At 56.3% G+C, this 56,013-nt stretch carries 60 protein-coding genes and 8 pseudogenes (2 of these 68 only partly in view); 30 read left to right on the top strand and 38 right to left on the bottom strand.

Going from position 1 to position 56,013, the window contains the following annotated elements; all coding sequences use genetic code 11:
- The 3 genes from DWB23_RS12965 to DWB23_RS12955 form a co-directional block, all read left to right on the top strand.
- On the top strand, positions 1-3 hold the final stretch of the coding sequence (locus tag DWB23_RS12965) for a hydantoinase B/oxoprolinase family protein (protein ID WP_121743254.1). The gene continues 1,854 nt to the left of window position 1, outside the view; only the last 3 of its 1,857 coding nucleotides appear in the window; its start codon lies off the left edge, out of view; it ends in the stop codon at positions 1-3.
- A gap of 32 nt (positions 4-35) precedes the next feature.
- On the top strand, positions 36-671 hold the full coding sequence (locus DWB23_RS12960; RefSeq protein ID WP_121743253.1) for an isochorismatase family protein: 636 nt from the start codon (positions 36-38) through the stop codon (positions 669-671).
- 63 nt (positions 672-734) lie between these two features.
- Positions 735-1,682, top strand: coding sequence for an isocitrate lyase/PEP mutase family protein (locus DWB23_RS12955; protein ID WP_121743252.1), 948 nt, complete (start codon positions 735-737; stop codon positions 1,680-1,682).
- Positions 1,683-1,971: 289 nt separating this feature from the next.
- Here the strand turns inward: DWB23_RS12955 and DWB23_RS12950 are convergent, their stop codons facing one another.
- Complete coding sequence (locus DWB23_RS12950) at positions 1,972-2,361, bottom strand: hypothetical protein (RefSeq protein WP_121743251.1); 390 nt, start codon at positions 2,359-2,361, stop codon at positions 1,972-1,974.
- Between the two features lie 164 nt (positions 2,362-2,525).
- Here DWB23_RS12950 and DWB23_RS12945 point away from each other — a divergent pair.
- Positions 2,526-3,254, top strand: a pseudogene (locus tag DWB23_RS12945) (formate/nitrite transporter family protein); the annotation flags it as partial.
- 385 nt (positions 3,255-3,639) lie between these two features.
- Here DWB23_RS12945 and DWB23_RS12940 read toward each other — a convergent pair.
- The gene (locus DWB23_RS12940) at positions 3,640-4,086 is read right to left on the bottom strand and encodes a VOC family protein (protein ID WP_121743249.1); all 447 of its coding nucleotides are present in this window, start codon (positions 4,084-4,086) and stop codon (positions 3,640-3,642) included.
- Between the two features lie 446 nt (positions 4,087-4,532).
- Between DWB23_RS12940 and lrp the strand changes: the two genes are divergently transcribed.
- Positions 4,533-4,997, top strand: a complete 465-nt coding sequence (lrp, locus tag DWB23_RS12935) for an HTH-type transcriptional regulator Lrp (RefSeq protein ID WP_121743248.1) — start codon at positions 4,533-4,535, stop codon at positions 4,995-4,997.
- Between the two features lie 178 nt (positions 4,998-5,175).
- Here lrp and DWB23_RS12930 read toward each other — a convergent pair whose 3' ends face one another.
- Complete coding sequence (locus DWB23_RS12930; RefSeq protein WP_238717426.1) at positions 5,176-6,129, bottom strand: NAD(P)/FAD-dependent oxidoreductase; 954 nt, start codon at positions 6,127-6,129, stop codon at positions 5,176-5,178.
- 223 nt (positions 6,130-6,352) lie between these two features.
- Here DWB23_RS12930 and DWB23_RS12925 point away from each other — a divergent pair, with 223 nt between their 5' ends.
- The 4 genes and pseudogenes from DWB23_RS12925 to DWB23_RS12910 form a co-directional block, all read left to right on the top strand.
- Entirely contained in the window at positions 6,353-6,787 is a 435-nt protein-coding gene (locus DWB23_RS12925) for a CopG family ribbon-helix-helix protein (RefSeq protein ID WP_121743246.1), read from the top strand.
- Positions 6,788-6,881: 94 nt separating this feature from the next.
- On the top strand, positions 6,882-7,271 hold the full coding sequence (gene tnpA, locus DWB23_RS12920) for an IS200/IS605 family transposase (protein ID WP_121743245.1): 390 nt from the start codon (positions 6,882-6,884) through the stop codon (positions 7,269-7,271).
- On the top strand, positions 7,268-8,503 hold the full coding sequence (locus DWB23_RS12915) for an RNA-guided endonuclease InsQ/TnpB family protein (protein ID WP_121743244.1): 1,236 nt from the start codon (positions 7,268-7,270) through the stop codon (positions 8,501-8,503). The genes tnpA and DWB23_RS12915 overlap by 4 nt, the downstream gene beginning before the upstream one ends.
- A gap of 261 nt (positions 8,504-8,764) precedes the next feature.
- A pseudogene (locus tag DWB23_RS12910) lies at positions 8,765-8,941 on the top strand (IS5/IS1182 family transposase); the annotation flags it as partial.
- A gap of 32 nt (positions 8,942-8,973) precedes the next feature.
- On the opposite strand, the gene DWB23_RS12905 reads toward DWB23_RS12910, so the two are convergent.
- Both DWB23_RS12905 and DWB23_RS12900 read right to left on the bottom strand, forming a co-directional pair.
- Positions 8,974-9,813 carry an RNA ligase family protein gene (locus tag DWB23_RS12905; protein ID WP_121743243.1) on the bottom strand — a complete coding sequence of 280 codons (840 nt, stop codon included), beginning with the start codon at positions 9,811-9,813 and terminating at the stop codon, positions 8,974-8,976.
- Positions 9,814-10,094: 281 nt separating this feature from the next.
- A complete protein-coding gene (locus DWB23_RS12900) occupies positions 10,095-11,165 on the bottom strand; it encodes a CNNM domain-containing protein (protein WP_121743673.1) in 1,071 nt (356 codons plus the stop codon).
- A 272-nt stretch (positions 11,166-11,437) separates the two neighbouring features.
- On the opposite strand from DWB23_RS12900, the gene DWB23_RS12895 reads away from it, so the two are divergent.
- Together DWB23_RS12895 and DWB23_RS12885 are read left to right on the top strand one after the other, a co-directional pair.
- Positions 11,438-12,295: a hypothetical protein gene (locus DWB23_RS12895; protein ID WP_238717425.1), complete on the top strand. Its 858-nt coding sequence runs from the start codon at positions 11,438-11,440 to the stop codon at positions 12,293-12,295.
- Between the two features lie 427 nt (positions 12,296-12,722).
- Positions 12,723-13,283 (top strand): YqaA family protein, encoded by a 561-nt coding sequence (locus DWB23_RS12885; protein ID WP_162989813.1) that lies wholly within the window; start codon positions 12,723-12,725, stop codon positions 13,281-13,283.
- Positions 13,284-13,704: 421 nt separating this feature from the next.
- Here DWB23_RS12885 and DWB23_RS12880 read toward each other — a convergent pair whose 3' ends face one another.
- The 3 genes from DWB23_RS12880 to DWB23_RS12870 all read right to left on the bottom strand — a co-directional run bounded on the left by DWB23_RS12880 (position 13,705) and on the right by DWB23_RS12870 (position 16,745).
- Entirely contained in the window at positions 13,705-15,246 is a 1,542-nt protein-coding gene (locus DWB23_RS12880) for an ATP-binding protein (protein WP_121743241.1), read from the bottom strand.
- Between the two features lie 232 nt (positions 15,247-15,478).
- Complete coding sequence (locus tag DWB23_RS12875; RefSeq protein WP_121743240.1) at positions 15,479-15,985, bottom strand: anthrone oxygenase family protein; 507 nt, start codon at positions 15,983-15,985, stop codon at positions 15,479-15,481.
- A 4-nt stretch (positions 15,986-15,989) separates the two neighbouring features.
- Entirely contained in the window at positions 15,990-16,745 is a 756-nt protein-coding gene (locus DWB23_RS12870; RefSeq protein WP_121743239.1) for an SDR family oxidoreductase, read from the bottom strand.
- Between the two features lie 218 nt (positions 16,746-16,963).
- On the opposite strand from DWB23_RS12870, the gene DWB23_RS12865 reads away from it, so the two are divergent.
- Entirely contained in the window at positions 16,964-17,341 is a 378-nt protein-coding gene (locus tag DWB23_RS12865) for a winged helix-turn-helix transcriptional regulator (RefSeq protein WP_238717424.1), read from the top strand.
- Positions 17,342-17,783: 442 nt separating this feature from the next.
- Here DWB23_RS12865 and DWB23_RS23480 read toward each other — a convergent pair.
- Positions 17,784-17,990 (bottom strand): annotated as a pseudogene (locus tag DWB23_RS23480) (IS5/IS1182 family transposase); the annotation flags it as partial.
- A gap of 77 nt (positions 17,991-18,067) precedes the next feature.
- The gene (locus DWB23_RS12855) at positions 18,068-18,793 is read right to left on the bottom strand and encodes a DUF5806 family protein (RefSeq protein WP_238717423.1); all 726 of its coding nucleotides are present in this window, start codon (positions 18,791-18,793) and stop codon (positions 18,068-18,070) included.
- A 141-nt stretch (positions 18,794-18,934) separates the two neighbouring features.
- Between DWB23_RS12855 and DWB23_RS12850 the strand changes: the two genes are divergently transcribed.
- On the top strand, positions 18,935-19,168 hold the full coding sequence (locus tag DWB23_RS12850) for a ribbon-helix-helix domain-containing protein (RefSeq protein WP_121743238.1): 234 nt from the start codon (positions 18,935-18,937) through the stop codon (positions 19,166-19,168).
- A gap of 115 nt (positions 19,169-19,283) precedes the next feature.
- Here the strand turns inward: DWB23_RS12850 and DWB23_RS23030 are convergent, their stop codons facing one another.
- The 10 genes and pseudogenes from DWB23_RS23030 to DWB23_RS12805 all read right to left on the bottom strand — a co-directional run bounded on the left by DWB23_RS23030 (position 19,284) and on the right by DWB23_RS12805 (position 27,276).
- Complete coding sequence (locus tag DWB23_RS23030; protein WP_162989812.1) at positions 19,284-19,772, bottom strand: hypothetical protein; 489 nt, start codon at positions 19,770-19,772, stop codon at positions 19,284-19,286.
- A 693-nt stretch (positions 19,773-20,465) separates the two neighbouring features.
- On the bottom strand, positions 20,466-20,708 hold the full coding sequence (locus tag DWB23_RS23475; protein ID WP_238717422.1) for a hypothetical protein: 243 nt from the start codon (positions 20,706-20,708) through the stop codon (positions 20,466-20,468).
- A gap of 332 nt (positions 20,709-21,040) precedes the next feature.
- Positions 21,041-21,225, bottom strand: a pseudogene (locus tag DWB23_RS23995) (hypothetical protein); the annotation flags it as partial.
- A gap of 194 nt (positions 21,226-21,419) precedes the next feature.
- A complete protein-coding gene (locus DWB23_RS12835) occupies positions 21,420-21,692 on the bottom strand; it encodes a PadR family transcriptional regulator (RefSeq protein ID WP_121743235.1) in 273 nt (90 codons plus the stop codon).
- A gap of 158 nt (positions 21,693-21,850) precedes the next feature.
- Positions 21,851-22,522 (bottom strand): hypothetical protein, encoded by a 672-nt coding sequence (locus DWB23_RS12830; RefSeq protein ID WP_121743234.1) that lies wholly within the window; start codon positions 22,520-22,522, stop codon positions 21,851-21,853.
- 339 nt (positions 22,523-22,861) lie between these two features.
- Positions 22,862-23,635: an ABC transporter permease gene (locus DWB23_RS12825; protein ID WP_121743233.1), complete on the bottom strand. Its 774-nt coding sequence runs from the start codon at positions 23,633-23,635 to the stop codon at positions 22,862-22,864.
- Positions 23,632-24,645: an ABC transporter ATP-binding protein gene (locus DWB23_RS12820; RefSeq protein ID WP_121743232.1), complete on the bottom strand. Its 1,014-nt coding sequence runs from the start codon at positions 24,643-24,645 to the stop codon at positions 23,632-23,634. Before DWB23_RS12820 ends, DWB23_RS12825 begins: the two co-directional genes overlap by 4 nt.
- A 493-nt stretch (positions 24,646-25,138) precedes the next feature.
- A complete protein-coding gene (locus DWB23_RS12815; protein WP_238717421.1) occupies positions 25,139-25,864 on the bottom strand; it encodes a hypothetical protein in 726 nt (241 codons plus the stop codon).
- A 210-nt stretch (positions 25,865-26,074) separates the two neighbouring features.
- Complete coding sequence (locus DWB23_RS12810) at positions 26,075-26,692, bottom strand: hypothetical protein (protein ID WP_121743230.1); 618 nt, start codon at positions 26,690-26,692, stop codon at positions 26,075-26,077.
- Complete coding sequence (locus DWB23_RS12805; RefSeq protein WP_121743229.1) at positions 26,689-27,276, bottom strand: hypothetical protein; 588 nt, start codon at positions 27,274-27,276, stop codon at positions 26,689-26,691. Before DWB23_RS12805 ends, DWB23_RS12810 begins: the two co-directional genes overlap by 4 nt.
- A 502-nt stretch (positions 27,277-27,778) precedes the next feature.
- Here DWB23_RS12805 and DWB23_RS12800 point away from each other — a divergent pair.
- Entirely contained in the window at positions 27,779-28,870 is a 1,092-nt protein-coding gene (locus tag DWB23_RS12800; RefSeq protein ID WP_121743228.1) for an AI-2E family transporter, read from the top strand.
- A 319-nt stretch (positions 28,871-29,189) separates the two neighbouring features.
- On the opposite strand, the gene DWB23_RS12795 is transcribed toward DWB23_RS12800, so the two are convergent.
- The 3 genes from DWB23_RS12795 to DWB23_RS12785 are packed head-to-tail and all read right to left on the bottom strand — an operon-like array spanning position 29,190 to position 30,246.
- A complete protein-coding gene (locus DWB23_RS12795; RefSeq protein WP_121743227.1) occupies positions 29,190-29,417 on the bottom strand; it encodes a hypothetical protein in 228 nt (75 codons plus the stop codon).
- Positions 29,418-29,419: 2 nt separating this feature from the next.
- A complete protein-coding gene (locus tag DWB23_RS12790; RefSeq protein WP_121743226.1) occupies positions 29,420-29,911 on the bottom strand; it encodes an SRPBCC domain-containing protein in 492 nt (163 codons plus the stop codon).
- Positions 29,908-30,246: an ArsR/SmtB family transcription factor gene (locus DWB23_RS12785; RefSeq protein ID WP_121743225.1), complete on the bottom strand. Its 339-nt coding sequence runs from the start codon at positions 30,244-30,246 to the stop codon at positions 29,908-29,910. Before DWB23_RS12785 ends, DWB23_RS12790 begins: the two co-directional genes overlap by 4 nt.
- A gap of 211 nt (positions 30,247-30,457) precedes the next feature.
- Between DWB23_RS12785 and DWB23_RS12780 the strand changes: the two genes are divergently transcribed.
- The 4 genes from DWB23_RS12780 to DWB23_RS12765 all read left to right on the top strand — a co-directional run bounded on the left by DWB23_RS12780 (position 30,458) and on the right by DWB23_RS12765 (position 33,460).
- A complete protein-coding gene (locus tag DWB23_RS12780) occupies positions 30,458-31,216 on the top strand; it encodes a DUF1801 domain-containing protein (RefSeq protein WP_238717420.1) in 759 nt (252 codons plus the stop codon).
- 257 nt (positions 31,217-31,473) lie between these two features.
- Positions 31,474-32,217 (top strand): peptidoglycan DD-metalloendopeptidase family protein, encoded by a 744-nt coding sequence (locus tag DWB23_RS12775; RefSeq protein ID WP_121743223.1) that lies wholly within the window; start codon positions 31,474-31,476, stop codon positions 32,215-32,217.
- A gap of 365 nt (positions 32,218-32,582) precedes the next feature.
- Positions 32,583-33,002: a CoA-binding protein gene (locus DWB23_RS12770; RefSeq protein ID WP_121743222.1), complete on the top strand. Its 420-nt coding sequence runs from the start codon at positions 32,583-32,585 to the stop codon at positions 33,000-33,002.
- Positions 33,003-33,196: 194 nt separating this feature from the next.
- The gene (locus DWB23_RS12765) at positions 33,197-33,460 is read left to right on the top strand and encodes a hypothetical protein (protein WP_121743221.1); all 264 of its coding nucleotides are present in this window, start codon (positions 33,197-33,199) and stop codon (positions 33,458-33,460) included.
- A 494-nt stretch (positions 33,461-33,954) separates the two neighbouring features.
- Here the strand turns inward: DWB23_RS12765 and DWB23_RS12760 are convergent, their stop codons facing one another.
- Positions 33,955-34,956 carry a TIGR04024 family LLM class F420-dependent oxidoreductase gene (locus DWB23_RS12760; protein WP_121743220.1) on the bottom strand — a complete coding sequence of 334 codons (1,002 nt, stop codon included), beginning with the start codon at positions 34,954-34,956 and terminating at the stop codon, positions 33,955-33,957.
- Positions 34,953-35,429, bottom strand: a complete 477-nt coding sequence (locus DWB23_RS12755; protein WP_121743219.1) for a PaaI family thioesterase — start codon at positions 35,427-35,429, stop codon at positions 34,953-34,955. Before DWB23_RS12755 ends, DWB23_RS12760 begins: the two co-directional genes overlap by 4 nt.
- Positions 35,430-36,104: 675 nt before the next feature.
- Between DWB23_RS12755 and DWB23_RS12750 the strand changes: the two genes are divergently transcribed.
- The gene (locus DWB23_RS12750; RefSeq protein WP_121743218.1) at positions 36,105-36,554 is read left to right on the top strand and encodes a pyridoxamine 5'-phosphate oxidase family protein; all 450 of its coding nucleotides are present in this window, start codon (positions 36,105-36,107) and stop codon (positions 36,552-36,554) included.
- 161 nt (positions 36,555-36,715) lie between these two features.
- Here DWB23_RS12750 and DWB23_RS12745 read toward each other — a convergent pair.
- A pseudogene (locus tag DWB23_RS12745) lies at positions 36,716-37,483 on the bottom strand (SDR family oxidoreductase).
- Between the two features lie 608 nt (positions 37,484-38,091).
- Between DWB23_RS12745 and DWB23_RS12735 the strand changes: the two are divergent.
- From DWB23_RS12735 to DWB23_RS12725, 3 genes and pseudogenes are all read left to right on the top strand, one after another.
- Entirely contained in the window at positions 38,092-38,949 is an 858-nt protein-coding gene (locus tag DWB23_RS12735; RefSeq protein ID WP_121743216.1) for a universal stress protein, read from the top strand.
- Positions 38,950-39,042: 93 nt separating this feature from the next.
- Complete coding sequence (locus DWB23_RS12730; protein WP_121743215.1) at positions 39,043-39,537, top strand: universal stress protein; 495 nt, start codon at positions 39,043-39,045, stop codon at positions 39,535-39,537.
- Between the two features lie 127 nt (positions 39,538-39,664).
- Positions 39,665-39,984 (top strand): annotated as a pseudogene (locus tag DWB23_RS12725) (SOUL family heme-binding protein); the annotation flags it as partial.
- A 361-nt stretch (positions 39,985-40,345) separates the two neighbouring features.
- On the opposite strand, the gene DWB23_RS12715 reads toward DWB23_RS12725, so the two are convergent.
- The 5 genes from DWB23_RS12715 to DWB23_RS12690 all read right to left on the bottom strand — a co-directional run bounded on the left by DWB23_RS12715 (position 40,346) and on the right by DWB23_RS12690 (position 43,540).
- Complete coding sequence (locus DWB23_RS12715) at positions 40,346-40,798, bottom strand: universal stress protein (RefSeq protein ID WP_121743213.1); 453 nt, start codon at positions 40,796-40,798, stop codon at positions 40,346-40,348.
- Between the two features lie 417 nt (positions 40,799-41,215).
- Entirely contained in the window at positions 41,216-41,656 is a 441-nt protein-coding gene (locus tag DWB23_RS12710; RefSeq protein WP_121743212.1) for a universal stress protein, read from the bottom strand.
- Between the two features lie 248 nt (positions 41,657-41,904).
- Entirely contained in the window at positions 41,905-42,108 is a 204-nt protein-coding gene (locus DWB23_RS12705) for a dodecin family protein (RefSeq protein ID WP_121743211.1), read from the bottom strand.
- 519 nt (positions 42,109-42,627) lie between these two features.
- Positions 42,628-43,047 (bottom strand): universal stress protein, encoded by a 420-nt coding sequence (locus tag DWB23_RS12695; protein WP_121743209.1) that lies wholly within the window; start codon positions 43,045-43,047, stop codon positions 42,628-42,630.
- An 82-nt stretch (positions 43,048-43,129) separates the two neighbouring features.
- Positions 43,130-43,540, bottom strand: a complete 411-nt coding sequence (locus DWB23_RS12690; RefSeq protein WP_121743208.1) for a universal stress protein — start codon at positions 43,538-43,540, stop codon at positions 43,130-43,132.
- A 90-nt stretch (positions 43,541-43,630) separates the two neighbouring features.
- On the opposite strand from DWB23_RS12690, the gene DWB23_RS12685 reads away from it, so the two are divergent.
- On the top strand, positions 43,631-43,789 hold the full coding sequence (locus tag DWB23_RS12685; protein WP_162989811.1) for a hypothetical protein: 159 nt from the start codon (positions 43,631-43,633) through the stop codon (positions 43,787-43,789).
- An 87-nt stretch (positions 43,790-43,876) separates the two neighbouring features.
- Here DWB23_RS12685 and DWB23_RS23460 read toward each other — a convergent pair whose 3' ends face one another.
- The gene (locus DWB23_RS23460; RefSeq protein WP_238717419.1) at positions 43,877-44,344 is read right to left on the bottom strand and encodes a hypothetical protein; all 468 of its coding nucleotides are present in this window, start codon (positions 44,342-44,344) and stop codon (positions 43,877-43,879) included.
- Between the two features lie 188 nt (positions 44,345-44,532).
- On the opposite strand from DWB23_RS23460, the gene DWB23_RS12675 reads away from it, so the two are divergent.
- Positions 44,533-44,994: a DUF2267 domain-containing protein gene (locus DWB23_RS12675; RefSeq protein WP_121743206.1), complete on the top strand. Its 462-nt coding sequence runs from the start codon at positions 44,533-44,535 to the stop codon at positions 44,992-44,994.
- Positions 44,995-45,023: 29 nt separating this feature from the next.
- Here DWB23_RS12675 and DWB23_RS12670 read toward each other — a convergent pair whose 3' ends face one another.
- A complete protein-coding gene (locus DWB23_RS12670) occupies positions 45,024-46,271 on the bottom strand; it encodes a glycosyltransferase (protein ID WP_121743205.1) in 1,248 nt (415 codons plus the stop codon).
- A gap of 325 nt (positions 46,272-46,596) precedes the next feature.
- On the opposite strand from DWB23_RS12670, the pseudogene DWB23_RS12665 reads away from it, so the two are divergent.
- A pseudogene (locus DWB23_RS12665) lies at positions 46,597-46,839 on the top strand (protoporphyrinogen oxidase); the annotation flags it as partial.
- Between the two features lie 74 nt (positions 46,840-46,913).
- Here DWB23_RS12665 and DWB23_RS12660 read toward each other — a convergent pair.
- Positions 46,914-47,159 (bottom strand): annotated as a pseudogene (locus DWB23_RS12660) (integrase core domain-containing protein); the annotation flags it as partial.
- Positions 47,160-47,458: 299 nt separating this feature from the next.
- Positions 47,459-48,595, bottom strand: coding sequence for a cation:proton antiporter (locus tag DWB23_RS12655; RefSeq protein ID WP_238717471.1), 1,137 nt, complete (start codon positions 48,593-48,595; stop codon positions 47,459-47,461).
- A 233-nt stretch (positions 48,596-48,828) separates the two neighbouring features.
- On the opposite strand from DWB23_RS12655, the gene DWB23_RS12650 reads away from it, so the two are divergent.
- Complete coding sequence (locus DWB23_RS12650; RefSeq protein ID WP_121743203.1) at positions 48,829-50,253, top strand: sulfatase-like hydrolase/transferase; 1,425 nt, start codon at positions 48,829-48,831, stop codon at positions 50,251-50,253.
- Positions 50,254-50,364: 111 nt separating this feature from the next.
- Here DWB23_RS12650 and DWB23_RS23990 read toward each other — a convergent pair whose 3' ends face one another.
- Entirely contained in the window at positions 50,365-50,646 is a 282-nt protein-coding gene (locus tag DWB23_RS23990; RefSeq protein ID WP_394341750.1) for a hypothetical protein, read from the bottom strand.
- 124 nt (positions 50,647-50,770) lie between these two features.
- Between DWB23_RS23990 and DWB23_RS12640 the strand changes: the two genes are divergently transcribed.
- The gene (locus DWB23_RS12640; protein ID WP_121743202.1) at positions 50,771-51,574 is read left to right on the top strand and encodes a ZIP family metal transporter; all 804 of its coding nucleotides are present in this window, start codon (positions 50,771-50,773) and stop codon (positions 51,572-51,574) included.
- A gap of 467 nt (positions 51,575-52,041) precedes the next feature.
- On the opposite strand, the gene DWB23_RS12630 is transcribed toward DWB23_RS12640, so the two are convergent.
- Entirely contained in the window at positions 52,042-53,169 is a 1,128-nt protein-coding gene (locus DWB23_RS12630) for an AI-2E family transporter (protein WP_121743200.1), read from the bottom strand.
- 82 nt (positions 53,170-53,251) lie between these two features.
- On the opposite strand from DWB23_RS12630, the gene DWB23_RS12625 reads away from it, so the two are divergent.
- Both DWB23_RS12625 and DWB23_RS23985 read left to right on the top strand, forming a co-directional pair.
- Complete coding sequence (locus tag DWB23_RS12625) at positions 53,252-53,947, top strand: CBS domain-containing protein (protein WP_121743199.1); 696 nt, start codon at positions 53,252-53,254, stop codon at positions 53,945-53,947.
- A complete protein-coding gene (locus tag DWB23_RS23985; protein WP_121743198.1) occupies positions 53,860-54,063 on the top strand; it encodes a hotdog family protein in 204 nt (67 codons plus the stop codon). Before DWB23_RS12625 ends, DWB23_RS23985 begins: the two co-directional genes overlap by 88 nt.
- 239 nt (positions 54,064-54,302) lie before the next feature.
- Here DWB23_RS23985 and DWB23_RS12610 read toward each other — a convergent pair whose 3' ends face one another.
- Positions 54,303-55,103, bottom strand: a complete 801-nt coding sequence (locus DWB23_RS12610; protein WP_121743196.1) for an ABC transporter permease — start codon at positions 55,101-55,103, stop codon at positions 54,303-54,305.
- A gap of 175 nt (positions 55,104-55,278) precedes the next feature.
- Between DWB23_RS12610 and DWB23_RS12605 the strand changes: the two genes are divergently transcribed.
- On the top strand, positions 55,279-56,013 hold the 5' portion of the coding sequence (locus tag DWB23_RS12605) for a COG1361 S-layer family protein (protein ID WP_238717418.1). Its footprint extends 423 nt past the window's final position; 735 of the gene's 1,158 nt are visible here — the first part of the coding sequence; it begins with the start codon at positions 55,279-55,281; its stop codon lies off the right edge, out of view.

The raw sequence follows: 56,013 nt of genomic DNA, 5'->3' as shown, positions 1-56,013 counted from the left end.
TGAGCAACGGACGAATACGATCAACCTACCACATCATGGATTGGCCAACCGATATTGACGCCGGCTACGACGAGGACGACTTCGGCACGAGCGTCGGCCTCGGCGACCGGCCCGCACTACTAGTCATCGATCTGATAAACGCCTTCACCGACCCCGATACCAGTCTCGGATCGGATGTTACCGGCGTGCTCGAACAGACTGACCGCCTGCTCGAGCGCTTCCGGGAACACGATCTGCCCCGATATTTCACGGCCGTGGCGTTCGAAGAGTCTTACGGCGATGCCGGACGATTCATCGAGAAAGTACCCGCATTACGAGAATTGCAACTCGGAACCGAAGCGGTCGAAGTGGACGATCGAGTTGCACCCGTAGGTGACGAGCGAGTCATCCTGAAAAAGTATGCAAGTGCATTCTTCGGAACGGATCTGCAAACGGAGCTAACGACACAGGGTGTGGACACGCTCGTTCTCGCTGGCGTTACGACGAGTGGCTGTGTCCGAGCAACGGCTGTCGATAGTCTTCAGCACGGCTACCGAACCATCGTTCCGGCTGACGCGGTCGGTGACCGCGCTGACGGACCACACCTGGCGAATCTCTACGATATCGACGCGAAATACGGCGACGTCGTTACAACTGATAGCGTACTCGAATACCTCTCAACCAATGTATAACCACGCCGACAACGACCGATCTCCATCGACACCGACTTCCACAACTGCGCCAAGTGATCCGCTATGACTGACGCCGGTGCAACACTGCGAGAGCGCCTCGAGCGTGACGAACTATTGACCTGTCCCGGTGTCCACGACCCGCTCACGGCTGGCGTCGCCGACGCCATAGGCTTCGACGCCATCTACATGACCGGGTATGGGACATCACTCTCGAAAACCGGCTATCCCGATGCCGGTTTTATCACGATGCCAGAGATGATCAACAACGCCGCGAACATTCAGGAGCGGATCGATGTCCCGCTTATCGCAGATTCAGACAACGGGTACGGCAACGCGACGAACGTTGTCCGGACCGTTCGGGAGTACATCAAAGCTGGCGTTGGCGCCATCCATATCGAAGACCAGACGTTCCCGAAGCGGTGTGGGCATACAAAAGGACGACAGGTCATCCCACGAGAGGAAGCAGTTGGAAAGATCGAAGCTGCCGCCGACGTCCGAGACGACCGTGCTGAAGACTTCGTTCTCATTGCCCGGACTGATGCCCGTGGCACCGGTGATGGCTCGCTCGACGAGGCGATCGGTCGTGTGAACGATTTCCTCGAGGTCGGCGCTGATATTGCGTTCGTCGAGGGGCCGACCGACGAATCAGAACTCGAGCGCATCGGCCGTGAAGTCGACGGACCAATTGTCTACAACTTCGTAGGCGATCTCGGCTCTTCACCGTACGTTGATCTCTCGTCGCTCGAGGAGTGGGGGTTCGACCTCGTCATATTTCCTATTGCCGCAACGCTATCGACCATCGCAAACGTCCACGCCGATCTAAGCGCTTTCGCTGAGGATCCAGTGGCAGCGATGCGAGATATCGACGACGAGTTCAACGAACAACCGGTCGGAAGTCTCCACGAGTTTGCCGGATTCCCTGAAGTCGTTGAGTGGGAGCGACAGTATCTTCCTGATGATGAGCAGAACAAATACGACGGCTCATTAGGTGATGACCCGGAGACCGAGTGAAATCTATCGCTCAACAGGATTCTCTAGCAACAGTTGACAATATTTTTCACCCAGAGTAAAAGATAGAATCTGCGTCCGGGCCACAATTAGTATGGCCGTTCTCACTAACTGTGGAAACATGGTGAAAGTAGATTCAAAAGGCAGTGTCTAGTTAGGTCAGTTTGAGAAACGAGCAGGTTGTAGAGTTAATTTGGTATAAATCTCGCAGACCTGCTCAGCGAGTGCTCCGCGGTGGACCTCGAGGAACTCAGCCTGGTCCACCTGTAGACGAGGTTCTGTGATAGTCTGCCTAAAGCGGAGCGCCGTGGTGAGGTGGGCTGTAGACGATTGGTTTTACGTCTTCGAATATCGCGTATTTTCCGTCAGAAAATTCGACGAAGAAGTCTGTCTCCATCTCACTCTCATCGACTGCCGCGGCACCCACTGTCGCGATGACCAGTACTTGGTGATATTTTTGCCACTCTTTAAACCCAATATTCAATCCCTTATAATATGGACCTTTGTAGCTATTCCTGCCGATGCCCAGTTCTTGGTCCACGTACTCGTAGATATCTACGTCTTCTGTGCCTGAATTCTTATTCTTCCCAATCCCGAGATTTCTGTATTCGGGATCAAGCCATAGTTCACCATCATCATAGTGGTGATAGTGGTGGACATTGAGAACGCTATATTCAGACACCTCATGACTAGAACCGGGACTAGGAGAAGCCCTCACTCCATAGCTGCCTACCTGGCTAGAAGTGCCACGGGCACGACGCCATATATCCGCAACGAATTTTTCGCCCTGTTTGATCACGTCTATACTATCGGTATCTACCGTTCCCTTTCCGAGATATACTGATTTTAGCTGCGGGCTTTGCGATCACGCTAACGTTCATGCTCTATGTGTCGTTGACCGAAGCAACCGGCGGTGCCCCGATTGCGAGCACGCTCCTCTACCCGCTCGGATTCATCTATATCATCCTCGGTGATTATCAGTTGCACACCGGGAACACGCTCCCGCCGGTTGCACTCGTTCTCGAGCGGTTGGCGAGCATACCAGCGCTGCTTACCGTTTGGACGATCGTTCTGATCGGGAACCTGATCGGCTGCGGACTGGGTGCGTACGTCCTGGCATCGACGGGCGTCTTCTCGTCGGATGCGATGGCGGTCGCGGTTCACATGTCCGAGAGCGGTGTCGCAACTCCGTGGTGGGACCTCTTCTTCAAAGGTGTCTTCGCGGGACTGATCGTTGCGGGCGTCGTCTGGCTCGACTACGCGGCACAAGATACGACCTCACGCCTGGTGATGGTGTACCTCGCGTTTCTCGCGATTCCGCTCGGAAATCTCTTTCACGTCGTGGTCTCCGCCACCGAAGCGATGTTCCTCATCTCTCGTGGCCAACTGGCGCTCGCGACCGGCGCGTTCGACTTCGTTCTCCCCGTTTTGCTCGGAAACACGATCGGTGGCGTGTTGCTCGTGACTGTCGTCAACTACTTCCAGGCGGTCGAACGCAAGTATCAGGCCCAGAATTACCAGCTCTCGATGCGAGAACTGCTCTTCGGTAAGTACGTCGGGAGCGATTACGCACCGTCGAAGCATAGTGACGATCGATAGACTTCCCAGCGGTTCGCTAGTCCTGAATGTTCAATTCGGCGGCTAACGGCAGCGAACAGCTAGAAGCCAGGCAAATCGCAGCGGATTCTCGGTGATCGGTTGTCTTCAGCCGAACCGAGGGCTAAGCGCCCTTCCTCAGCGAGCGAAGCGAGCAGGGCATTTACTTGTGATCCTCGCGACGAAAGAGATGGATGGCTCTGTTGAGATCCTATTCTTCAGCTGCATTTTGGCGTGAAACACACGCTCACTACACGTGCGTAGTTACCGCCAGGTGCGACTAACCGCTCTGTTTCCGGCTGGTCCTGATTCCCGGGGTTCCCGGGCGCAAAACGGTGACCGCCGAGAGCATGGGGGCGACTCGCTAGGCTCCGTCGAGCTCCTCAGCCAACCCGACGATAATGCCTTCGGGACCACGCACATAGCAGAGGCGGTACTCGTCTTCGTACTGGGCGATTTCGTCCACGAGTTCGGCTCCGTGGGAGCGGAGGCGGTCGAGGACTTCGTCGATGTCGTCGACGGTGAACATGATACGGCGGATCCCCAGTGTGTTCACCGCCGGTTCCTCGGATCCGTCGCGGGTGGCCTCGGGCGTGATGAATTTCGCGAGCTCGATGCGGCCGTGGCCGTCGGGGGTCCGCATCATGGCGATGTCGTTCTGGACGTTCTTGAGCCCCACGACGCGGTCTACCCACTCTCCTTCGACACGCGTCTCCCCCTCTAGCTGCATACCGAGTTCCGAGAAGAACGCCTTCGCAGCTTCGAGGTCTTCGACCACGATGAGGACGTTGTCCAGTCGCTTGATGGCCATGATCCAAGTAAACTAGGTAAGGGGTGCAAAAAAGGACTTCGCTGGCGGGGGAGCGTGGTTGGGAGCTTCGTCGGACCTCGGATCGCCCCCGTCCACTGAGGCAGGCGGGGCTGCTCCCAGGTTCTCCTTACGCCCACTCGGGTCTGGGCGTCGATGTGCCCTTGAACTGTACTGATCACAGGGGGTACTGGACCTATCTCGACCTGAGGGTTTTAACAGCGTCAGATAGATCTTACAGCGTTCCACGAAGAGTTGGCAGATAGTTACCATGATAACAATTGCCGAGCGATAATTCTCACCCAGACATTTGACCATCAAATATCTGGGTCCCGTTCTCCGATCTAACTTTGAGTCACTGATCCAAACCGCTTACTGAAATCGAGTTCTACAGCCTGCAAATCTGCCATTCGTAAAATTCTAATGCGTGTGGTGGCTTTCTATATGCGATGGTACACGAACACCTTGATCAAAAGATGGTGAACGCACTCCTCGGCGACGGACGAGCAAGCCTTCGAAGCCTCGCTGAGGAGTTGGATGTGTCAGTGACGACTATTTCGAATCACCTCTCTGCTCTCGAGGATGAAGGTGTGATCGAGGGATATACTCCGAAAATAAACTACGATGAGTGCGGGTACGACGTCACTGCCATCATTCAGCTCAGAGTCGAGGGCCACGCTCTTCCCGAAGTCACCGAAGCACTCCGGGAACACCGCCAGATGATATCCGTCTACGAAGTGACGGGCGACCACGATATTATCGCGATCGGGAAATTCAAAGACACGGACGGGATGAACGATCAGATCAAGTCCATCCTCTCGGATCCTGATATCTCGGCCTCGAATACGAGCGTCGTCCTCAACGCCGTTACCGAAAACGAGCAATTCGAGCTAGACGTTCCGGAGGACGAATAGCGCTGACACAGCTGCACTAGTCTTCGCCGATCACGTTGCGAGAATTAGAACTGAACTCGGGTCCCGGATAACACTAGTCTATGACGAACCTCCAGTAAATGGGTTCGCTGCGTGTTCTCTTTCAGTGTTGATCAGGGCTCGGAATTGGGAACGTAGCCTCCGTGGTTGCCAGTCTCAGTCACTTCTTCCCCTCGAACGCCTCACCGGAGAGTTCCATATTAACGGTCGCACCGACCTCGGACCCATCGGCAACGGCGGACGGAATCGAGGGAGCCAAGCCGCTCGAGGCGTCGCCAGCGACGAATAATCCGTCGACTGACGTAAATCCTGCACCGTGTTGTGACCGCTCCGTTTCGACGAGCCCAACCTGGTTCACTTGGAGGCCAAGCTGTTCAGAAAGCTCGCTGTGTTGCTTCATCGGTGGCGGGTAGAAGAGGGCGTGGCGGGCTATATCGCGACCATCCGAGAGCGAGACGCTTTCAAGCCCGTCGGAGCCGTTGAGTGCGGTAATCGGTTCGTCTTCGATCTCGATCTCTTGCTCGACGAACGCCGACCGTATTTCCTCATCGAAGACGTCCTGTCCGTCGGTGAACACCACGAGGTCCTCACTCAGATTGTAGATGAGCTTCGCGTACTCCACCACCTCTGAGGTCCTGACGAGGACCCCAAGCGGTTCATTCCGAACTTCGTAGCCGTGGCAGTAGGGACAGTGATGCACCCCGTTCCCCCATAGCTCCTCGAACCCATCAGTATCGGGGAGTACGTCACTAATACCAGTCGCCAGAACGACCTTCCGACTCGTGACCGTCTCGCCGGTCTTGAGCGTACTCGTAAATCCGTCATCGTCTCTGGAGATATTCGTCACCTGCGCATCTCGGAACTCGCCGCCGTATGTCGACACCTCCTCACGACCGAGGCGGCGGAGTTCCTGTGGGGAGATGCCATCTCGCGTCAGATACCCGTGAGCTTCGGCTGCTGGACCGTTGCGGGGCTCGTCGTTGTCGCAGATCAAAACACTCCGAAGCGAGCGTCCCAACTGGAGTGCAGCACTCAGACCCGCAGGTCCAGCACCGACGATGATCACATCGTAATCCGGTTCCGTTTCCCTCGTATTGGTCTCTCCCCTCTCCATGATAGTAAGATGAGGGCGAAGAATAATAAAAATTGTTAAAGCACTTTGAGGGTGCGATGATGCTATTGAATGTGATCTTTAGTTTTCTACGGAGAATTTGACGTTGAGAATAGTCTAAATGCCAATATTCACATTCGAATCCGGTATTAAATACCGAAGTCACAATCACCATCTCTATTATCTTCCACTCAATTTTTAACACATGCCTATTGTGAGTTCTTCGATGACCGAGCGACTCCGGGACGATCTCGATACGTTTGCGAAAGAACACGGCTACAGCGGACGAAGTGAGGTGATTCGCGAAGCGTGCCAATCACTACTCGAGGAGTACCAAGTGACCGAGTATGAGGGCCGACGGGTATTGGCAACCGTTACCGCCGTTTTCGGATACGATGAACCGGAGATCGAACGCCAGATGATGGGTATTCGCCACGAATTCGAAACATCGATCCGGTCGAACTCACACAACTGCCTCGACGGCAACGCAGGCTGTGTTGAGACGTTCGTCATCGAAGCTGCGTACGACGACATCTTGCGGTTTATTGGAACCGTTCGAGGAGCGGATGAGTCAGTCTCAGTCGAATACACGGTTGTTCCCGTTGATGTGATACATAGTGCGAGCGCATACCCGCGTCTTCAGGCGCGGGTCGAGCGGTAGGCATAGTTCGTCCGAACCACGTTGCTCCGAACCATTGAATTTCATACATATTCGGTAGTTTTAACGTTCGGCTGAACCATAGTATACAGCACGGATGAAGACCACACGGCACGCCACGTACAACCTCAACTACCATATAGTGTGGTTGCCCAAGTACCGCAACTCGGTACTGGGTAACGAGGCCGAAGATCGTGTGCGTCGAATCCTCCACGAAATCGCCGGCGAGAAAGGATTGGAGATTATCGACCTCACCGTCCAATCCGACCACGTTCACCTGTTTGTAAGCGGTCCACCGAAGCACGCACCGTCGCTTCTCGCCAATTGGTTCAAGGGCATCAGTTCACGGAAGTACAATCACCGATACGCCGACCACGACGGCGAGAAAATCAAGTGGGCTCGCGGCTACTACGCGGGGACAGCAGGGCACGTCTCCAGTGAGACTGTCGAGAAGTACATCCAGCGTCACGAGGAGGACGAACAGTGACCGAACTCACCGAGACGCTGGAACTGAAGTTTGTGGAACCGAACGCTCACAAACATCGAAAACTCTGCGAGACGAAACAGGCGTACCAAGACGCACTCGAAGCCGCGTTCAACGCCAACTGTACCACACAGTCGGCGGCCAACGACGTGGTGGTCAACTACGACCTGAGCGGGTACGCGAAGAACGCCCTCAAAAAGTACGTCCCGCAACTCTGTGGTGGATGTTACGATGCGAAAGAGCTTCACGACGACCACCCTGTTCGGTTTACGAACGAAGGCCCAAAGCTCGACCACAAGCAACAGAACGCTATTGAGTGGTACGTCAAAATCCCCCACCACGACGACTACCACCTCTGGCTTCCCGCCCAGCCGAATCCCGAACAGCGGGAGTGGTTGGAAGCGTTGCACGCAGGGGACGCAAAGATGGGTGAGTGTCGGCTATTCGACCGTGACGATGAATGGTACTTCCACATCGTCGCCACGCGAGACGTCGAGGAACGAGAAACCAGTTCGGCGGAGACGCCGATTGGGGTAGACATCGGGGAAGCCTCTTTAGTAACGGTGTGTCACCGTGACGAGCGTGGCTCCCCGGCTACACCCAACCTCTGGAACGACGAAGGTAAGCGAGTTCGGCAACTCCGTGAAACGTACTTTACGGCGACTCGACGCCTTCAACAACGCGGAAGCGAACGCATCGCCGAGTCGTACGGGGATTCGCTCTGGCAACGGATTGACGACATCCTCCACACGGTCACATCGGAGGTCGTCGCCTACGCCGACCAATTCGAGAACCCCGTATTGGTTTTAGAAGACTTGACGCACATCCGTGAGAACATGGACTACGGTTCGTTCATGAACCGCCGGTTGCACGGATGGGGCTTCGCAAAGATGCACGCCCAACTCCGCTACAAAGCGGCTGAGAAAGGGATTCGTGTGGAGACGGTGAATCCCGTGTATACTTCGAAGTCGTGTCACTGTTGTGGAGAGACGGGCTACCGTCCCGATCAAGCGACGTTCAAGTGTTCCAACTCGGAGTGTTTGGTCTCGGAGTACCAAGCAGATGTTAACGCCGCGCTCAATATCGCAGACCGCTACCTCAGCGGAGAGAGCCATTCAAGAGAACACACGAATGGCGATGACTCGGCTGAGGAAGGGGGCCGTTTGACCGGCCCACAAGACAGCCAAGCCGATGCTGAAGCCCAGCAATTGACGCGTGGATCGTATGCGTCTTGAAACCTTAAGGTCGAATCGACCGGCCTGAAATCCCATGGTGGGATTCCCGCGACTTTAGGTGCGGGAGGAGGTCAAGAAACCAGAGATTAGTGAGCAGTAAGCCAGTAGTTGCTGGCGAGTTGCCTCAGTGATGACCAGAACGTCCCTCAAGCATACGTTGGAGTCAAAATGAGAACGTGCATGCGCGGGCCGAGGAAGCGTTCACGGAGTATCTCCAGGCATCCACACCGATCTCTGCCGATGAGTTCACTGTTGCTGGATAGTGCATTCATTCGGGCAAAAGGCTACTCTCAGCGCTGGATAGCCGAAACTTCGTATTCGACAACGAAGCACTCGCTCAGCGGTGCCGTACGACCACTGGGTTGGTACCGTCAGTTCCGGAAGAGTATCCTGATGTTCGCCCACGGTAATATAGAATCGCTTTGTGAGCCACTGTAACTGTGACTCCGGATCTATTCAACACGTCAGTTTTATCGGGTCTCGAGGAATTGGCGCACCAACCGTCCGACTTCTGATCGGAATGTACCCATATCGACGCTTTCACCGCTGTGATACAATCGCTTGTGCTCTTCGCGGACGATATCCTCGAGAACGCGCTCGTAGAGCGTCTCGACGGTAACGGGCTGCTCTCGATTTTCGATTTTGACCGCGAGCTTCTCCATCCGTCGTTCCGTGGCGAACTCCGCGGCTAATTTCGGGGCCGATACAGCAACCGGCACCGCCTCGTCGACGTCTTGAAACGCTGGATGGAGGAGTTTTGCCCGTCCTCCCCGTTTATTTCGGATCACAACTCCTTCAGCGGGTCCGTCGTACCACGCTGATTGCGGCACCGCATACGCTTCCGGATCGAAATCTCTTGCACGTCGTTCTCGTTCGATCACGTTCACAGGATGGAGCCCAAGCTGTTCGAAGATTTGTTCGACAGTATCGGGTGGGTAGAACTCGGTCGTTTCAGCGGACCAGATATCGAAGCCGAGAAAAGACGGGACACGATCCCATTCGTACTCAACCGTGTGCTGGTGCATCGCCTCACCGAAGAAGACCACATCCTCTACATCGGTGACGGCGTGTCGAAGCGCGTTTCGATCGAGATGTTCCTGAATGTGTCGAACAGCGTGTTGGTAGGGTTCGGGAACCGCCCCTGGATCCGCAAACCACCGGCTCCGGTCACCGAACTGGATTAGTCCCGATTGCTGCAGTTGGAAACGGAAGTTTGCCCCGTCAACCTTCTCGAGAAGCCATAAATGTCCCTCGTCGAAAAGACGGCTTGGAGCGTCCTTCACGCGCGGAATTGAGGGATATTTCTTCAAGTGTGCCAGTAGTATTACATTCAGACCCCTCTAAGTCTTGCTCTATCGTGGCCGCTGCGTCACTGCGCACCTGATCGCACGCTGACTGTGTGATCCGCGTGTAACGAGTTGCAAGTTGGTACTCTCGCTCGAGGTCCAGTGCCAATGTGAACACGGAGAACTCACGAGGAAGCACAGACGCTCATCACCGCGATCAGTTCTCGTCGGAGTTGGGACAACAGTTCGTATGTCGCACAGTTATTCGTCGAGTGATCCACAGGATTCGGCGCGAGTTCCGTGGGTCATCCACCTCGTAGTTTACCTGTCTCCTGGTCAAGCGGATCTTCGATATCTCCCATAACTGCCTCGAGCAGGTCTGTTACAGTCACTAGTCCAACGACGTCGCCGTCTTCGATCACGAGCGCGAGTTCCTGATTTTCCGCCTGGAACTGATCGATCGCGTCGCTGACGTCTACGTCGGGGGAGAGCGTCATCGGTGGCGCTGCCAGTTCGGCGAAGTCGATGTCGCCCTCCGCCAACTCCTCACGATGCCGAACCAGGATCGGCGTATAGATGATGCCCTGAAAGTCGGTTAGCTCCTCGCCGATCAGCGGGTAGCGAGTCTGCGGACGGTCTTCCATCTTTTTGAAGTTCTCTTCGGGATCGTCTTCGATAGACAGTACGACGAACTCCTCGGGGGGTACCATCAACTCCCTAATAGGCTGGTCACCGATCTGGAAGGCATTCATCACTTCCTCGCGACGTTCGTCCGAGAGGTTTCCTTCGTCAAGGACTGAGCCAAGCTGATTCCGAAGGTCGGCTCGGGACTTGATGACGTCCTGTTCGGTCTCGCGCCAAGCGCCTGTCATCTCGATACCGAATAGACCCAGCGTCTTTTTTGCGATCCAATCGCCGAACCAAATCGCCGGAGCGAGCACCTTGGCAAACCAGTACAGCGGCCGCGCTCCGTACTTACAGACCTGTTTCGACCGTTCGACGCCGAGGTATGTCGGTGTTTGTTCGCCATGAGTCAGATGGATCAGATTAATGAGCAAGAACCCAAGCATTGAGCCGGCGCCGACTGATGCGAGCACCGTATTTTCGAATAGTGGCTCGAATAACGCTGCTAAGCCTGGCTCTGCCACGATTCCCAGCGCGATACTCGTCCCGGAGATCCAGATCTGACACGAGGTGAGATAGAACTCAAGGTCCTCGGTCATCTCCCAGGCAAGTTCAAGTGAGGGGGTATCGAACTCCGACTTCGGATACTGCCGAGCGCGAGTGAGGCCGAACTCGGTCGCAACGAAAAACGCGTTCAATGCGATGAGAAGGATTCCGGCCAGTACTCGCCCGCTAATCTCGAGAGGTCCCATCACCATCTCATAACAGTGTAGGATACAAATGCATGGGGGAAAGACATGTCTGGTATTGGTTACAGTTCTTGGCTTTGTTTAGACGCGGGACGAGAGCGATTTTCTTTCACTAACGGCGTTGGGAATCACGTGGACAGTAGGGCTGCGTATGTATCACGTGACTGTATAGCTAACCTGAAACCTTATTGATAGAGTCGCCGTAGAACAATCCACCGTATGTACACCCTCCAAAGAAACGAATTCAGCCCAGTAAAGCGGAGGACAGCGGGCTAATGGCGATGGCGTTCACAGAGAAGGTCGATGCTGCGGAGCCAACGCACAAACTCGTTACCCGGAATCTACCCGATGTCAAAGATTGGGACGAGACTGGATGGGTGACCGTTGAGAACCAAGCTACGGGTATTTTGATGGACTACGGAACCGCTGTCCATCTGCAACTTGACCCCAAGCACAACCAGTTCGACACTGTCCGGAGCGAGCTAACACGAGTCGAAAGCTCAGAGCGTATCTTTGTCGGTTCTGGTCGAGAGTTCCGAGCATCGCTTCCGGAGAACCGTGCTCTCGTGGAGTCGCTGTTGGAGATTTCGAGTGACGATACTGATGCGTGGACTGACCGGACGTTCTACGTTGATGAATTTGCAATTCTTGCCGAGCAATCGTGGGTATATCGATCGGTGCCGCACGAACCACATATCCGGGAAATCAACGCATCGGAGCATGAGGGACTGATCGAGGAATTGGATGAAATGATGGCCCAACTGCGAGGTACAGCCGTGGTTCCGTTCGATGGGCTTGCCTCGTGGACGGTGGGCGGCATCAAGTATGAGTTGCGATGGGACTCTCTGTATCGCTCCTTCGAAGAGAACAGCGTTTCATACGACGTGGAGCGACTAGAGCAGGTCACTGCGCTATGTCCTGAGAACTGCTTGCGTCTTGATTGGCGGTCGAACTCCGAGGAATCATTTCTTCGTCGAACGATGTGGCGGATCCTCGATTCGGAGACTGCCGCTCCACCGACGCAAGTCGATATTCCCGCTGGAGAAGCGGGAGAAAAGGTATTTGCCGCATTCCGCCAACTGCATGACGATCTTGATTACGACTACGAGATTCAGCGCTCCTCCCGTTCCTAGCCACTACCCTATCCAACTCGCTCACGGCTGACGCCGTTCGCTCCTTGAGGGTCGCGTGAGATCAGAGGTCTCACGGACCATGCGAACGGCGGCGAAGCCGCCGTGAGCAGATGGGGCTTCCTGCTTCTACGACGTTGCTAGACTCAGTCTGATAGCCTGTCGAGAGAACCTCGACAAACGCGCTTTGCGGACACAGGTGTATCCACAGTGAGCGCAGTCTCCACAGGCGTTTCTTCGGAATGTCCGACCGTAGACAGCAAATGTCCCCTCTGCAGGTCGGGAAGCCCTGCCGTCGTCGGGCTACGACCGACTGCGTGAGAAACAAAGCCCCTTCTCCGTTTACGCGGGGAGAATGTCATCGATACATATTCGACGCGTGATGAACACAGGGAGAATGAGACGAGAGCTATTCAGATTCACTCAACACATGGTAACCGAAATCCCGCTACTCGTGCTGAAGTCGCCAGCTATTATCGATGCGGGCGGCCTCGAGGCAGTCGTCGAGTCGGCGACGGGCTGGCCCGGAATGGGCATTATTTTCATATACTCGTTTTTGATCGCCTTCGCGCTCCCTGGTCCGAGCGAGATCGTCCTGGTCGCACCGCTTGATCTTGGTCTCCCGTCGTGGGCGAACCTCTCGAGTATCATATTCGTGAGTGCGATCGGAAAGGCCGCCGGGAGCGTATTCGCGTTCCACATCGGTCAAGAAGTCAAACGGTCGGGACCGATCACACGCTGGTTACGACAATCGAGATGGGACGTCTTGGAGTGGTCGGAGAAACGATCCGTCCAGCTCGCACAGCAGTACGGCTATGGTGGACTCGCGATGGCCCTCTCCGTTCCGTTCTTTCCCGATACGATCTCGATCTACGCCTTTGCTGTCCTCGAGCAGAATTACGTTAGATTCGCGATAGCGACGTTTCTTGGAAGTCTCGGTCGACTCCTCGTTACCGTCGGGTTCTTCGGCAGTCTCTCGACGGTGTTTTGAGTTCATCGACCGTCTCGAGATACGACATGCGGCTCTGTTGAAGCCCGTTTTTCACACAGCAATTATCGTGGAATCACCACTCATTACACCTGCGAGTAGAACGCAAGTATCCGGACGAGCGAAGCGAGTACGGTTCATCGACAGCTCGGCCGTTGGCCTCGCTGTCGGGCTGGTACCAAAGATGTCTCCTCCTAACGATTTTAACAGAGTTCTACATGCACAACCCCGGCAACTACAATCCCGATCAGTTCGGCTGGCACCGCAAACCCGAAATCCCGTTCCAGACCTCGATCACTAGAACCGGAAGGATGCACTCGATTTTGAGCAGTGTCGCCGCGAGCTCGAGGAGATGCTGATGAACGTCCTCGAGTAGGCAGATCTCGATGTGACCGGCGGCGACGAGTATCACGAGGTCCTTCGCTCAATCGACCGATTGGTCGACGAGCGGAATGGTAAAGGAGAACGTCGAGCCTTCCCCGGGTTCTGATTCCACCCATATCTCGCCACCGTGTCGCTCGACGATCCTTTTACAGAGAGCCAGACCGATCCCTGTTCCGGAGTACTCTTGAGTATTGTGGAGCCGGTTGAACACTTCGAAGATCTGGTCCGTGTACGCCGGGTCCATCCCAATGCCATTGTCGGCGACTCTGAATCGGCACATCCCGTCATTTCGTGAGGCGCTAATCTCGATCCGCGGCTTCTCGTCGCCTCGATACTTGATAGCGTTTGAGACGAGGTTTTGGAACACCTGTTTGAGCTGGTTATCGTCAGCTTCCACTGTCGGCAGCTCCCCGACGGTGATGTCGGCATCGGCCTCTTCGATTTGGAGTTTGAGGTTCTCGAGGACATCGTCGACAACCGCCTCGGCAGCCGTGGGTCCAAGCGGCTCGGCATCAGTATCGAGCCGGGAGTACGCCAAGAGACCTCGGATCATCTCCTGCATTCGCTCCGAGCCATCGACGGCGTACTCGATGAATTCGTGAGCTTCATCGTCGAGTTCGTCGCTATAGCGGTCTTCGAGCAGATTGAGATAGCTTATGATCATTCGGAGGGGCTCCTGGAGGTCGTGCGATGCGACGTAGGCGAACTGTTCAAGCCGCTCGTTCGAGGACTGCAGCTGCTGTTCAAACGTTTTGCGGTCAGTTATGTCGCGTACCACGCCGATCATGTGTGTCGCCCCATCGCCGACGGTTACCGGCTGACCTGGGGCTTCGATCCACCGGACCTCACCATTTCGGACGATGCGGACCTCCTCGTGCTTTGGCTCGCCGGTTTCGAGAGACTCATCGATTGCTCGTTGGACCGCGTCTCGGTCCTCTGGATGGATTACGGCGGCGAAGTCTTCCCAGTTTTCGATGCTGGTGCCGAACAAGGGCTCCTCAGAGGGGTAGTACGATGTCCGATCGTTTTCGATGTCCCACTCCCACACCGCGCCCTCAGTATTAATTAGTGCGAACTCCATCCGTTCTTGAACGCGCTGGAGTTCGGACTCACGGTCTTTCAACTCGGTGTGTATCTCTCGAATTTCCCGGTTACGTTGTTCGAGATCGAACGCTCTCGTTTTCGATCTCGCTCCGGAAATTCCACCGACGAACGCCGGGACGATGACGAATCCCGTTATGATGAGAATCGTCTGGACGGGGTTGTCGATACTGGCGTTTGGAGAGAGATGATACAACGCGAGCAAACCGCTCAATAGTGCGATCGCGCTTAGTGACCAGGCGGTAACCGTTGGGTAGAATTTCGGGTTGATGGTCGTTCGTGGCAGCCAGTATCCACCGGCGAGGAGGATCATCCCTGGAATAAAGACGAAAAACGCGAGAAAGAGAGCGTTCGAAACGGGCGTGCCACTTGCGACTTCCGCATTGTACACTCCGATAGTCGAACTGACGTAGAGCCCACCGAGGACGAGAATGGCAGGTCTCCCGCCGAAGGTGTCTACAAGCGACTTCCAGCGGCTCATTATCGGCTTGATGAGTTGCAGGCTCTTATAATGGTGTTTATGTACCGAAGGTCCAGATACACGGAGATCCTTCGTCTGCGAACTACTGGCAGGTCATCGAGACGAACTCACGCACAGTCAACCCGTACCCGTTCTACCATCGTCTCGGCAGACCACTGTATTGATCGATAAATACGGTCGTGTGCAATCGATTAATCATGGCCCCTCGAGCACGGCGACCCGAATCGGAGAGCTACACACCAAGCGTTACCAGCGCCCCGATGTACAGAGCGAACGAAACGATCGCCGCCGTCGTTCGGACGTGATTCCACAGCGCCCACCGCGCACGAACCGCAGCCCAATCGTCCGGCGGCGACTCGACGGACCACGTCGCGATGTCGTCGTTCATCGGAAAGTGGACCATCACCGTCACGGCGATCGTTCCTATCAGATAGACGGTAACCCCCGCGAGAAACAACTGCCCGTACTGCGACGTCCAGTACCCGCGGAGAAGCACGATTGCCGCACCGACCACCGGAACCGCGATCGCACCGAAGAACGCGACGCCGAACGCCGGGTTTCGAACGGATTCGTTGATGGGGCGCATTACGGTGGTGTACGCGTCCGCCGAAAGCGTCTCGAGAGCGAGTACCACGCTCGCCGAGTAGGCGAAGAAGAACCCGGCCATAATTCCGCCGAGGATCGCCGATGTCGCGAACAGGAACATGACGAGGTCTCCGGGAAGGACGTTCGGACTCACGGTCTCAAGTTCCCCTGTTCGGATCGACGTTCCCCTCGACGGATGCCGCGCCGGCTCGGTCCCACTCGACGGTGATGAGACTGCGCGGGTTCGCGTTCGCCACGTCGTCTTTCGCAACGACCTCGAGGCTTCGGTTAGCTACAGTCGGCGTGAACAACGCCGCTACCATGAGACGGGCGACGTCCGCCCGCGGGATGGAACCGGTCATGTTGCCACCGCCTTCGGCGATGAGTACGTCGTGCGTCGCCGACTCGTCGGTCAGCCATCCGGGGCGGAATACGACGTGCTCGAGGCCCGACTCGCGGAGGGCTCGTTCGGCGCGCGCTTTTTCGCGTACCGTCCATCGGAGCACGACCGACCGGGCCCACAGTGGCATCCCCGGACGGGAGTCGCCGACGCCGATCGTACTCTGGAGGACGAACGTGCGAACGCCTTCCGCGGTCGCGGCCTCGACGAGGTTGATCACGCCCGTTCCGTCGACGACGCGCCCGGGACGAAGCAACCCCGTCGCCAGATTCGATCCCGCAGCGAACAGAACCGCATCGCAGTTCTCGACGGCTACCCGCGCGGCCGCCGGATCCAGCAAGTCGCCGACCATAACCTCGTCGGCTCCGTTTGTGACGAGCGACTCGTGATTTGCTGCCGAACGGGTCATCGCTCTGACGTGCAGCGACGTGTCGTCCAGTTTTCGGAGAAGTTCACTGCCGGTTCGACCGGTCGCCCCGGCAACCAGCACCGTCGACGTGTGTGGGTGGTTCATGGTTCTCACGTCTTCTACACCGACTGTGGTGATATAGTGTCGAGTTTCTTAAAAGAAAGTAACTATCTCGGCAGAAAGCAACCCGCCAGTTACCTTGAAGGCAGCTATTTGCCGCTGGTTGCCCTTGTTGACGTATGGTACTGCCCGAACCGGATGAACCACCCTTGTCACAGACCGACGAGTCAGTGCCGTCCTCGCGAGCAGACGATCCCCGGGTCGTGGTCGAGGAGTACCAGTATCTACTCGACGACGTCCCATACATCGACGACACCCCGAAGGAGTTAAACGAGACGGTAGGAGACCTCCTCGACCTCATGACCAACGCGCACGCACTGGCGGTTTTCTACCACCTCTTCTGCGAGAAGCGGCCCCTGCGGTTCTCCGAACTCGAGGGCGCCATCGATGTCACGCCGAAAGTACTCTCCCAACGGCTGGCGGAGCTCACCGACGCCGGTCTCGTCTCTCGACGATCGTACGACGAGATTCCGCCGCGCGTCGAGTACGAACCCACGACGAAGGCACGAGAGCTAGATCCTGCGTTCCAGTTCCTCTACGCGTGGGCAGCACGCTACGGGTCCGAGCGAAGAACTGACTGACCGGATCTCATTTAGGAATTTACGATCTGTCTCGGCCGAACCATTCAGAGTGAAGACTACACCTGCGTATCTTCCGTAGAGAGTACACCTCCTAGAGGACTTCCCGTCACGATAGACCGAAACTACCAAAACATATTACTGTCCTTCATGATATCATTCCGCATGAGCGGAAGTAGCGGACCAGTCATTCCCCTCGACGAATCGAGTAAGGGTGCGGATAGTCCCTGGATAATCGTTATACTACTTCTCCTATTTCTCGGGTTGCTAGTCCTGTTTTACCTCACATGATTCGTGTTAGAAGCGAGATCCTGGAGGATTACTCAGCTATACACTTTTGAACAGATAGCTCTCACCGCGCTGGACTCATCCTCTGTACTGATCGGGTTCGGTCGAGATTGTGGACGAGGCACGCACGAGCGAGTTTACGAAACTGCTTCCATCAGCGCCGTGACCGAACGAACGCACCGTATTTTCGCTCGAGTCGAGAGTTCACCGTCTCACTCCGGTTTCGTTGGGCGTAGAGGTCGGTATCCAGCCGAGCGCTCCACGCGTTCTGCAGTGAGGAGAACGCACGGTGTTTGACGAGTGGACGCATATCGTTCTCGCGGGCCGTTGCTCGAATCTGCTGATCGCCGTATCCCTTGTTACCTCGTCGCTTCGATTCGTCGCTCGAGATCGGTATCGATCTTGGCGGTCGCGATACGATCGCCGCTCCTTGGGAGCGTTTCACTCGGATCCGCCCGCGTCCTCACCGAGTCGCTCGCCGCAGTTCGGACAGCGATCGTAGCGGAGTTCGAGGCTCGCCCGATGGACGTCCTTCATCGCCGCTTCGATCCGTTCTTCCGCGTTCAGTTCGCTCTCGTAGGAGAGGGAGGCTCCTTCGACTTCGATCAGAAACCGCGCTACCTCCGTCGCCTCGTAGGCGATGTCGTCGAGTTCGTCGGCCGTGAAGAAATCGGAGTAAGCGCCGTAGAGGAACGTCGCACCCGATTTTCGAACCTTCTCCTCGAAGGATTTGCGCGACTGGTAGACGGCTTGGCGCGTGTACTGGTCGTCCATGAAGGGAACGAGGTCGGGGAGGTTCTCCCCGATGATCGTCATCTCAATACCCGTTCCGGTCCGAAAGTCGGCACAGAGGCGAGCGATCGCCCACTCGCGGGCCGTGAAGGCGACGCGATCGCGAAGGAACTCGCTGACGCGGTCGTATTCGGCGCTCTCGAGTCGCCTGAAGCGGTAGTGCTCGGATGCGTTGCTCCGGGAGGATGGTTGCGTATCTTCGGGCATGGTTTGTCCTGCGGTTGCCCGCATCACGTTCAGGGGCCGAACGAGAATAACGCTGTCCATCGGGCCGAACTCGTGTGATCCGGCTCGCTTTTTGTCGATTAGTCGGACGGCATTCAGCGACGATCGGAACCGGCGACTTCCCATCCGCTCGCCCCAGAATCGTCCCATTTCACTTTCACCACGCTACGCGAGCCCTTTTTACCGGTCGTCCCCTCCCCGTCACATGGTCCTAGTGAAAAGTAGAACGGGACTCAGAGGGACGAGAGCCGAGACGAGCGCAAAATCGCGACCGGAGCGAGGTGATCGGAGATGACGGGTCGTTCGCCGTCCAACGACGTCGTGATCGAACCCAACCGCTCCCGGCTGGAGAACGGTCAGACGCTCGAGCGTGTGACGTTCCGGGCCACCGACGAGCAACTCGCTGCCCTCGAGTCGCTCGTCGACGACGACGTCTACTACACCCGGAGCGAAGCGCTTCGGGCCGGGGTTCAACAGCTACTCGAGCGACACCGTCAGGACGACGCCGACCAGGTGAACAAGTAGTCTGGCCATCCGCGAGAGACGAGTAATCCACCGGATAAATGGTATAAGCGCTGCCGTGAGTGCTCGATCGAACTAGATACGGCCGCCGAAATAGAAAGGTAATTTGCGTCGTTGATCAGCGACCGACGATAGTAACTTCGTCGGTTCCCGAAAGACCGTGTTCACCGGCTTCGTCACGCTCCCAGAGGAGTTTCCCCTCAGAATCCTCGGAATCGAATCCTGTCTCCTCCACCGGGAAATGAAGCACGAGGTCCGTAGTACCGTCTCCGTTCACATCCTCTCTGTGGCCGTCGTGGGACGGACGTGCTCCACCGCCATCCTCCACGGTATCCGGAGCGCCAAAGCGATACCGGACTCCTTCAGTCGTCGGATCAAAGTCTTCAGTCTGGTGGACTGCGACAGGGATTACACCGCGGCTACTCGGATTCACCGGGTTCTTATCGCATCCAGGTTTGATATCGATGTCCAGTTCCGCCGGAAAATGGGCGGCTACTGTTCCGCTCCCGATAGAAATAGCACCGATTCCTGCGACCGTCCCACCGCTGGCTTTGAGAAATGTTCGGCGGTCGATACGATTCGGTCCGCAGTCGCTAGTTCCAGTCATGCTGTATCAATGGGCCGATAGCGGGAGCCCACAGGTCAGTATATTCGAAGAGACAATTCTATTTCTTATGGTGTGGTTGTCGAAATAACTGTCCAGATTAGTTTAACGATAGCGATTCCTCGAGATACGCTATCCTCAGGAGATACATATTTTGACAGTCCAACACACGTTCCTTGAGAGATACTGGTCTACTATCTCGCCATTGACGACGCCGACTCTGTTGAAACCCTAAGGCAGTGACTGGTTCAAAACCCTCTGCGGTAAGTATAGGTGGTCTATTCAGCAGGGAGACCTCGTAAACATGACTACCTAGTAGAGTATACTTCAGCCCAGAGATAAACGATTCCGAGCACTGAGTAGAATATACCTAATCCGACAGGTATCCTTTCACTTTGCATCATAAAAAGAGAGGCCTGCAATAGTCCTATTCCCACCATTGATACCCCAATAATTATTTGAACTGTCTATATGCCATATTATATATTTGAGAGCGTTCGTCCAAATATCTTCTGTCTGTAACATCGAACCCGAGAATGTGGTGTGGTTGGCGCGCGTTCTATATGCACGTGTAGTATTCGCGTGTTTCACGCTAAAACACGTGAAAAAATAAGATTTCAACAGAACCACTACGCCAGAGATCGTGATACAAGAGTATATGCAGCTCTTCTCGGTTTTTTCGTTATCAGACCCGTCTCAGGTATCATCCGCTGTCTCAGTCGAAATCTCGAGGACGATCTGCTCGTCATCGGCAGGTTCGTGTTCGGTTGGATCGATTTCTTCCCCGTCGAGGATAAACGAGATTTCCGTTCCCGATTCGTTCGCATCGTACTCTGTTCCCTCGATCGTTACCACAGGTGATCCAGAGACTGTTTCGTATTCGAACGACGGAAGCAGGCTGATCCCTTCTGCAACCGTCACGGGTTCTTCACCCTCCATATACCAGCGGCCGTCCGAGTCGTGAAGGTGGAAATCGATGGACTCGTTGTCGACATTTTCGGACTGGAACTGTGGTTTCGTCTCGATCGATTCACCGTTTACCGTAATTGTGATTTCCCCGCGCCTGTCGATTCCTTCCGATGATCCGAAGAGTCCGTTATTTGAGAGACAACCGCTCAGGGAGAGCGTTCCACCGATCACACCGGCTCTCAAAAGTACCGTTCGTCGTCGCATATGCTGACAAAGTTAGTCCAGCGGTATCCATCCTTCGACAATGCAATTACCCATACGAAGAACATTGGCATCCCCCTCCGCCTAAAGGCGGAGGTATCCCACGGCACCGCACCGCTAAGTAATCGCATCAGGTGAACTGCTTTTCGTGAAGTGTTTGCGGGACTTCGCCGAAAAATCCCTCTGAAACGTACTGGAGAGCAGATTTGATCGCCTCTTCGGATCGAACTCCGGGCTCTGTCTCGTCGCCTTCCTCGATGACTGTCAGGGGGCCACATGGGCGGATCGAAAGGCCTGGTGTAGTCGAGGACCCCGCTGACGACCTCACGGACGCTGTGAGCGAGTGAGACGCACCGCATCTCTTCCAGCAACTTTCCGGAAGCGACTCTCAGTTATCACATGTCGCTTGTACGACCGCTCTCTCGATTACCGATCTTGCGATGACTGCACAAAAGGATGGGGGTGCGACAGTTCAGAGAGCTAACCGAGATACTGTGAGACCCACTCCTGCCGGTCTTCAATCGCTTGTTCTCCGTCGTCTGTGATCGCGTAATAGTTCGTCCGCCTATCGAGTTGTCCCTTTTCGACCAAGTCTTTGTTGACGATGGTGTCGAGATTCGGGTACAGTCGTCCATGATTGATCTCGGTACTGTAGTACTGCTCAATCTCTTCTTTGACATCCTGTCCGGATGGTTGGTCGGCGCCAGCGATCACGAATAGCAGGTCTCGTTGAAACCCTGTGAGGTCGTCCATAGTTGAGACAGTTCGATTATTTCGGGGATTGTAATTTCACCCGTACACGATCGTATGCCGACGCAACTAGCTCTCTCTTTATTACAGATCAGGAATCAACCGGCCCCGTTGAAACTCGCCATGGGTGAGAGGGGGCTTCCGTGACGGTACGTACAGGACTATACGTTAGTAGCTATCCGACGGAACGGGCGAACAACCCGACGCGGAACCCAGATAAGGAATTTGACGACGGGAGTTAATCGACCCCACCGGGAGGGTTCCACACGGTATCGATTCCCCTCCTGTTCAACACGGCCTTTGCTTTCCAGAAACTCGAGGACACTTTCGACGCGCGATTCGGTGAGATCAAGATCGGTAGCAAGCTCTGGGACTGTCTGCGGCTCAGGGGCGTCTCTAAGGCCCTGATACACGACGTTCAACGTTTGCATTCGGAGCATCATTTCCCCCATCTGGTCCTCTTCGAGGGCGGATACGTACTCGTGTGTCGTCCGAGATGGTCCGTACCGAATGGTCGTCACACCATCGAAGACGAACCAGAGACCGACGAGGGCAAAGAGACTACCTCCCCACGGAGTCGGGTGAATGACCACAAAAGCGACTCCGACAACGAAGATAGCTGCCCCATAGGCGAGCCAGTTTGCTCCCTCAGGAAGGCCATAGATCTCATCTACGAGATCGTGTGCCATCACTGCACCAAAGATAACCGTTATCGGAACAATTGTTCGCAGCGTCATCTCGGTAAAAACCACAAGTACGGCGAGTACGCCGACTGTGCCGACAACGGTTCGGAGGGGCTTGTTCTCCCGGAATAACGTGACGGGATGTTCCATACTTACTTGAAATAACAGAACGAACGCGCATATCTGTTTTGTGAATTTATGTTAGTAAGTATATGTGGGATATAATCATTTCTCTATGAACGATGGCGAACTCGTCGAGGTTCGGATAGAGTCGCTCGTGATGCATCTCTTTCTCGTAGTACTCCTCGAGTTAGTCCTTGATCGTGAGTCCGTCTGGTTCGTCTTACTCGATAATCGTATATAGCGAGATTCGCTGGAAACCAGTCAAATCGCACGTATCGGGTTCTCTGTGTATCGACGAATAAGGATTCCAAGAACAGACGAAAGAAAGGGAATCAAATTATTGGCGTACTGACCACACAATGCGAATCAATAGTGGCCAAGAATCCCTTTGCGACGCGCACGGCGCTGTGACCACCAGAATACGTAGTATCCTACGCCTACATATGCAACCGCAGTGGCGACCAAGATGAGGAGTTCCACCGCGGGAAGCTCCCAAACTAAAATCCCATCTTCCATTGTTTGCCGGAGGAGATAACTACCCTGTGCGAGAGGGAGCGCCTTGAGCAAACTATACGAGCCAACCGGGACAGCAATAAACCCGACAATCAGGAAGTTAACCAGACTCAACAAGTCCTCGATCCTCTTGTACAGAAGCGCAAGCCCCGCAAACAAAAACCCAATTCCGAGAGCAGAGGCGAGCGTTAGCATTCCAAGTGAGAGGACAGTCACGATATCTATCTGTAATGTCTGGCCAGAGGTCACTAACATAAGCAGTAGCATGACGACGCCCCAGCCGAAATTAATAATTGTTCCGACAACTGCTTTGACTACCATGATGGTTCGAATGCCAAAAGGTGTCATATACAACTGTTCTAACGTGCCCCACTGAGCTTCTGCTGAAACTGAATATGCGAGATAGCCAAAGGACAGGGATGACATGGTCCAGAGAAAGAAACCCACAATAATCCCATCAAGTGACTCTGTAAGAGCCGGCCCTGCTACCGCCTGTCCACCAAAGAATATCAGTAGAAAGAACAGATAGGTCAGCAGTAGATTTGAGAAAGTGTTAACTGGATATCGGATCATAAGGATGATCTCCTTACGCGCGATCGCACGAACCAACGTTGGCAACGAACTCATTGCTGGCCCCCGTTTTGGTTTTCCGTCAGCGATGTCTTATTCGTCATTTCAAGGAAGATATTTTCGAGATCGGGTTCAAGCGAACGAATTGAGACAAGTTCGATATCTTCTTGCTGCAACTCGTTCACGAAGTTATAGAAGTCATCCCCCGACGAAGGTAGCACCTCGAATTGAACTTTCCCGCCAATTTTGCACCAGCTCTTTGTACTGTATCTTTTTCCGAGACGATCTTTCAACGGTTCCGAGACGGGAGGCTCAACAGTGATTTGGTACATTTGAGTTTGGAAGACCTCGACGAGATTTTCGATACGATTATCCGCAATGACGTGACCCTCGTGAAGGATAATGATACGATCACAGACCGCTTCTACCATATCCATATTGTGACTACTAAGCAGAATTGTCATCGACTCTTCTTCGGCTAAGTGCCGTATCTCCTGTTGAAGGTCAAGTGACGTTTCGACATCAAGCCCAAGTGTTGGTTCGTCGAGAAAAACAACACCCGTCTGTCGTGCTAAGGTACAGATCAGGGAGACCTTTTGTTTCATTCCTCTTGACAAATCTCTGATCGGGACATTTGCCTTCTCCTTAAGCCCGTATCTTTCTATGAGCGCCTCATGGTGGCTTCGCACATTCTTCGGATCGATTCCGTTGAGACTCGCAAAGAAGTCAAGATTCTCACGGACTGTCAGTCTCCAGTACGTGTTCCGTGCCCCTTCGAGCATCGCACCCACGTCCTGATAGACCTCGTGTGTTTCTGCCAACACATCTGAGCCTGCGATTTGGATTTCCCCAGATGTCGGCGTTACCAGCCCGAGCATCATTTTTATTGTTGACGTCTTCCCGGCACCATTTTGACCTAAGATTCCAACAACGGTGCCAGAATTAATGTCAAAACTGATATCATCTACCGCTTGAACACTATTTTCTCCCCGTCCATAGGACTTCGTCAGGTCCCGAACAGAGATGATTGGATCTACGGCCGTCTCTGGAGAACGATCTGGACTCATCGGCAAGTCTCGCTGGGTTGAATTCGGTTTTTCTCGAGTTCGATTCCACTAATTAACGCTATTGAACCGTCGTCTAACTCACAGGTAGTAGACCATATGGAGACGGTCTGCTTGGGATGCGTACGGTGTTTGTCGGCTGATGACATCTATTGAATATGTTCTCATCATGTTTGTTGTTACTACACAAAGTGCAGCATAACGGGCATGTAGCTGGCGCTCCCACTACACTGCGTGTTCTACGCAGAGCAGTACGAACGAAAAAAAGTCCAGTTCCAGCTACAACGATACCATTTGATAGACAAAAACGGGGATAGATCTTATATCTTTTGTTGATCGCTACCTGGTTCAGCACGAGGAACGTGACGGTTATTTGCAAATCCGACTATCGCTCTATTACCTGCTCGACCTGTACTGATCATCACATCGATGTGTTCTGTTCTCATTAGCGATGTCGAAGGTATAGATCGAATATTGGATCGCTAGGAACGACCGGCTACCGAAGAGAATCGTCGTCGATAGTAACGGATTCTTCGTCGACGACAGCGAACTCGGCGGCCACGAGATTACCCACCGGGTCGAATATCTCGGACTCGTCGCGCATTACGTAGAGTTCTCCCTGTTCCATTTCTGCTTCCTCTTGTGGGAAGAAGAGAAACCGATTGTTCGTGCCGAAGTATTCAGCATGGACGGTATTGTAATCCGTAAACAGGCCGCTTTGCTCGATATCCTGTGGAACCCAGCCCTGCGGTCCCGAAGTGATCTCGAACGGCGCACCCGAGAAGAAGTTATCAGGACGGACGGCAGCTTCACCGCCGCTATCATCCAGAATCTCGAAGTCCTCCACAGTCTCCAGATCGAAGGGGAGATCTTCTTCAGTGAGCGGTCGGTACTGAACGCGGACGAGATCGGAAATTGCTAACTCGTCTTCGGTCGGCGACGATAACCGGTCGTCGAACACGTACTGCTCTCCTTCTTCGATCTGTGCATCTGGGGGCACGAAGAGATACCCCTCCTCGTTCGTGTTGAAGTGTTCGATGACACGTACGCTGTGGTTCTGCAGGACGTCTGGGTTGTCCACAACGGGGGCATCCTGCAGTGCTGGCGAGACGACGCGGAAGACCGCGCCCGAAAAGTACGTTTCGCCGGTCGTGATCGCCTCTTGAAACTGTCCGTCACCGCCATCGCCGTCGCTTTCGGTCGGCGTTTCCTGTGCTCCCACACTCCCGGTTACACCGAGTCCCAGTGCGGCCGAGGTGACCGACCCTGCTTTCACGAACCACCGTCGTGATTTCTGGCTTCGGTGATCAGTCATGGTAAATCGGTGTCCTTCTCGGACAGTCGGGCGTTCACTCCTTCTTCGGATAATCCTCATGCTGGCTTTTGCAGCCGTTGGCAGTACCATCGATCGTCATCACAAGAGTCTTGAGAGTTAATTATTGGAAGTAGACCGAAATCGTCGCCCGAAGAATCTGACGAATTCACTGACGTAGCCAATCCCCCAGATTGCGACGATCACTGCGCCAACTGCGTTGAACACGAAGTCGGTAACGATATCGTCGATTCCATAGACAGTGACCACCTCCCCGCCGAGGGCGAACTCCAGTACTTCCCAGACGACGCCGATCGCGAGGACGAAGATCACAATAAACACGGATCGAAACGTCGCCGGAACGTTCATCTCGTTGGAGTGGAGTTCGAACGCCCGGAAGGCCGCATACCCCAGCCCCGCGATGACTGACGCTGAGACGGTGTGTGCGATTTCGTCGTACCATTGATACTGTTCATAGAGCCATAACGATCCCATCGTATGGAGGATCACGGCGGCAGTGATCCAGAGAACGAGCCCGGCGTCCATCGAGTATCCGTACTCCCAGCGCAACCATGCCGGCAGAAGTGTTATTCCGAGAGCCAATCCTGCCCTTCCGGAAATCCCGAACTGAAACGTCGCTATTCCATATCCGAGGAGCGCAACGAGCACGAGTTGCAGGCCCCGAACGATACGGAGCTCCTGAGAATCCGTCAGTCCCAGCGTGTCTCCGAGCGTCATGGTGGTTCCGATCCGTTCGTGGCCCGAGCGAGGGCACCGGCCGGCTCGAATCGGCTGGCGTACCACTGGAAGAGCCCCCCGAGTGCGAGTCCTACGACGGTGACAACGACGAAGTCCCACTGAAGTTCGGCCTGCGAACGCAGGTACTCAGTCCCCAGCCACTGATCCGAGTAGAACTGCGCGACGGTCCAGAGCGCCTGTAGCGCCATTGTCATCATCATCGCGAAGCCGACGGCGAACCGACGACTCAATTCGACCGTCGTGAATGTCTCGAGTTCGATGACGACGATGAGCGCGAGCGTTGCAACGGCGAGATACACTGCAGTCTCGAACGGAAACCCGGTCGTGCCGGCACCGACAGAGAACGTAGCAACCGCCAGGAGCGGCCAGGAAACAATTGCTGTCCAATCACGGGACCTCAACGCCGGCGCTGATACTGTAGCTACGATGATCAGTTCGAACCCGCCCCAGAGCAAAGCGCCTGCGAAAAAACTCTCGATGGCAGCCAGCGCCACGATGCCTGTCAACGACCATCCGATAATGGCGTTCGTCCGCTCGTCGCGGACGAGTTCCTTGAGCGTCACAGAGTGCCATTGGATTCGAGAACACTAAAACCCGCAACCGAATTTGGGGCTGTTCAAAGGGGTGGAAGTGCGTAACCAACAAACCGATGGGGCTCTCGTCAAGAGGTTCGTTCTCGGTTTCTGAGAAGAACGAACCCACTGATGAGGTACACATTCAGAGGGAACGGGAACCCGAAGTAAAAATAACGGACGCATTGAATGGCCTCATCCGTCTCAAGGATATGGACTCCGTTGTCGATGCCTGCATGGCGATACGAGGCTGAAATAACGTGCTTGAGGACCCGTCTTCTTTTTACCGTCGGGACTGGCGCTGGTAACGATAATTTTCGTTCGCCACTCCTCAACTTTAGTCCAGTACTCCTCGAGTGCCGCGCCGACTACTGCTCGAAGGAGCACTGATTGTTTTGCACATGGATTACTCGCTTCTGCGACGATCACGCGAGGATTACAGTCTTCTCTTTCGAAACAGACATTCTTCTGGTTCGTGCCCGTGTGGTTGACCATGGCCGTTTTCGACAGATGGGACGGCAAACGTCTCCTCTGGATTGGATTCGGGTTGATCATTACAGCACTGATTGGAATTGCCCTTTTCAGATACGTGGGAACATTATTCTTCGCGATATTCGTCTACTACGCGACGCGTCCACTGTATCGCCAACTCGATCGCGTCATCGACCACCCGAACGTGACGGCAACGGTCACGATACTATTCGTTGTCGTCCCCATGGCTGGCGTCGTCGCCTACGCGGGCGTCGTCGCACTACAGGAACTGGATCAATTTCTCGCCTCGAGTGAGCTCGAGGCGTATCGATCGGTCCTCCAACCGTATTTGCGATTGATCAAGGAGGGCAACGTCGACAGACTCCGGGACGCACTCACGGCCGGCTCCGGCGGCTCGATCGCGGGCGTCGCTCTTCAGGGTGTGCCGAGAACCCTGGGACGACTGCAGTCGGTCGCCGGATTCGTCTTCTCGATCCTTGCTCGATTTTTTCTCATGCTCACTTTTCTCTTCTACCTCTTGCGTGACGATCAGAAGTTACGACGGTGGTTTTACGACAGCATCGACCACGACGACGAGATCGTCTCCTATATCGAATCGGTCGATGACGACCTTGAGACGGTTTTTCTCAGTAATCTCGCAGTCATTGTGGTCGCAGCCGTGACCGCTGCCACAACGTACATCGGTCTCAACTACCTCGCATCGGGTGGGACCGTCGTTGCGACGCCGGTATTACTCTCGCTGCTCATCGGAATCGGGACACTGATACCGGCCGTCGGAATGAAAATCGTCTACATCCCGTACGGATTGGTTCTGTTTGGACTCGCAGTGACGACGTCGACGCCGTTTTGGCACCCGATCGCGTTCTTCGTTCTCACGTTTGTCGTCATCGACACGATCCCCGATTTCTTCGCGCGGTCGTACCTGTCGGCGCGAAGCGGCGTCCACATGGGACTAGTTCTCCTCGGATACTTCCTCGGAACTCTCGCTTTCGGCTGGTACGGACTCTTCCTTGGCCCGATCGTCGTCGTCCTCGCGGTCCATTTCGCGCACATGATCTTCCCCACACTCGGTAGTGATATCCGTGGAGAGTGACCGTGACTGACGGTACGCCCCTGTACCACCGGTTCTGTTAGTCGTAACGTGGGTTCGGTCACTTTTCCGAGCATTGCTTCGCAGATGTCGCCCAAACTCTCTGTGGAGCGCCGGCAAAAAGGCAGGGAGCAACCCGTGAGGCAAACCAGACCCTTTCGGTCATCCTCGGGTCTAGAAAGCGTATGCAACAGAACTCCCCACTGTCTCGAGCTATCTCTGAAAATCGAACTTGTAGCGCGGTATGAGAATCTTAAGGCGGAAATCACCAGAATGAATACTATAAGTGGTGTTGATGAATGCCTGGACCTTGGGATGTCGGTTAGCCCATCACGATTTGGAACACGACAAATCCAGTGACGAAGAAGAGGAGTATGCCGATGAGCGCATGCAGCGATGGATGCGTATCAAGGTTGGCCAGCAACAGGTAGTGTGCCCCAGTAGCCAGAACAATCGAGATGAGAACGGCGAGGCCGATCTTTCCCCATTCTGCGTCTTCGTCCGTCGTTGATTCTGTGGGTACTGCTCCGCTGGTGGTGTCAGCTGACATGGTCAGTCCTCCACCTGACCGGCGAGTTTTTCGAGGGTGCCTTCCCAGGCTTCTGCAACCCCGTATTCCTCGGCGACATCCTTGGAGATACCGTCTAAGCGGAGGGTGACTTCGGTCCCGTCAGCGACCGTATCCAACGTCACCGTTACCGTACTGTGGTCATCACCCTCCCCGGTGTCCTCGGTCCAGACGATCTTCTCGTCGGGTTTCAGCTCCTGGTAGGTGCCCTGGAACGTGTGGGAGTATTGTTCCATCTCTTCGGTCTCTGCATTGTTCTCGACTCGGAAGGACCCGCCCTCTTCGGACTCGACCTCCTGAACGTCAGCGCGGAATCCGTCTGGGGGAGCCCACACCGCGATGTCCTCGGGAGTGAGGAACGCTTCGTAAACGCGCTCGGATGGCGCTTCGATCACGCGACTCATGGTTATACTCCGCTCTTCGTCCGCCGTGTTCTCTGTCATTGCTGCATCGTCTCCGTTGGGGTCGTCTGTCATTGGTCTTCGTTCTCCAGATGGTTGGCCAGCGCATCTAACCGGTCCTCCCAGAAGACGCGGTACTGGGTCAGCCACCCGAATGCCGCGGAAAGCGGTACGGCGTCGAGGTGGCAGCGGCGAACGAGACCGTCCTTCTCGACGTCGATTAACCCAGCGTCCTCCAGCACGCGCAGATGCTTGGATACGGCCGGCAGGGAAACGTCGTGGGGTTCGGCCAGGTCGCCCACACTCTCCGGGCCGTCGGTCAACTGTTCGAGGATCGATCGACGTATCGGGTGAGAGAGCGCCTGGAAGACTGCATCGAGGTCCAAGTCGTCCGGCTTCCGTTCAACCATCCTGTTTAGTATACGCTCTCCCACTATTTAACTCTCTAGTTAAATAGCCGTTCGAAGCGTTGTGACGCCCAGATCCCATGTCCACATAGGAGGAACCCGGCTTGCCGCTCTCCCGAGAATCGGGGAATATTGATAAGCCAATACCACGTCTTGGTAAGCGATTATGAGTGTGTCCGACCCACTTACGACCCAGCGGGTCTCCGAACTCGTGATGGCGAACCGGGCGATCAGAGCATCCTACTACAGTAAAGACCACGACGATGGGGTTCGTTTCACGGATCTGGAACGGGGACTCCAATGGGGTGTCGACGCCGTTCCAGCCTTGTTGGGTCTTTTCCGGGTTGAGCAGGACCCCCGAGACGACCATTCCGACGGCTGGGTGGGCTTTGCTCGCCACTGGCGGGGAGGGACGTTGCGGCTGGACTTCGATCTGTTTTCCGGATCCGAAGAGTCAGACCCGGTCTTGGTCGTGACTTCGATATCGGGCCGAGAGGGGGAGGAAACCATCGTAGACGATGATTTTGGGGAAATCGAGCTGTCGGACCAGGTTCCGACGGAAGAAGAATGGGAGGAACGGAGCCGACGGTACCAGGCGGCACGGAGGAAAGATGATACCGACGGATCGACAGCGGTGGAGGCGCACATCACAGCGCTGCCGGGATGGAAACGCGAGGTTGCGACGCAATTCGACGAGATCATTCGAGACGAAGTGCCGCAGGTGCGCCGTGCCGTGAAGTATCACCAACCGTTCTACGGCGTCGAGGACCAGGGATGGTTCGCGTCGTTCAGTGCGTTCTCGAAACACGTGAAATTGGCGTTCGTGTGCGAATCGTACCTTGAGCCAAAGCCGCCCAGTGGGACGGGTCCGGATAGACAAGCCCTGGATCTGAAGAAGACGGACACGCTGGACGAGGAGCAGGTCGCTTCCTGGGTGCGGCAAGCCGCCGACGATCCGGGGATGGGCTGGTGAGGAAACCCGCCCTTGTACGATGGCCGTGCAACTAATCCACGGGCGTGCGTGATCAACTACTGATTCCTTTCAGATCGGAACTGCTGTCTGTGAAGCGGACCGGACTCGAGAGTCACGGCGAACGGTTCTTGAAAATTCATGTCAATAGAATCCAAAATTTGTCCAGTAGATGACTGTATCTCGACAGCATATTTATATAATCAATATAGAAACAACCGTAACTTTTAATCATTTGTGAATGTATTTTGTATTCGGATATGCCAAGAAAATTCAGCAGGCGGTCGGTCGTTAAATCACTCGGAATTGCCGCGACAGGAATCACCGGAACCGTAGCACTGAGCGGTTCGGCGAGCGCGTTTAGCGACGGTGAGCAAGTCGAAGTTACCGCAAGCGCACTGAACACACGGGAACAGCCCGGCACCGACTCGCCCGTCGTCGCCACGCTAAACAACGGCGAGGTCGGCGAGATCATGAACGGGCCGACCGATAAAGACGGCTACAGATGGTGGGGCGTCCACTGGCTCGACCGAAACGTATGGGGCTGGTCGGTCGAGCAGTATCTCCAGTCCACGTCCGGCGGCGGTTCGGACTTCGACTGGCCGATTACGGGGTATATCACGTCGCCGTACGGCGCTCGCCCTGGCCACTACGCGGTGGACTTCGGCGCGAACGGCAACATCGGCGAGCCGATTTACGCGGCCCACGACGGCGTCGTGGACATCCGAAGCTACGAATCGGGTGGCTGCGGTAACTACCTGAAACTCGGCCACGGAAATGGCTACCAGACGATGTACTGCCACCTGAACAGCTTCGACGTGGTACAGGGTGAGAGCGTCACGCGCGGCCAGAAAATCGGCGGCATGGGTGACACCGGCAACTCGACCGGTCCTCACCTGCACTTCACTATCGAACGGAACGGCAACCACCTCTCGATTCCAGGAGCCGACGGCGAAACCGTCACGGCAGGAACCAGAATTCCGAAAGACTACTCCGGCATCTGAACTCGCGGTCTGCCGCAATGACATCCCCCTCGCCGTTTATGCTGGTTCCTCGCGCTAGGAGTCTCGGCTACGCCGAGTCGGTTCGAGAGAGCAAACTCTCTCGTCATCACGAGACGGCTTCGTCGTCTCGAACGATCACGGAGGCGACTTGCGGGTTCGTGTGCTCCTCGTTGTCTATCGATACAATCCATTCGTTCCCGACGTTTCGTAGGCGTTCACGCACGCCTGTCAGGCGTTCCATCGTGATACGTCGGATGAGTTGTTGCGTCGAGTAGAACGGTTACTCATTCGTTCGGGCTGGCACACCGGTCGATCAGTGCCCGAGACGCCCGTGGCCTTTTCGTCACCGAGAACCTACGAATTGTATGCCCGTTGAGACTGACGCCGACGTTCGAAAGATTCTCGAGAAGGACGTGATCGCTGTCGTCGGATGCTCGTCGACGCCCGGAAAGGACGCCCACGAGATTCCGCGGTACCTCCAGACCCAGGGCTACGAAATCGTCCCGGTCAACCCTAACGCCGAGGAAGTTCTCGGACGACCTGCCTACGACTCGCTCTCGGACGTAGAAGAAACGGTCGAAATTGTCGACGTCTTCCGTCCGAGCGCCGAAGTCGCAGGGATCGTCGACGAAGCTCTTGCACGCGACGACGTCGAAGTCGTTTGGCTGCAACTCGGCGTTCACGACGACGAAGCCGTTGCTCGAGCGGAAGCAGCCGGAGTCAGCGTCATTCAGGACCGATGTATGAAACCCGAACACCGACGACTGATCGCGTCCCCGTCGTGATGAGATGCCGTCCTTCAAGATTTAGGATGTCGGTGTTCGGTCGTCGTCGGGCACTTCGATGGCATCCCGACCACACAGTGTACGGCACAGTCAGTTCGACTGTGTAATCTCCCTACGTTCGAGACGATCGACGGTATCGTCCGTGGGATATTCTTAAGCGACTCGGTACTGTAGAATCCTCTTAGAAAGTCGAAATGACCGACATCACCGATCCACGACCGCCGCTTCCGGAGTGGATTCTGGACGCCTACGATGTCCTGTGTACTCACAGCCACAGCTCGGATGATCATACCGATTTGCAGTCGATCCCTCGAGCGCAGGCCCTCGAGATTCTTCGTACGAGCGATGACCTGGCCCTCGAACCGGAGGACGCGGACTACGTACTCACTCGGTTGCTCGAGCGAGGCTACTTCTACGAAGTCGGCGACGAACTCCGCGTGACGACGCCGGAAACGTGACTCACCGCCGGACGCAAACCAGTTTGAAAATACGGCGTCGATGGGCTTACTCGCGTTAAGAACTGGGTGACTCTGTCGAAATCCTATTAGTTAGACACTATCTGTGGTGAAACAGTCGTTAGGTAGGCGTGCGAACTGAACACCAATGCGTTTATCAGATGTCCTGAAGTTAATCGCGTCGTGCTGGATACCTGGCGCAGGCCTTGTTTAGACGCAGCAGAAACCGGCTCTACCGCGTCGTTCTCAATGTGTAAATCCGTACCGTGAAGTGCTCTCTACCGCGTTCTACTCAGCCGAAATGACTCCTGATCCGCCCATTCGGGAGCGTCTAAACAAAGCCCCTGGCGCATATTCACACGGTCTTGATTAGGCGAGTCGGCCATTGGTTTCGTCGTACGTGGCATCAATATGAATTATGATTTCAGATATACGTACTGGAGGGCGACCCTATGCGTCTCACCCTCTACCTGGATCTCAGGCGAGTGATGGCGTAGTCACATCTCTGGTGCGAGCGTCTCGATGGTGGCCAATATATCGTCCCGGGTGGCGTGCACTGGGAACAATACCGCCACGACATCGACTGACTCCAGTGCTTCCCACCGCCGGAGCTGCTGGCAAGCCTGCTCTGGTGTTCCCGCAACCCCGAGACTGTCGAGTAGGTCATCAGAGATCACTGCCATCGCTGCGTCCTGCTGGCCATCATTCCAGAATCGAGCGATTTCCTCTGCCTCGGCTTCGTACCCCTGGCGAGCAAGATGGTCTCGGTAAACGACTCCCATTGCACCGAGGTAGAACGCGATATGGTGACGGACGAGTTCCCGAGCACGCTTGCCATCATCGAGCGCACAGCACGGTAACTCGACCGTCACCCGTACATCTTCGGGGTTTCGTGCGCCGAGATCGGCACCGGTTTCTAGGTTATCAAGGCTGTCCGCGAGTCCGCCCGGAGTTGCCATTGTCGTGTGACATCCGTCAGCGAATCGACCTGCGAGTTCCATGGATTTCGGCCCCATCGCAGCAACATCGATAGCAGGGGGCGGTGATGGGGGCTCGAACCGGAGCCGGAACCCTTCCATCTCGAAGATGTTGCTGTCGTACACAACGACGTCCCCCGAGAGGACTTGCCGGACGATCTCGACGCTCTCGCGGAGTCGCCGGAGTGGTTCTGAATGAGGGACGCCGTGCCACCCCTCGACGAGTTGTGGCGTGCTTTGCCCGAGACCGAGACGAAATCGACCCCGGGAGACTTCGTGGAGGGTTGCCGCGGTCTGTCCGAGCAGGGCTGGTGATCGGGAATAGACCGAGGAGATACTCGTCCCGAGACCGATTTCGTCGGTCTGGGTAGCGATGGTCGTAAGCGTGGTGACTGCATCACGTCCCCATGTTTCGGCGAGCCATACTCTGTCGTAGCCCCCTTTCTCGGCAGCTTCCGCGTATTCGAGAAGGGACTCGATACTCGGCTGGGCCGGAATCGGGAGAAAAAGGTCCCGCATCATCCATCAACTCGAACCGCGAGTATGTCCCCGACTGCGGTAACCGTGTCGTCTGGACCAAGTTCGCAGGTGACTCGGGTCTTTCGCCCGGGTTTGCCCTCCACCCAGGACCGGAGGTGAATCGGCTGATCAAGTGGTGTCGGTTTCCGGTAGCCTACGTTGAGTTCACCGGTGACGTACAGAATGAGATCGTCGGTTAGCGGACGATCTTCTGCGAGGTGAGCGGACACGATGGCCGTCCACATCGCCTGGCAGTCGATCAACGACGCCACCAGGCCGCCGTACATGATGTTCGGCACGCCAGAATTGAAGATAGCGTCCGGCCCGAAGGTCGCCACAAGCTGGTCGCCTGTCACAGAGAGGTAACTTTTGAGTTGCAACCCGTCACTATTTGCTGGGCCGCATCCATGACAGGTGCCCTCCGGCCAAGCGAGATCCTGTACCGCTTCGTCACGGGCTACTGTCTCCACGGTCATTTGCGCCTCGAACGCCGCGTTCTACAGGGCAGTGTTGATGTACGGTGTCCATCGGACGAGTTTTCATTTGTAGTTGTGGCTGCCATCTCCATCACTATTTATAATTATGCTTCCTGTGGAGATATAGATAGCGGGATACTGTGCGAACCCGTCCCGCTTCACTTCCTAGTAGATTTGGTATTTCCCCCGGGCTACTAGTACAGCGATACGAGTTCGATCGACTCTACACTTAACGTTTGAGCGTCAAAACAAGGCCCATCCTCTATATTCAGCAGGTCGTTTCTAGCATCCATCTGAGAGGTAAGTATCTGCTCCGGTAACGCCTTCGTCTGTACTTACTGTAGAGAGTCCTAAAACTATCACTTTCTGAGGATATCAACAGAGCCGTTGGAATCCGTCACATCGTTGAGGGTCATCTCTCCGCGGAATTATCTGTATACCTGAAAGTAATTCATACTGGGTGTTAAGCATAGTCCAAAGTTTTTCAGATCGATTATCGATGACTGATCGGATACAAGCGAGGAAAATCCTACTACTAGTCTGGCTCAGACTAGCCAGTCCTCGAGAGTGGTCCGTCAACGACAAACGAGCGGACGATCAGCACCGTTCTCATCACATTGAAAGTACAGTTCGCTGTGAGAAGGTATTTTTTATTCTGGCCCCATGTGGGTCGATATGCAGGGATTGCGCTGGCTTCAAATGAGCGAGGAGGAAATGAACGAATTCCTCGGCCGAGGCGGAACGGGTGTCATTTCGTTTGCTACGGACCCGGATGAACCGCCGGTCTCGATACCTGTTTCGTACGGATACAGTGCAGACGTCAAGCGCTTCTACTATCGACTCTCCTTCCCCCAGGATAGCAGGAAGGAAGAACTCGTAGATAGACCCGTCTCCTTCGTTACGCACGGCAAGACCGACAGTGGGTGGCGAAGTATCGTCGCAACAGGACACCTATCGGATACTTCCGACGCATCGTACGAGTCAGCCGAAATACAGGGAATGTGGGCGATTCAAATTCCGCTCGTCGACATCTTTGAACGGCCGCCAAGAGAAACAACGTTCCGGTATTTCAGTCTCGATCCCGAGACGATAATGGGACGCAAAGAGGTGATGGGTGACTCGTAGCGCCGGCATGCGACGCGATAAACGTAGACAAGCCGAGAAATGAACGCCTATAACACCGAAACCGGTCGACCGACGATGGACGCCCGCATAAATACCGGCGCGTACGGACGCTCACGGACTACTGAACCGCAAATTCGGCTGTATCTTTCGGACGTTTCCGGTCATCCAGTATGAGTGTACCCGCCGTCGACAACGAGCGACTCACCGTTTACGTAACTCGAGAGGTCACTCGCGAGAAACAGAGCGGTTCCCGCAATATCCTCTGGATCACCGATCCGTCGCGACGGAATCGTCTGGACGAATTGCTCGAGCGCTTCGGGCCCCATGTGTGCGTCTTCCATCATCGCGGTTTCGATACCGCCCGGGTGGATCGCGTTCACTCGGATTCCGTCGGGCCCGAGGCGATGGGCCGCCGCGTACGTCAACGATCGGACTGCACCCTTAGAAACGCAGTAGGCGACGTAGCTACCGTTTCCGAGGAAGCCAGCGATACTCGAGATGTTGATGATACTTCCACCGTCGTTTTCGACCATTCGCTGGGCCGCGAGCTGGGTTCCAAAGAACGCACCTTTCACGTTCACGCTCATGAGTTGCTCGTACTGGTCGGCGGTCACCTCGAGGAACTCCTCTGATCGAAAGATACCCGCGTTATTGACGAACACGTCGACGCCACCGAACTACTTGGCTTCGTCGAGCGTCGCCTCGAGATCGTCGACACTCGAGACATCGTAATCGACGTACATCGCTGTCACCTCGGTTTCGTTGGTGATGAGTTCGTGAGTCGGTGTCCCACCTTCATGGGGCGCTTCGTGTACGTCGGCAACGACCACATCGGCACCGTTTTCGGCGAACGCCCGCGCGATTGATCGACCGATCCCGCTCGATGCACCGGTCACTATGGCCGTTTGCTCCGCGAGTAGGTCCGGCATGCCATCGGGTACTACGTCGAAGTACTTGCTTCTAACACAGGCGACCGTTCGTCGATTGGTACGCTACTCCGTTTCTAATCGATCGAGAGAGCGATTTTCATGTACGTATTCTCGTCGCGCGACCGAAGACCGGCGAATCGATGACTGAGACGGATCGACCTCACTGGCGTTGAAAACCGGGAGATAGTCGAGCTATCCCCAAAACGAAGCGTTCCCCAGGCAGTAGAGAAACGCTACCCATCCGAGGAAGAGCCCGGTGATTATCACTATAAAATCCGCTAACTTCGTTCCGAAAATAACGTCGTATCCGATACCGATTGTCAGGAGAACCAACGCTATACCGATCAAAAGATGGCACCAGCGCTCTGCCCGCGGTTCCATATGCTGTCCTATCACGCTCCAGCATAAATAGTATATTAGTTAATATGGAAATTATCACGGATTACATAAAATTCCTTGAACTCGAAACGATGTTGGTGCTGTTCCGCGTTGTTCCTCGTGGCGTCTCTCGAGCGATGCAAACGAAATCGATCTCATCGCAGCACCCCCTCGAGCAGTTCGAGATGCGGCCAGGATAGCTGTAAATGCACGCCAGTCGAACGTGCCGTATGTACGATCACCTTCTCGTCCCGACCGACGGAAGCGGCCCCGCCAACGCGGCCCTCGAGTTGGCCGGTCGAATCGCGTCGTCGACGGCGACCATTCACGTGCTGGTCGTCTCGAATGACGATCACGACGGCAGTTCGACGGACGCACTCGATCGGACGGCTGAAGAGATACTCGCCGACGCACGAGAGACCGCGGCCGCCGATGTCGAAACCGTCGTTACCGAAGAACAACAGGGCGATCCCCGAGATCGAATCTTCGAGTACGTCGAATCTGCGGGGATAACACTCGTCGTTATGGGTTCACACGGAAGGCGGGAACCCGAACCGGTAGTTCTGGGCCGCGTAACCGAAGGGGTCATTCGTGACGCTTCCGTCCCCGTGCTCGTCGTTCGTGCGAGCGACGATATCCAGTCTCGCTATCCGTTCGACCGCGTCCTCGTACCCACAGACGGAAGCGAGCACGCGGGCATCGCGTTAGAACGCGGCGTGGAAATCGCTGCTGAAACGGGAGCGACGCTTCACCTCTTGTCGGTGGTAAACGTGACGCGTTACGGAACCGACTCTGAAACAGATGCACTGGTCGACCGACTCGAAGAAAACACGAAGCGCGTCCTCGAAACGGCGGCTAAGAGAGCGGCCGCCTCCGGGGTCGACGTCCGCACGGCCGTTACCGTCGGAACGGTCCACAGAGCGATCTCCGCGTACGCGGAGACCGAGGATATCGATCTGCTGGTCATGGGGACGCACGGTCGCGGTGATCCCGATCGAGAGTTGCTCGGAAGCGTCACGGAGCGCGTCCTTCGCACTGCACCGGCACCCGTACTGACCGTCCGCGCCAGAGAGACGGACGGATCGTAACGGATCCGTCCACGGCTACCGGTGTGGGTTTTCTCCCGGGCATTCCGTACCCACCCCCCCGGAGTTATTGCCGGAGGTGTAGAGACGGAACGTATGACGTTCGTCGTCCCATTCGATGGATCGGACCTCGCGGAAGCTGCTCTCGTCAGGGCCGTCGAGTACGGCGTTGCACTCGACGAAGAGATCGCGGCCGTAGTCGTCGTCCCGGAGCGAAAACGATACGCACGAGAGAAGGGGTGGATCGACGAGAACGAACCGTACGATGTCGATGCAGTCGTCGCGGGTCTTCGCGAACAGGTACGGACGCTCGCGCCATCGGCGGCGTTCGAATTCGAACGACTCCGCGAGTTTCCTCCCGAGACCGAACTCGCCGATCACATCGAGCGACTGATACAGAACCACGATCCAAGCGTCGTGTTCCTCGGTAGTGACAACGTCGGCCGTATCGTAACACCACTGACGAGCGTCGGCGTTCACGTCGCCGCGGAGAAATCGTACGACGTGTTCATCGTTCGTCATCCGGCACCGCCTACGCTCGAGGCCCTCGAACCCCACTCCGAGTTCTACGAGCGGGTTGATTCGGCGTAGCGATCGTCTCGAGCCGTGCACGTATCTGGCGACTTGTCGTTCTGCGCGGGTTGCACAGCGTCACTTCGATGCAGTCGGCACGATCGACGAGCGGTGTAACAGGCCTCGAAGATACCCTGTGAAACTTTACCTCCCGTCGACGTACACGTCGGAAACTGCCCGACGCCGACCGACGCCGACGTTCGTCTCGTCGTCGAACCCTCGTGGACGGTCGCGGTGCGCCGAGTCTCGTGGTACGCGACGGACGTGCGAGTCGATCGAAAACGGGAGCGGCTACTCGAGCAACTCACCCGACGAGATCTCGAGGGGATGGACGAACCATCGCTGCTCCAGTACAACGATCCGTGGACGCCGCCGTTTATGCGAACCAACGAGATCGAAGTCGCCTTAGAGGACGTTCCGGGGCATCTCAGTAGCGGCCCTGGCCAGACGGTAGCAAGGGAATAGTACGTGCCGTCTGAAGCGTTCCGGATCGTGACGGGGTCACAAACGTTGAGTCGCCCTTCGACCAACGTTATTGGGAGCGCCGAATCGAGGACTGCGTTGCCCCGTTCGATCTCCGTTTCGACGAATCGTTCTAAGGCCGTGATTCCTGATCACGACGTGGTCGATACCGTACTCGACGACCACGTGATGCGGGCTTCCCGTCTCGGTGGTCGCTTCGGTCTCGCGGTCGACTCCGCCGTGATCGCGAACTCGAGCTGGGGTTCGCGAGTCCGTTCGGCCTGCTCGTCAGGGGGTTCCGAACGATCGCTCTCCGAACCGTGCTTTCGACCTCGGATGTGTAGCACCGATATTCGGCGAGGTACTACTCCTCTTCGTTCAGTTTCTCATCCCGAATGATCGTCACCGAGCCGGGCGATCGCCTGGCGACCCGTTCGGCGACGCTTCCCAGTAAGAACCGTTTGAGACCGCGTCGACCATGACTTCCGAGGACGATGTGGTCGACACCGTGCTCCTCGGCGTAGGAGATGATCGTTTCGGACGCCGCTCCAATTTCCGTTTCAGTCGTGACCTCCCTCTCGTACTCGCGTGCGAACGCTTTAGCTTCAGCGATCACTTCCTCAGCGGCCTCTTGGGATCGTTCGAAGGCTTCTTCCGGGTAGAAGACACCGTCGATCCCGTCTGCGCCAGCCCATTCCCAAGGGTCGTTCACGTAGAGGACGCGGATCGTCGCGTCATCGTACGTCAGGACTGCGTGGCGCAACGCGGCGATCGACTGCGGTGATTCGTCGAACGCGACTAGGATCGTGGCCGTCATACGTTCTCGATCCACGACCGCGGATAAGTATTCCAGTTACGGGGCAAGGACATATAGTACTGCGAGAGTGACCAGAAAGGCGGTCGACTGCGGAGCGTCCGGGCCAGGTCTGGTTCGTCTTTAAACTCCGTCCCGCGACGGGACAGTACCCGCGGCAGCTACTTGACGGCGTCCGCGAACGCGAGGGCAATGCCCTCGTCGAGCAACGACAGCAGCGCCGGAAGCAGGCCGTCCTCGAACGTTCAGGCTCAGTACTGCGAAATCGTTACGTTCCCGCGGAATTCCGCGACGAATGTCTGCGTCCGTTCTCGAGGTCGCCGCGAATCGAGCTACGACGTCGGGGATGGTGAACGTCGAACGGATGACTACGAACGCGCCTCCCTCCTACCCGTCCCGGTCCGCCGCCGATCCGTTTCGTTATCGGACGATCGTCACCGGAACCGATGCTCGCCGCGTTACGGTTTCGGCGACGCTTCCGAGCAAAATTCGGGCGACACCGGATCGACCGTGGCTGCCTATAACGATGTGGTCGACGTCGTTCTCATCAGCGTATTTGAGAATCGTTCGAGCAGGCCGCCCCGTTTCGACTGCGGTCTCGAGGACTGTCGTGTCGAGAATACCTGCGTCGTCTGCTCGGTCGCGTGCCTGTTCGCCAAGTTCCTTACCGCGTTCGATGGCCCGTTCGTGGGCCTGTGCATCGTAGTAACCGCCGCCTCCAGAATCGCTGTACACGCCTTCCATCGGATCAACGACGTGTAACGCTGTGATCGTCTCGCCGTCGTAATTCGCGACCGCATGGTCGAACGCTGCCCACGATTGCGGTGAGCCGTCAAGTGGCACGAGTACGTGTGCTCCCATACCTGATCAACATCGCGGGAGTACAAGAAACGCACCCGGGTCGAACCGTACGAGCAACGGGTATCCCGTCAAGACGGACACCGGTGCCGAGCCGATGACCTGTTGGGCGCCGCTCCCGAGAGCGAGTCGATCGAGGCGAGATCGCTTTGTACAGTAGCACAGATACCGAATCGAGAACCCGTGGCCCCTTCGATGATCGTACCGGCTGTATTCTAGTCGACTATTGCCGAAGTCGTGCTGCTGAACGGTCAGTGCTCGACCGGAAACGCGATTTCGGTCGTCGCTTTGTACTGAACGATCTCGCCGTCTTCGACATCTGCTGTCCAATGTTCGACGTGAACACCGGAGATGTCGTCAACCGTCTGGCTCGCTTCACGGAACGCTTCGTGAGCGGCGTCTTCCCATGATTCTTCTGACGTTCCCATAACTCGAATGACTTTGACTGCTGTCATGGCAGTCACCGTACCACAGACTCCGTTATAATTCTCACCCGCCCCGATCGTGACGTTCGCGTTGGCAAGGAGTCGGCGCCTGGCAACCGGTGACTATCCTGTGGAATCGACGTATCGGTCTCTCGAGAATTGATCCAAATCGTCACGGTTCACGTGTCGACTGCGGAGACCATCGAGCCGATCCGTCCCACACCCGTTCCCGTCGTGAATACTCCGAATCTTGCTGATGAGTGTGACGTCTCGGCCGACGTGCTACTCGAACGATTCTCCAAGATGGTCGAAGACGGAACGCTCGGACACCATCGAGCCGAGGGCAGATGGCACCTCTGGTAGCCCGCACTCGAAGACTAACAGATAATGGGAGGTGACGAACAGCTGCCAGGACCATCTCTTCGATTCGGTTTTCGTCGGTTTCGACTGCCTATCGCGTTCCGCCACGCTTGCTCGCGGCGATCGATGAATGGATATTCTCCCGATCGGGCGGTCGAACTTGGAGTGAAGGGAAACTACCGCCGTGGGTCACGCAGTCAACACCGGCCGATCCGCCGAGCGGACGATGCGTTCGGCGACACTGCCGATTTTGCCGGCTCGAGCGTGACTCTGGCCCTGGTAGCCGATCACGACGAGATCGGCATCGATCTCGTCAGCTGCGTCGAGGGCCTCCTCCCAGGGACGACCGTGACAGACATCCCACGTACACTCGATACCGGCGTTGTCCGCGCGATCGCCTAACTCCTTGAGCATCGCTTGCCCCTGTTCCTCGAGCTGGTTGAGGACGATCGCAGTACTACTCAATGCAGGTTCTCCGTACCGGTACGTCTCCACGCAGTACAACGCGTGAACGCGAGCGTCGTACTGCTCTGCGAGCGCCAGCGCGTGTTCGACGGCGCGGTTCGCCGGATCGCTTCCGTCGGTCGGAACGAGAATCGTGTCGTACATTGAACCACTCGGTGGCACACCGAACCGAGGCATATACCTTTCATCGCGACGTTTGACACGTTCCGGGCGGGTCGTCCTCCGATCAAGCCGTGATCACCGGCCGACCCGCGGTTCGAACGACCCGTTCGGCGACGCTTCCGAGCTGTTCGTCAGGGCCGGATCCGAGTCCCCGATTGCCGAGAACGACGAGGTCGGCCTCGATAGCCGAGGCGTAGGAGTCGATCTCTTCGTCCGGACGTCCGCTTCGTATTTCGGCCGTGAGGTCGACGTCTGTCCTCGCGGCGACGTCTTCGAGAACCTCCGCTCCACGTCCCTCGAGTTCTTCGAGGACGCCGCCCGCTTCGGACAGCACCGATCGTCCGTACCGCGTCGTGTCGACGACGTAGATCGCGTGCAGATCAGCGTCGAACGACGAGGCGAGATCGGTCGCGTGATCGATTGCACGGTTTGCGGCGTCGCTTCCGTCCGTCGCCACGAGGATCGTATCGTACATAGGCGTAATTCTATCACACTCGGATCGGACATATACTTTACAGATGTCAGTTATGTTATGATCGGGTCGGTTCTACTCGGTTTTTGCTCGATGAACGACTTCGAGTCCACTGTTTGCTGCGTGTTCTATCGGCTACGCGGTGCCGGCGTCGCTCGAGAGTCGTCCGACGCCCACCCGCCGTCGAACAGTGGGCGAAAACGGCGCATCCTCGAGGTTCGAACCATCTCGCGGACCGAACGAAACGGATGAAACAACCGAATCGGTAGGGCGGTCCGTCGCTAATTGACCCGGTCCGCAGCGGGTTCGGTAGTCGCTGACGGTACGTTCGAGACGCCCCTAGTCCTGAGAAAACCGAGGAACGGCCTCCGGCGATTCTGCGATGATCCACCAGATAACGTCCACCGACGGATGACTGCGTTCGACGTGTTCGCGCAGAAGCGCACCCGTCTCGTAGTCGTCTCCGCAGATGTTGCACCGATGGTGGTGATGGGAGGGAGAGAAGAGGTGATCTCGCTGTCCGTCACGGTGGATCCGAGGCGGGAGCGTCTCGTCGGTCGATCCGCCCCTCGAGAGACCGCCCCGAATGCGAAGCGCCAGTTGATCGAAGTGGAGGAACTTCGGGTGATCCACGACGAGTTCCGAAAGGACGGCAAACGGGATCGCAATTAGTACAACGATACCAATCACGTCCGGCGTGACCGCTGCGTCCGTCGCGATTACGACGGCGAGAACGTCCTCGGTGACGCCGAAAACGATGCCGATGACGAAGAACTCGAGGAACCGCTTGAGTCGCTGGGCGTTCATACGACAGTATACGTACCGGAACCGCGAGATTCTTTGGTATCTCTCGGTGCGTCCGTCGTGGAGTTGGTTCGAGGAACGTTCGTTTCGGGTTCGCTCGACCGTCGAACACCGACCCTCGTCGAAACGACAACTGATACGCCGACGAGAGGGGTTTTATACTACTGAGCGGTGTGCAATCTTCGAGTGCTATGAATTTCGACGAGTTCACCGGTCAGGTTCAGCATCGACTCGAGCTACCCGGAACGGGTGAAACCGTTCGAGCGATTAGAGCGACGCTCATGACGCTCGGACAGCGGATTCCGGACGGCGCAGCCGAGGATCTCGCGGCCTCGCTCCCGATGGAGATCCGCTGGTACATGACCGGCGCCGTCAACGAGCACGGCCAGCGATTCGACTGGCGGGAGTTCGTCTCGCGAGTGAGCGAAATCGAAGGGACTGATCCGTCCGAGGCTTCGTACCACGCCCGCGTCATCGTCGATCTCGTTCGGACGCAGGTTCCTCCATCTGATTTTCAGCAACTCCGCGATCAGCTTCCCGAAGACCGACGGGACGAGAACTGGGAGAAGCTATTCGAAGTCGTTGACGCTGGCGGTTGGGGTGACGCCGAAGAGGCACAGACGGGTGGCGGACCGCAACCCGAGAGCGAGTGATCCCAAAACCGGCCTGTGAGACGGATACGTTACACTGTGTCTCTGAGTTCACCGAACAACTCGAGACAGTCCGCGAGTTGGCGAGGCAGCAGGAACTGTTTCCGAATGGTCATACGTCCGTGATTTCCCAACTGCTGACGGAGCGATCCGTCGGTGAGCAGGCGTATCATTCGATCCGAAACGGTCTCGAGATCGGTTGGCTCGACGAGGTAGCCGTTTTCGGCGTCGGCTATTTGAAGCGGAATCCCGCCGACGTTCGATCCGATCACCGGCGTTCGCTTCCAGAGCGCCTCCGAAACTACGAGTCCGAACCCCTCCCGTAACGACTTCTGAACGACGACGTCCGCGTGTCGTTGCAGGAAGTTGACGGTCGTATCGGGGAGATCCGTCAGAACGTGGACGTCCGTATCGTCGGACACCTTTGCGACGGTGCGGTCGTAGATCTCGACGCCTTCCGGGTCGTCGTCCGCCATTCCACCTACCAGAACCAGTCGTGCGTTTGGGACGATCGTTTTGATTCGACGAAAGGCGTCTATCACTCCTGAGTGGTCCTTCCACGGATCGAATCGGGATACCTGGGTCACTACGGGCACATCGAATGAGAGACCATCGGCTTCTAACCGATTGCGTTCGATGGCCGCCTCCGCTTGATCGAGTCGCCGATTCTTTTCTCCCAGTGGATCGATAGCGGGATGGATAACGGTCGATGCAGGGCCGGCGACCTCCCGTCCGTACGCGGCCCGACTGAACACGACGTGATCGAATCGACGAACGTAATCCGAGACGAACTCGAGGATCGACCGCGCCGGGGACGTTACGTCGAGATGGCAGCGCCAGACGAACGTAGTGTCTGGATATCGGTCTTTCAGGAACGAAATCATCCCAAGCGGCTGTGGATCGTGCAAGACGATGATATCGTACGCATTCGTAACCGCGGTAGCGTTTCGTTCGGTAACGGTGCGGTACGTCGCCTTCATCTCATCGGTCAGCGTGATCTCGTCCCCCTGCAGACCGTTGTGGAGCGATTTCGTCACGTCGAAGAACGACTCACCGGCATCCATGACGAACCAATCGGTCTCTACTCCCACGTCCATGAACAGCGGAACGAGCGATCGAAGCAGTTCCGCGACGCCGCCGCCGGACGCCGCCGAATTGACGTGGAGCACTCGAGTCTCACTGAGGTTGTCTGCGAGCGTCTGTATGTGCCGAATTCGGTCGGAACCGACGATCGGTCCGTAATCGGTCAACGTTCGATCGTGAGTGGATGGTGAACGCATGATGTTCTCGGTACCGTGCCTTCTCCGAACAGGGGTATGAATCGAACCAGCGATAAGATTCGAAGAACGTTCGAGTGAAATATCCTCGCTTCGACGACGTCGTTGAACTATGTCTGACAGCCGAGCGGGTTCGTGCGTGAAGTGCTTCCCTCTTGCACGTCTGTCTGGTCTACAAACTCTGAAACAGATGCTTACGAGATGACAATTCAAACAGAACGCCCGAGACGAGTAGTGTCGTCCCAGCCTGCTGGCGAAGAACGTAGGAGTCGAGGGGTGGGACATGTACGGCCGGATTTTGATCGCCGTCGACGGGAGCGACAAGGCCGATCGGGTCGGCTTCTTCGACGGTGCGCTGCGCTACTCGGAGTACGGCTTCCTTAAGCGGCTGCTGATGAAGCAGATCGCCAAGCGAACTATTTCCGAGATGCCCGAGGCCGACGCGTCGGGGGACATCGAGTTCACGGACTGGGCCGAAGTCGAGGCGTTCGCCGGCGACGTGGCCGCGTTCGTCGAAGATCGCCTCGGCGTCACGCCGCCTGTCTCGGGCGACGAGGCGGAACTCGAGTGAACGCCGACGGACTATCGGTGTGACGACGACCGTCTCAAGGGCACTGTCTAGTTTAGCACCTCCGCTGGCGGTTGTTAGTTGAGTGGTTGGTGCGGTCGCTGTGTGTTATAGTAGTGTGCGAACTGTTCAAGCCACTCTCTAACGCTTGCCCGACTACCAACCTACGAATTATGGAAGCGGTCGATCCGCATTTTGAGGGTATGAAACCACCTTTCGATGTGGCTTCGGTTGACATAGTCGAGGTGACCGCCCAATCCGAAGCGAGAGAGTGCAGTCAGATATCCAGCATCACCGACGAGAAACTCTGCGTCAGAGAGATCCAAACTAACTCTACGACCTGCTCGCTTCTCAAATCACGCTAACTAGACGATGCCCTCAAAATGAACCTGTCTGTTTTATGAGTATATTCTAAGAGAACCGTGTCTTCAGAGCCAAGCTCAACATTATCTCCAACGACGGCAACATTTGCTCCAGAAGTTGGGGTTGACCTACTCAATACGTGTGGTTGTGAACACGTGATCATCCCTAGTCTCTCCAGCACCGCATAGAAGGCATTCCAATCGAGAGCATTGCTGACGATTCGAAACGGGAGCTCATTCGGTCAGAAGGGGTGATTGATTCACCGATCCATCCGGTTGATTGCCCGCTTCAAAAGAGGGGGCGTCGAAAGCACGGAAACGAGTACGAGTGCGAGAACCGCCGAAAACAGTCGTTGATCGATAATCCCTTCGGCGAGCGCCCCAGTTACCACGACTAGCTCAACGCCAGCGCGGGGAAGCATTCCGACCCCAACAATCAGCGCTTCATCGCTCGGGTGGCCGACGATCCACGCACTGAGATAACTGCCACTAATTTTCGCAAACACACCCGCCGTGACGACAGCGATAACGAGTAGGTCAAACTGAAAAAGGACAGACGGATCCATCTGAGCGCCAACGTTAACGAAGAATAACGGAATGAACACTCCGTAGGCGATCCCGACGATGCCCCCGCGGATTTCCACGTCGCGAAATCGACGTTCGCTCCCGACGATTAGTCCGGTGATCAAGCCGCCGACGATCACGTCTAACCCGGCTGCGTCAGCCGCGTACCCGAACAGAAATAATACTCCCATGATACCCAGCAGATCCGCGCCTGGTTGTTGAAACCGGGCGAGAACGCGAGACACTCGTTCAATCAGAAACCGTTGAACGACGATTATCCCGAGAAAGAACACAGCGATGAGTCCGAAAATGCGCACGTATTGACCGGCCGATGCTCCAGCTTGTTGCGTCGTCAGTAGCAGCGAAAAGGCAATGAGACCACCTATTTCGGCGGTAACTGCCGCGCCTATCACGTGAAGACCGTAACGCGTGTCGAGACGATCGAGGTCGAGAAATACTCGCGCGGTGATCCCGATTGACGTGACACCCATTGTAATTGCCAGGATTCCGCTCGCAGCGAGCGAGTACCCAAAAGCGAGTCCGATCGCGACGCCGATTATCGCTGGGAGTCCCGCACCAAATAGCGCAATGATAGCGACAGGGACGCCACCACGCTCGAGGTCGCCGAGATCGATCTCCTCGTAACCAGCGTCGAACAACAACAGCATCGAACCGATCGCGGCGAGTACCGCGAACGTTCCTGACGGATCGACGATCCCGAGGACGTGCACACCGAGGATGACACCGACGAGGATTTCACCCAGAATGATTGGCTCGCCTGCTCGTTCGACGAGTTCGCCGAGAACGAGCGCTCCAGCGAGAGCGATCCCCACTGTGAGGAAGACATGAACGTCCGTCACAGTGTGCTTCACTACGCGAAGCGTGAAAAATCAACGAGTGGAGCCCACAGAAGCCCGATTTGTTGCTCGAATCGACCCCGTTCACCCGTTATAGATTCGATCTCGCTGTTTACGATTACGGACGAACACCACCCTACTCACGTATTACAAAACGATCAAATGAAACCAGGAAATCAATTTTTACGTCCGGATGTTGGCGAGTCTGCATGGTAACTCGACCAAACGTGCTCCTCCTAGTCACCGACCAGGAGCGTTACGATGTCAGCGCATCCGACGGACCGGAAGTGCGAACGTCAGGGTACGATCGATTGCGAGCAGAAGGTATGCACTTCGAACGCGCCTACACACCGAGCAGCATCTGCACCAGTGCGAGGGCGTCGCTACTTACCGGCCTGTATCCACATAACCACGGCATGTTGAACAACTGCCATGAAGAGGAAGCTGTCCTTCGGAATCTCCCAGAGCGGTTTCCGACGTTCGCCCGATCGCTCCAAGCAGCTGGGTACGAAACCAGCTACGTCGGGAAGTGGCACGTCGGACGAGACCAACGTCCGGAACACTTTGGTTTCGATCATTACCAAGGAACTGACTCCAACGTGTTGGACGATACACTTCGCGCGTATCATCGCTCGTTCGGCATCGATTCCGACGAAATCGATCTCGAAGACGAGTTGTATACGGATCACTCCGACGATCCGGATCTCATCTCGGCAACACTGCCGATTCCGATCGAGGCCACGCGGACGTACTATTACACGGAACTCACGATCGATCGCCTCCGTCGGTATGCAGACGATGATACTCCCTTTCTTCACCGACTCGACTATCCGGGTCCGCATCATCCGTACGTCGTTCCGGAGCCGTACGCCTCGATGTACGATCCCGAAGAGATCGAGCCGTGGTCGTCGTATTCGGAAACCTTCGACGGTAAACCGCGTATTCACGAGTTGCAACTCGCCAATCGAGGCGTCCGTAGCTTCGACTGGGACGACTGGGCGGCGATCGTGAGCAAGTACTTCGGGTACGTGTCGTTTATCGCAGATCAGGTCGACCGCCTGCTCGCCGCGCTTGACGAACTCGGATTAACGGAGAACACCGTCGTCGTCCACACTTCGGACCACGGCGACTTCACCGGGAGTCACCGACAGTTCAACAAGGGACCCCTCATGTACGAGGAGACGTACCACGTCCCGCTTGTCGTTCGATGGCCGGACGTCGTCGAGCCCGGATCGGTCTGTACGGAATTCGTCCAACTGCACGACCACATGCCGACGATTCTCGATATCGCCGGTCTCGATGCGCCTTCTGGGATCGACGGGAGGAGTATTCGCCCGCTTCTCGAAGGAACGACACCGGCGGATTGGCCGCAACGGGTTTTCGCGGAGTATCACGGCGACGAGTTTGGATTCTACTCACAGCGGATGCTCGCGAGCCACCGTTTCAAATACGTTCATAACGCGTTCGATATCGACGAACTGTACGATCACGATTCAGACCCGCACGAACTTCGCAATCTGATCGATCACCCCGAGTACGAGTCAGTGCGTCACTGTTTGCAGGAAGCACTTCTCGAGGAGATGGAGAGCACTGACGATCCATTTTTTGAGTGGACAGAGAAGGCACTCACGTGACCAATTCGGACAACAACCGTTTCAAATCTGTAATCACGCCACGCTCTTTGCTGGAACGAGGTGACAAAGTGGGTTCCGCCGCGAGCGCACTCGCACCGGACAGAGCGCCGCTCACGCCCATCCCGTCGACGAGGGTCGAACTGCTCCACTCGAGGGCGCCGCCGCGCTGGTCGTGATGACGAACTCGGGAAAATTTGTCGCGATCGCCAGCAAAAGGAGGCCGCTGAGCGCTTCGCCTAAGCCCCAGCGAACGGAGAGAACGTCGGTGGTGTCGGATAGCTGGACGCCGGCCAAATACACCGCTACCCCTGCGACGGCGAAGACGATCGCGGGAACGAGTAATGAAACCGCGGCTCGCTCGCGACTACGACATTCGACAGTATCGATCCCCACCCTGGTGGGTGATCAGTCTGGACACTGACTTTTCCTCGGTGAATACCGCGCCAGGGAACCGAGACCGAGACAGCTTATTGTATCCTCCGAACATACGTGTACGTCCACGCGGCGCCCGCTATCCATGACCTTCCTCCAAGATTTGACGTTCGTCCTCGTCGCTGCCATCCTCACTAATTTGGCCGCCGGATTAGGCGCGCTTCCGTTCTTTTTCATCGATGAAATCAGTGACCAGATTTACGTCGTCCTCTGGGGACTCGCGTCGGGCGTCATGCTTTCTGCCTCCCTCTTCGGACTGCTCCCGGAAGGACTCCGACAGGGATCACCGTTACTCGTCGTTGGCGGTGCTGTGGCCGGGGTCGGCCTCGTTATTGTCGCAAAGCGGGCGCTTTCGAACTACGAATTCCACCCGGAAACGATCTCAGAAGCCGATTTCAGACAGTTAGTACTCATCGTCGGGACGCTAACCGTCCACAGCTTTCCCGAAGGCGTCGCGGTCGGCGTCGCGTTCGCGGATCTACCGGTTGGAGGTCGTGGCATTGACGTCCTCAGGTTTACCGTTCCACTACTCGCCGTCTTCGTCACCACGGCTATTGCGATCCAAAACGTCCCCGAAGGGTTAGCGGTCGCGATTCCGCTGAAAACCGCCGGGTTATCGAACACCAAGATCCTGGGATGGGTGTTGTTCTCGAGTTTACCACAACCGATTGCGGCGGTGATCGCCTTCTACTTCGTCAACGTCACTCGAGCGGTGCTCCCAATCGGACTGGGTTTTGCGGCCGGTGCGATGATTTTCCTCGTTATTTTCGAACTCCTTCCGGAAGCGCGCACGCGGGGATCACAGCTCTCCGGCAGCGGACGGCTCGAACTGGCGGTCGGGTTGGTCATCGGCATCGCGATCATGTCACCGCTACTCATTTCCGGCTGACGGAACGCTAAGCATAGATTGACGGATCGAAGTCAGCATCCGATATTCGAACACTGACCGCAGGCTCACCAGAGACGCGAAATCACACCGCGGACAGTAAAACACGAACTCGCGTACTCGACGAGCGGCTGGTTGCTCCTCTCGAGCGCACTCTGGCTCACCCTCTACGCCGTTGGTTACGCGGTCCCGCCCGAAGTAGTCCTCTTCCTTGTTCCACTCGGTGGGATAACGAACGTTCTCCCCCTTCCGGGGCCTTGGAAGCGTCGAATCGGTATCCATCCTGTTGCTCGTTACGACTGCAGACGTGCCGGCAGCGGACGCGACGGCTGCGACGCTTCTGTATCGAGCGGCGACGTACTGTCTACCCCTTCTGTTCGGGGTTGGAACTGTGACGGGGTTACAGCCGATTTGGTTGCGGACGAATACTCAGAAGGCTAGGTAAAATTCCGGGGTAGAAACGTCGTCTATCACGGATTCTCCGAATCGTGATCGCTATACTCAGAGGTTCCGGGAGAATGATGATCGCCGTGGAGCAATCGTGGTAATTGGTGTTGAACGAACACTACTGTGACGACCATGATGACTGGGCCGAGAAAAATTCCGTACCAGCCGAAGATTGGCGGGCCTAAGATGTACGCAAATAGTACTAGCCCCGTCGGAAACATTCGTCCCGAAAGAATCGGTCGCACGTAGGTTCGGATGACGCCATCGAACAAGAGACCCATGACGACGTAGAACGCGACGGGAAACCAGAGGGCGGTGGGGTCCGTTCGAATCGCTGTCAGTGCGAGGTAGCCGACGATACTTGCGTACACGATGTTCCGGCCGACGAGCGGAATCACCGACGCGAGCCCGGTCACGATCGCCAGCAAAAGGACCTGTGGAATCTCGAGCCCCGTCGGCGCGATCACGTTGAGCCCTGTGTATACGACGCCAGCTAACAGCACGATCGCGAGAATCGTCAGCGTATATCCGAAAAAGACGGACTGCAATCCCTCGTCAACGTTCCGTAGATACGTCGTTACGTTGGGTTTCTCCCCGATGATCTCGGTTCGAAGCCACCGCCCGATTTGGCGTTCGTCGCGGACCAGAAAGAACGCAAACAGAAACGTAACGAGCAACAAATACGATGCAGTGAGAAATTGACCGACGAGCCCGCTGAGCCACTGCACAATGGTGCTAAGCCTCGGATCGGTTGCGAGATCCTCCGCGAACGGATACAGTTCGGGTTCGGTCGTCGGAAGTTCGTCGGCATCTACTCTCGGAAAAAGCCGTTCGAGAACGACGTCAAAATCGGTTACCTCCAGCGTAGCGATCTGAATGATCGCAAGCGACATGATAACGAATAGGACACCAACGAAGGGAAGGACAATGAGAACGAGCGTCACGGCGGCGCTCGTTCCCGACGAGAATCCGCGTTGGTGGAGCCGCCTCGAGATGGGGCGAGCGACGTAGTACAGGAAGATCCCGAAGACGATCCAACCGAGATAGTCGCGCAATGCAGCGATCAACACAATCGAGAGCGCGAACGCGAACGCCCACCACCAGCCTCTCGATCGCAACCACTCAGCGTCGACGTCTCCGTTCGGGATCATGGGAAGATAACGAACACCCCTGATGAAAAAGACGCTTTGGGTGGCGTCAGGTGGTTATGGATCTCGACGTGGTCCGTAACCCATGGTCGTTTCAGTATCTGTGGAAGACGTGATGGATGCCGTCGAGACGGCTCTACCGGACGATACCGTCGACGAGCTTGCTAGACGCTTCGTTGAGTTGGGACTCGAATCGATTGCGATCGTTGACGACGGCGACCCGATCGGTATCGTCACGCGATCCGATTTCGTGTCGCTAATCGCGTCGAACGAGCTGATGATGCAGACGACGCGCGAGTTCATGTCGGAACCATTGATCTCCATCGAACCGCTGACGTCTGTTCACGAAGCAGCAAAGGTGCTTTACGAGCACCAAATCAACCAGCTCCCGGTCCTTGATAATGAGAGGTTCATTGAACTCGTTACCGCGACTGATCTCTCACATTTCGTGATGGACGCTATGATGATCAATGGCGTGTCGACGCCGTCGCTCGAGTCGATCACGAGGGAAGAGCTCGAGTGGAGCTACGAGTACGACGACGAAGGCGAACCGGGCGTAAGTGTCGGTGATATCGTCACGTTCACGAAACTGATCACGGAAAATGATATCGAGCTATTTGCTGAAGTGAGGGTGACAAAAATCTGCTTCACCCGGACGAGTAGTTCGCGAAACGAACGCGGTTCAGCCATCGAATCGTTCACAGCGCACTTACGTCGAGCGTTATCAGCGCTGCGTTGGCACAGCTCCCCGGACTCGTCATTTATCTCGGACAGGCCATGAAGTTCGTCTCACCGGTCGAGTACGACGAGGACGGCGTACCGGTCATCCGCTGGGAGGTTGTGGTTTTCATCGATCGACTCCCAACCGTCGTAAATGGGGAGAATATCGACGAATGAGCGTTCGAAAATTGCGTACCCGTGACCGACTCTTTTGGGTACTACTCTGCACAGCGATCGGGCTCAGCGGTATCAGGTTGTTGTTCGCGTGGAAACACGAAATTAGATACGTCGGCCTCGCATTATTCTCCGTCTTCGTGTTGTTGGTTTTCGTACTATATGCGATCGCTCGAGAAGAGAAAGAAGCGTTCAGCGGTTGAGACGAGAGACGGTTGAGAATGCGACTCGGACATTACACGTCACCCAGAGAGGTCGCGGCGTTCGAAGTATTCGGCACTGGCGACGATCAGCACGACGATTGCGATAAGGAGAATAGACAGGTCGCTCCACGACACGTCGCCATCGATAAGAATTGCGCCGGGGTCGAAGTACCGCGAGAACGCGATGTCGCCGAGCCACTCGTAGTCAGTGTTGAACGTGAACGTGTCGAGGAGAAACAGCCCGAAAACCGCCCCGGAACCAGCGGTCTGCGCGCGGCGAACAGAATCAAACGTGACCGACGCAAGCAGTCCGACGCTGGCGCAAGCCAGCAGGTAGGCGACCGAGTACGCATGGACGGCAAACAGATCCACTGCGTCGATCGACTCGTCGACGAGGGCGACGCCAACGTACACCGCGAAAAACGTGATCGCATTCACGAGGACGACTCCTGGAACGAGTGATAGGAACTTGGCTACCACCGCTCGAGTCCGAGTTATCGGCAGGGACAACGTTAGCTCCACTGTCCCGCGTTCGACCTCCCCAGCGACCGTCGAGGCGGCGGCGTACGCATAGTAGACCGCGAGCAACAACACCCAGCCGAACTGGTACAGCTGGGAGACGAGGTACCCCTCGATCGTGGTCAATGTCGTCACGTTCCCTACGAACGCACGCGTTGCCTCTGGCGGGAGCGATTCGAGGTAGGCGTCGAGATCTACGCCCGATTCTTGAATCGACGGAAAGAGCGCGATGGTGAGGACGATCAGCGCGATCAGCGCACTGCCGAGTAACAGCGACCCTCGAAGCCGGCGATCGGCCTCGAACGAGGTGATCTCGAGCATCGTGAATCGGCCGTTGCCGATTCCCGACGAGCAGCAGTCGCTTATAACCGTGTCAAGACAGCGGTGACCGTTCGCAGTAATGATCTGTTTGCACGATAACGGTTCAGTAATTGTCCCATTCGTATCTGTAACAGGTGAAACCGTTTATTATCGAGTGGTTCATCCCAAGACGGGTGTGATTGATCGAGAGCGGACGGAACGTCGTCTGGCGTGGCGAACGGTTCTCATCGCGTGCACGCTCTTCGTCATCGGCTCGCTCGCAACGAGTGCCGTCGCGGCGACACCGCTCCCCGAAGTAGACTCACTTGAATCTGTGCAAGACGAACTCCCGCCCGAGGAGGAGAACGCAGGGGAACCGACAGACAACGAAAGCGACGTACCAGCCGATACGCCGATTCAGAACGGATCTCCGGTCCAACCGCCCGTCGATACGTCGTGGCCCCCGCCGACCGACCCGCGAGCGGAGGAGGGTGGGCTCGTTCAGGGGCCAGAAGGAAACGTCACCGTTGCAGTCGACGACGAACAGTCCATCGGCGCGGGGGACGCGACGACGCTATCGCTTGAGGTAGCTAACGAGGGCGACCAGGAGGCGACCGACATCGTCGTGACGGTGCAGTCTCAGAACGGTGTCGTGACATTCGGTCCCCCGGCAGCAACGCAGCCGACTCGGTCCGTCGTCGTCGACGACCTCTCTCCCGGGGACGAAGAAACCGTGACGGTCGACATCGCGGCTGCGGACGTCGATCCGGGATCGTATCCGCTGTTTGCGACCGTCCAGTACCGGATCGACGTCGACGACCTCGCCAACGAGAGTCCGCCGGCCGAAACCGACGGCGGGATCGTCGGTTCGGAAGATGCGGGCGTCCGAACCGGCGGTCCGACGCTGCTCGAGGTAGAGATCGATGAGCCC

This window comes from Natronorubrum halophilum, from assembly GCF_003670115.1.
GTDB lineage: Archaea > Halobacteriota > Halobacteria > Halobacteriales > Natrialbaceae > Natronorubrum > Natronorubrum halophilum.
This window is presented reverse-complemented; position numbering and strand designations above follow the sequence as displayed.

Coding starts and splice junctions, on each gene's coding strand:
- DWB23_RS12960 (WP_121743253.1), top strand. CDS start 36: ATGGATTGGCCAACCGATATTGACGCCGGCTACGACGAGGACGACTTC.
- DWB23_RS12955 (WP_121743252.1), top strand. CDS start 735: ATGACTGACGCCGGTGCAACACTGCGAGAGCGCCTCGAGCGTGACGAA.
- DWB23_RS12940 (WP_121743249.1), bottom strand. CDS start 4,086: ATGGCCATCAAGCGACTGGACAACGTCCTCATCGTGGTCGAAGACCTC.
- lrp (WP_121743248.1), top strand. CDS start 4,533: ATGGTACACGAACACCTTGATCAAAAGATGGTGAACGCACTCCTCGGC.
- DWB23_RS12930 (WP_238717426.1), bottom strand. CDS start 6,129: ATGGAGAGGGGAGAGACCAATACGAGGGAAACGGAACCGGATTACGAT.
- DWB23_RS12925 (WP_121743246.1), top strand. CDS start 6,353: ATGACCGAGCGACTCCGGGACGATCTCGATACGTTTGCGAAAGAACAC.
- tnpA (WP_121743245.1), top strand. CDS start 6,882: ATGAAGACCACACGGCACGCCACGTACAACCTCAACTACCATATAGTG.
- DWB23_RS12900 (WP_121743673.1), bottom strand. CDS start 11,165: ATGGGACCTCTCGAGATTAGCGGGCGAGTACTGGCCGGAATCCTTCTC.
- DWB23_RS12895 (WP_238717425.1), top strand. CDS start 11,438: ATGGCGATGGCGTTCACAGAGAAGGTCGATGCTGCGGAGCCAACGCAC.
- DWB23_RS12885 (WP_162989813.1), top strand. CDS start 12,723: ATGGTAACCGAAATCCCGCTACTCGTGCTGAAGTCGCCAGCTATTATC.
- DWB23_RS12880 (WP_121743241.1), bottom strand. CDS start 15,246: ATGAGCCGCTGGAAGTCGCTTGTAGACACCTTCGGCGGGAGACCTGCC.
- DWB23_RS12870 (WP_121743239.1), bottom strand. CDS start 16,745: ATGAACCACCCACACACGTCGACGGTGCTGGTTGCCGGGGCGACCGGT.
- DWB23_RS12855 (WP_238717423.1), bottom strand. CDS start 18,793: ATGGGACGATTCTGGGGCGAGCGGATGGGAAGTCGCCGGTTCCGATCG.
- DWB23_RS12850 (WP_121743238.1), top strand. CDS start 18,935: ATGACGGGTCGTTCGCCGTCCAACGACGTCGTGATCGAACCCAACCGC.
- DWB23_RS23030 (WP_162989812.1), bottom strand. CDS start 19,772: ATGACTGGAACTAGCGACTGCGGACCGAATCGTATCGACCGCCGAACA.
- DWB23_RS23475 (WP_238717422.1), bottom strand. CDS start 20,708: ATGGAGGGTGAAGAACCCGTGACGGTTGCAGAAGGGATCAGCCTGCTT.
- DWB23_RS12835 (WP_121743235.1), bottom strand. CDS start 21,692: ATGGACGACCTCACAGGGTTTCAACGAGACCTGCTATTCGTGATCGCT.
- DWB23_RS12830 (WP_121743234.1), bottom strand. CDS start 22,522: ATGGAACATCCCGTCACGTTATTCCGGGAGAACAAGCCCCTCCGAACC.
- DWB23_RS12825 (WP_121743233.1), bottom strand. CDS start 23,635: ATGAGTTCGTTGCCAACGTTGGTTCGTGCGATCGCGCGTAAGGAGATC.
- DWB23_RS12820 (WP_121743232.1), bottom strand. CDS start 24,645: ATGAGTCCAGATCGTTCTCCAGAGACGGCCGTAGATCCAATCATCTCT.
- DWB23_RS12810 (WP_121743230.1), bottom strand. CDS start 26,692: ATGACGCTCGGAGACACGCTGGGACTGACGGATTCTCAGGAGCTCCGT.
- DWB23_RS12800 (WP_121743228.1), top strand. CDS start 27,779: ATGGCCGTTTTCGACAGATGGGACGGCAAACGTCTCCTCTGGATTGGA.
- DWB23_RS12795 (WP_121743227.1), bottom strand. CDS start 29,417: ATGTCAGCTGACACCACCAGCGGAGCAGTACCCACAGAATCAACGACG.
- DWB23_RS12790 (WP_121743226.1), bottom strand. CDS start 29,911: ATGACAGACGACCCCAACGGAGACGATGCAGCAATGACAGAGAACACG.
- DWB23_RS12785 (WP_121743225.1), bottom strand. CDS start 30,246: ATGGTTGAACGGAAGCCGGACGACTTGGACCTCGATGCAGTCTTCCAG.
- DWB23_RS12780 (WP_238717420.1), top strand. CDS start 30,458: ATGGCGAACCGGGCGATCAGAGCATCCTACTACAGTAAAGACCACGAC.
- DWB23_RS12775 (WP_121743223.1), top strand. CDS start 31,474: ATGCCAAGAAAATTCAGCAGGCGGTCGGTCGTTAAATCACTCGGAATT.
- DWB23_RS12770 (WP_121743222.1), top strand. CDS start 32,583: ATGCCCGTTGAGACTGACGCCGACGTTCGAAAGATTCTCGAGAAGGAC.
- DWB23_RS12765 (WP_121743221.1), top strand. CDS start 33,197: ATGACCGACATCACCGATCCACGACCGCCGCTTCCGGAGTGGATTCTG.
- DWB23_RS12760 (WP_121743220.1), bottom strand. CDS start 34,956: ATGATGCGGGACCTTTTTCTCCCGATTCCGGCCCAGCCGAGTATCGAG.
- DWB23_RS12755 (WP_121743219.1), bottom strand. CDS start 35,429: ATGACCGTGGAGACAGTAGCCCGTGACGAAGCGGTACAGGATCTCGCT.
- DWB23_RS12750 (WP_121743218.1), top strand. CDS start 36,105: ATGCAGGGATTGCGCTGGCTTCAAATGAGCGAGGAGGAAATGAACGAA.
- DWB23_RS12735 (WP_121743216.1), top strand. CDS start 38,092: ATGTACGATCACCTTCTCGTCCCGACCGACGGAAGCGGCCCCGCCAAC.
- DWB23_RS12730 (WP_121743215.1), top strand. CDS start 39,043: ATGACGTTCGTCGTCCCATTCGATGGATCGGACCTCGCGGAAGCTGCT.
- DWB23_RS12715 (WP_121743213.1), bottom strand. CDS start 40,798: ATGACGGCCACGATCCTAGTCGCGTTCGACGAATCACCGCAGTCGATC.
- DWB23_RS12710 (WP_121743212.1), bottom strand. CDS start 41,656: ATGGGAGCACACGTACTCGTGCCACTTGACGGCTCACCGCAATCGTGG.
- DWB23_RS12705 (WP_121743211.1), bottom strand. CDS start 42,108: ATGACAGCAGTCAAAGTCATTCGAGTTATGGGAACGTCAGAAGAATCA.
- DWB23_RS12695 (WP_121743209.1), bottom strand. CDS start 43,047: ATGTACGACACGATTCTCGTTCCGACCGACGGAAGCGATCCGGCGAAC.
- DWB23_RS12690 (WP_121743208.1), bottom strand. CDS start 43,540: ATGTACGATACGATCCTCGTGGCGACGGACGGAAGCGACGCCGCAAAC.
- DWB23_RS12685 (WP_162989811.1), top strand. CDS start 43,631: ATGAACGACTTCGAGTCCACTGTTTGCTGCGTGTTCTATCGGCTACGC.
- DWB23_RS23460 (WP_238717419.1), bottom strand. CDS start 44,344: ATGAACGCCCAGCGACTCAAGCGGTTCCTCGAGTTCTTCGTCATCGGC.
- DWB23_RS12675 (WP_121743206.1), top strand. CDS start 44,533: ATGAATTTCGACGAGTTCACCGGTCAGGTTCAGCATCGACTCGAGCTA.
- DWB23_RS12670 (WP_121743205.1), bottom strand. CDS start 46,271: ATGCGTTCACCATCCACTCACGATCGAACGTTGACCGATTACGGACCG.
- DWB23_RS12650 (WP_121743203.1), top strand. CDS start 48,829: ATGGTAACTCGACCAAACGTGCTCCTCCTAGTCACCGACCAGGAGCGT.
- DWB23_RS12640 (WP_121743202.1), top strand. CDS start 50,771: ATGACCTTCCTCCAAGATTTGACGTTCGTCCTCGTCGCTGCCATCCTC.
- DWB23_RS12630 (WP_121743200.1), bottom strand. CDS start 53,169: ATGATCCCGAACGGAGACGTCGACGCTGAGTGGTTGCGATCGAGAGGC.
- DWB23_RS12625 (WP_121743199.1), top strand. CDS start 53,252: ATGGTCGTTTCAGTATCTGTGGAAGACGTGATGGATGCCGTCGAGACG.
- DWB23_RS12610 (WP_121743196.1), bottom strand. CDS start 55,103: ATGCTCGAGATCACCTCGTTCGAGGCCGATCGCCGGCTTCGAGGGTCG.